The organism is Neorhizobium phenanthreniclasticum, from assembly GCF_040066075.1.
GTDB classification, from domain to species: Bacteria; Pseudomonadota; Alphaproteobacteria; order Rhizobiales; family Rhizobiaceae; genus Neorhizobium; species Neorhizobium petrolearium.
Window position 1 is genome coordinate 1 of sequence record NZ_JBEAAL010000014.1, and the last position, 56,219, is coordinate 56,219.

General features: G+C 61.7%; 55 protein-coding genes and 1 pseudogene (1 of these 56 running past the window's edge). 17 read left to right on the top strand and 39 right to left on the bottom strand.

Annotation, left to right across the window (positions count from 1 at the left end):
• The 3 genes from ABK249_RS17775 to ABK249_RS17785 form a co-directional block, all read left to right on the top strand.
• The coding region (locus ABK249_RS17775) for a xanthine dehydrogenase family protein molybdopterin-binding subunit (RefSeq protein ID WP_348863532.1) at positions 1-1,118 on the top strand (1,118 nt) is incomplete at its 5' end.
• 128 nt (positions 1,119-1,246) lie between these two features.
• Complete coding sequence (locus ABK249_RS17780) at positions 1,247-1,930, top strand: GntR family transcriptional regulator (protein WP_037145308.1); 684 nt, start codon at positions 1,247-1,249, stop codon at positions 1,928-1,930.
• A 21-nt stretch (positions 1,931-1,951) separates the two neighbouring features.
• Positions 1,952-2,536 (top strand): UbiX family flavin prenyltransferase, encoded by a 585-nt coding sequence (locus ABK249_RS17785; RefSeq protein WP_037145307.1) that lies wholly within the window; start codon positions 1,952-1,954, stop codon positions 2,534-2,536.
• Between the two features lie 34 nt (positions 2,537-2,570).
• Here the strand turns inward: ABK249_RS17785 and ABK249_RS17790 are convergent, their stop codons facing one another.
• Complete coding sequence (locus ABK249_RS17790; protein WP_037145306.1) at positions 2,571-3,068, bottom strand: TIGR02444 family protein; 498 nt, start codon at positions 3,066-3,068, stop codon at positions 2,571-2,573.
• 238 nt (positions 3,069-3,306) lie between these two features.
• Here ABK249_RS17790 and ABK249_RS17795 point away from each other — a divergent pair, with 238 nt between their 5' ends.
• Together ABK249_RS17795 and ABK249_RS17800 are read left to right on the top strand one after the other, a co-directional pair.
• On the top strand, positions 3,307-4,350 hold the full coding sequence (locus ABK249_RS17795) for a Bug family tripartite tricarboxylate transporter substrate binding protein (RefSeq protein ID WP_037145305.1): 1,044 nt from the start codon (positions 3,307-3,309) through the stop codon (positions 4,348-4,350).
• A gap of 84 nt (positions 4,351-4,434) precedes the next feature.
• A complete protein-coding gene (locus ABK249_RS17800; protein WP_348863533.1) occupies positions 4,435-6,204 on the top strand; it encodes a thiamine pyrophosphate-binding protein in 1,770 nt (589 codons plus the stop codon).
• 158 nt (positions 6,205-6,362) lie between these two features.
• On the opposite strand, the pseudogene ABK249_RS17805 reads toward ABK249_RS17800, so the two are convergent.
• The 4 genes and pseudogenes from ABK249_RS17805 to ABK249_RS17820 all read right to left on the bottom strand — a co-directional run.
• A pseudogene (locus ABK249_RS17805) lies at positions 6,363-6,569 on the bottom strand (hypothetical protein); the annotation flags it as partial.
• Between the two features lie 39 nt (positions 6,570-6,608).
• Entirely contained in the window at positions 6,609-7,019 is a 411-nt protein-coding gene (locus tag ABK249_RS17810) for an SRPBCC family protein (RefSeq protein WP_037145303.1), read from the bottom strand.
• Positions 7,016-7,339, bottom strand: coding sequence for an ArsR/SmtB family transcription factor (locus ABK249_RS17815; RefSeq protein WP_037145302.1), 324 nt, complete (start codon positions 7,337-7,339; stop codon positions 7,016-7,018). Before ABK249_RS17815 ends, ABK249_RS17810 begins: the two co-directional genes overlap by 4 nt.
• A 139-nt stretch (positions 7,340-7,478) precedes the next feature.
• On the bottom strand, positions 7,479-9,554 hold the full coding sequence (locus ABK249_RS17820) for a tripartite tricarboxylate transporter permease (protein WP_227705712.1): 2,076 nt from the start codon (positions 9,552-9,554) through the stop codon (positions 7,479-7,481).
• Between the two features lie 264 nt (positions 9,555-9,818).
• Between ABK249_RS17820 and ABK249_RS17825 the strand changes: the two genes are divergently transcribed.
• Both ABK249_RS17825 and ABK249_RS17830 read left to right on the top strand, forming a co-directional pair.
• On the top strand, positions 9,819-10,763 hold the full coding sequence (locus ABK249_RS17825) for a LysR family transcriptional regulator (protein WP_348863534.1): 945 nt from the start codon (positions 9,819-9,821) through the stop codon (positions 10,761-10,763).
• Positions 10,764-10,881: 118 nt separating this feature from the next.
• Complete coding sequence (locus ABK249_RS17830; protein ID WP_227705710.1) at positions 10,882-11,700, top strand: alpha/beta fold hydrolase; 819 nt, start codon at positions 10,882-10,884, stop codon at positions 11,698-11,700.
• Between the two features lie 40 nt (positions 11,701-11,740).
• Here the strand turns inward: ABK249_RS17830 and ABK249_RS17835 are convergent, their stop codons facing one another.
• From ABK249_RS17835 to pcaD, 11 genes are all read right to left on the bottom strand, one after another.
• On the bottom strand, positions 11,741-12,373 hold the full coding sequence (locus ABK249_RS17835) for a LysE family translocator (protein ID WP_227705709.1): 633 nt from the start codon (positions 12,371-12,373) through the stop codon (positions 11,741-11,743).
• Between the two features lie 118 nt (positions 12,374-12,491).
• Entirely contained in the window at positions 12,492-13,208 is a 717-nt protein-coding gene (locus ABK249_RS17840) for an ABC transporter ATP-binding protein (protein WP_037145291.1), read from the bottom strand.
• A complete protein-coding gene (locus ABK249_RS17845) occupies positions 13,189-13,953 on the bottom strand; it encodes an ABC transporter ATP-binding protein (protein ID WP_348863535.1) in 765 nt (254 codons plus the stop codon). The genes ABK249_RS17840 and ABK249_RS17845 overlap by 20 nt, the downstream gene beginning before the upstream one ends.
• Positions 13,950-14,960, bottom strand: coding sequence for a branched-chain amino acid ABC transporter permease (locus tag ABK249_RS17850; protein ID WP_348863536.1), 1,011 nt, complete (start codon positions 14,958-14,960; stop codon positions 13,950-13,952). Before ABK249_RS17850 ends, ABK249_RS17845 begins: the two co-directional genes overlap by 4 nt.
• Positions 14,957-15,820, bottom strand: a complete 864-nt coding sequence (locus tag ABK249_RS17855) for a branched-chain amino acid ABC transporter permease (protein WP_037145287.1) — start codon at positions 15,818-15,820, stop codon at positions 14,957-14,959. The genes ABK249_RS17850 and ABK249_RS17855 overlap by 4 nt, the downstream gene beginning before the upstream one ends.
• Before the next feature lie 203 nt (positions 15,821-16,023).
• On the bottom strand, positions 16,024-17,199 hold the full coding sequence (locus ABK249_RS17860; RefSeq protein ID WP_348863537.1) for an ABC transporter substrate-binding protein: 1,176 nt from the start codon (positions 17,197-17,199) through the stop codon (positions 16,024-16,026).
• A gap of 153 nt (positions 17,200-17,352) precedes the next feature.
• Complete coding sequence (locus ABK249_RS17865; RefSeq protein WP_348863538.1) at positions 17,353-18,408, bottom strand: 3-carboxy-cis,cis-muconate cycloisomerase; 1,056 nt, start codon at positions 18,406-18,408, stop codon at positions 17,353-17,355.
• Positions 18,409-18,430: 22 nt separating this feature from the next.
• Positions 18,431-19,048 (bottom strand): protocatechuate 3,4-dioxygenase subunit alpha, encoded by a 618-nt coding sequence (gene pcaG / locus ABK249_RS17870; RefSeq protein WP_348863539.1) that lies wholly within the window; start codon positions 19,046-19,048, stop codon positions 18,431-18,433.
• Between the two features lie 3 nt (positions 19,049-19,051).
• A complete protein-coding gene (gene pcaH, locus ABK249_RS17875) occupies positions 19,052-19,792 on the bottom strand; it encodes a protocatechuate 3,4-dioxygenase subunit beta (protein ID WP_037145280.1) in 741 nt (246 codons plus the stop codon).
• The gene (gene pcaC / locus ABK249_RS17880; RefSeq protein WP_037145980.1) at positions 19,789-20,205 is read right to left on the bottom strand and encodes a 4-carboxymuconolactone decarboxylase; all 417 of its coding nucleotides are present in this window, start codon (positions 20,203-20,205) and stop codon (positions 19,789-19,791) included. The genes pcaH and pcaC overlap by 4 nt, the downstream gene beginning before the upstream one ends.
• 2 nt (positions 20,206-20,207) lie before the next feature.
• A complete protein-coding gene (gene pcaD, locus ABK249_RS17885; RefSeq protein ID WP_348863540.1) occupies positions 20,208-21,005 on the bottom strand; it encodes a 3-oxoadipate enol-lactonase in 798 nt (265 codons plus the stop codon).
• Between the two features lie 94 nt (positions 21,006-21,099).
• Here pcaD and pcaQ point away from each other — a divergent pair, with 94 nt between their 5' ends.
• On the top strand, positions 21,100-22,026 hold the full coding sequence (gene pcaQ, locus ABK249_RS17890; protein ID WP_348863541.1) for a pca operon transcription factor PcaQ: 927 nt from the start codon (positions 21,100-21,102) through the stop codon (positions 22,024-22,026).
• Positions 22,027-22,034: 8 nt separating this feature from the next.
• On the opposite strand, the gene ABK249_RS17895 is transcribed toward pcaQ, so the two are convergent.
• Positions 22,035-22,367, bottom strand: coding sequence for a hypothetical protein (locus ABK249_RS17895; RefSeq protein ID WP_037145277.1), 333 nt, complete (start codon positions 22,365-22,367; stop codon positions 22,035-22,037).
• Between the two features lie 152 nt (positions 22,368-22,519).
• Here ABK249_RS17895 and ABK249_RS17900 point away from each other — a divergent pair, with 152 nt between their 5' ends.
• Positions 22,520-23,776, top strand: a complete 1,257-nt coding sequence (locus ABK249_RS17900) for a glycerate kinase type-2 family protein (protein ID WP_348863542.1) — start codon at positions 22,520-22,522, stop codon at positions 23,774-23,776.
• Positions 23,777-23,835: 59 nt separating this feature from the next.
• On the opposite strand, the gene ABK249_RS17905 is transcribed toward ABK249_RS17900, so the two are convergent.
• From ABK249_RS17905 to ABK249_RS17915, 3 genes are all read right to left on the bottom strand, one after another.
• Entirely contained in the window at positions 23,836-24,741 is a 906-nt protein-coding gene (locus ABK249_RS17905; RefSeq protein ID WP_227705700.1) for a S1C family serine protease, read from the bottom strand.
• A gap of 166 nt (positions 24,742-24,907) precedes the next feature.
• A complete protein-coding gene (locus tag ABK249_RS17910; RefSeq protein WP_037145272.1) occupies positions 24,908-25,441 on the bottom strand; it encodes a DUF992 domain-containing protein in 534 nt (177 codons plus the stop codon).
• Between the two features lie 141 nt (positions 25,442-25,582).
• Positions 25,583-26,482, bottom strand: a complete 900-nt coding sequence (locus tag ABK249_RS17915; RefSeq protein WP_348863543.1) for a helix-turn-helix domain-containing protein — start codon at positions 26,480-26,482, stop codon at positions 25,583-25,585.
• Positions 26,483-26,593: 111 nt separating this feature from the next.
• Between ABK249_RS17915 and pobA the strand changes: the two genes are divergently transcribed.
• Entirely contained in the window at positions 26,594-27,763 is a 1,170-nt protein-coding gene (pobA, locus tag ABK249_RS17920) for a 4-hydroxybenzoate 3-monooxygenase (RefSeq protein ID WP_037145268.1), read from the top strand.
• A gap of 41 nt (positions 27,764-27,804) precedes the next feature.
• Here pobA and ABK249_RS17925 read toward each other — a convergent pair whose 3' ends face one another.
• The 4 genes from ABK249_RS17925 to ABK249_RS17940 form a co-directional block, all read right to left on the bottom strand.
• A complete protein-coding gene (locus ABK249_RS17925; RefSeq protein ID WP_348863545.1) occupies positions 27,805-28,215 on the bottom strand; it encodes a TIGR02588 family protein in 411 nt (136 codons plus the stop codon).
• An 11-nt stretch (positions 28,216-28,226) separates the two neighbouring features.
• Entirely contained in the window at positions 28,227-29,138 is a 912-nt protein-coding gene (locus ABK249_RS17930; protein ID WP_348863546.1) for a TIGR02587 family membrane protein, read from the bottom strand.
• 126 nt (positions 29,139-29,264) lie between these two features.
• Positions 29,265-30,047: a DUF1194 domain-containing protein gene (locus tag ABK249_RS17935; RefSeq protein ID WP_037145264.1), complete on the bottom strand. Its 783-nt coding sequence runs from the start codon at positions 30,045-30,047 to the stop codon at positions 29,265-29,267.
• 83 nt (positions 30,048-30,130) lie between these two features.
• On the bottom strand, positions 30,131-30,382 hold the full coding sequence (locus tag ABK249_RS17940) for a hypothetical protein (RefSeq protein ID WP_415926449.1): 252 nt from the start codon (positions 30,380-30,382) through the stop codon (positions 30,131-30,133).
• A 340-nt stretch (positions 30,383-30,722) separates the two neighbouring features.
• On the opposite strand from ABK249_RS17940, the gene ABK249_RS17945 reads away from it, so the two are divergent.
• Positions 30,723-31,121: a GFA family protein gene (locus ABK249_RS17945; protein ID WP_152600999.1), complete on the top strand. Its 399-nt coding sequence runs from the start codon at positions 30,723-30,725 to the stop codon at positions 31,119-31,121.
• Positions 31,122-31,124: 3 nt separating this feature from the next.
• On the opposite strand, the gene ABK249_RS17950 is transcribed toward ABK249_RS17945, so the two are convergent.
• Genes ABK249_RS17950 through bcoG form a run of 5 tightly spaced genes read right to left on the bottom strand, consistent with a single transcriptional unit; the run spans position 31,125 to position 37,580 of the window.
• Positions 31,125-31,910, bottom strand: a complete 786-nt coding sequence (locus tag ABK249_RS17950) for a carnitinyl-CoA dehydratase (protein WP_348863547.1) — start codon at positions 31,908-31,910, stop codon at positions 31,125-31,127.
• Positions 31,907-33,964, bottom strand: coding sequence for an acetate--CoA ligase family protein (locus tag ABK249_RS17955; RefSeq protein ID WP_348863548.1), 2,058 nt, complete (start codon positions 33,962-33,964; stop codon positions 31,907-31,909). Before ABK249_RS17955 ends, ABK249_RS17950 begins: the two co-directional genes overlap by 4 nt.
• Before the next feature lie 2 nt (positions 33,965-33,966).
• On the bottom strand, positions 33,967-35,127 hold the full coding sequence (locus ABK249_RS17960) for an acyl-CoA dehydrogenase family protein (RefSeq protein WP_348863549.1): 1,161 nt from the start codon (positions 35,125-35,127) through the stop codon (positions 33,967-33,969).
• A 55-nt stretch (positions 35,128-35,182) separates the two neighbouring features.
• On the bottom strand, positions 35,183-36,673 hold the full coding sequence (locus ABK249_RS17965) for a carnitine 3-dehydrogenase (RefSeq protein WP_348863550.1): 1,491 nt from the start codon (positions 36,671-36,673) through the stop codon (positions 35,183-35,185).
• A 4-nt stretch (positions 36,674-36,677) separates the two neighbouring features.
• The gene (gene bcoG, locus ABK249_RS17970) at positions 36,678-37,580 is read right to left on the bottom strand and encodes a 3-dehydrocarnitine:acetyl-CoA trimethylamine transferase BcoG (RefSeq protein ID WP_348863551.1); all 903 of its coding nucleotides are present in this window, start codon (positions 37,578-37,580) and stop codon (positions 36,678-36,680) included.
• On the opposite strand from bcoG, the gene ABK249_RS17975 reads away from it, so the two are divergent.
• Positions 37,549-38,655: a GlxA family transcriptional regulator gene (locus tag ABK249_RS17975; RefSeq protein WP_227705691.1), complete on the top strand. Its 1,107-nt coding sequence runs from the start codon at positions 37,549-37,551 to the stop codon at positions 38,653-38,655. The two genes, bcoG and ABK249_RS17975, sit on opposite strands and share 32 nt — an antisense overlap.
• On the opposite strand, the gene ABK249_RS17980 is transcribed toward ABK249_RS17975, so the two are convergent.
• From ABK249_RS17980 to ABK249_RS18015, 8 genes are all read right to left on the bottom strand, one after another.
• Positions 38,648-39,850, bottom strand: a complete 1,203-nt coding sequence (locus ABK249_RS17980) for an acyl-CoA dehydrogenase family protein (RefSeq protein WP_348863552.1) — start codon at positions 39,848-39,850, stop codon at positions 38,648-38,650. The genes ABK249_RS17975 and ABK249_RS17980 overlap by 8 nt on opposite strands.
• Positions 39,851-39,860: 10 nt before the next feature.
• Positions 39,861-41,015, bottom strand: a complete 1,155-nt coding sequence (locus tag ABK249_RS17985; protein WP_348863553.1) for an acyl-CoA dehydrogenase family protein — start codon at positions 41,013-41,015, stop codon at positions 39,861-39,863.
• 156 nt (positions 41,016-41,171) lie between these two features.
• Entirely contained in the window at positions 41,172-42,014 is an 843-nt protein-coding gene (locus ABK249_RS17990) for a p-hydroxycinnamoyl CoA hydratase/lyase (RefSeq protein WP_227705688.1), read from the bottom strand.
• A 29-nt stretch (positions 42,015-42,043) separates the two neighbouring features.
• Positions 42,044-43,486 (bottom strand): NAD-dependent succinate-semialdehyde dehydrogenase, encoded by a 1,443-nt coding sequence (locus ABK249_RS17995; protein ID WP_348863554.1) that lies wholly within the window; start codon positions 43,484-43,486, stop codon positions 42,044-42,046.
• A gap of 216 nt (positions 43,487-43,702) precedes the next feature.
• Positions 43,703-45,823, bottom strand: coding sequence for an acetate--CoA ligase family protein (locus tag ABK249_RS18000; protein WP_348863555.1), 2,121 nt, complete (start codon positions 45,821-45,823; stop codon positions 43,703-43,705).
• A gap of 10 nt (positions 45,824-45,833) precedes the next feature.
• Positions 45,834-46,697 carry a p-hydroxycinnamoyl CoA hydratase/lyase gene (locus ABK249_RS18005; protein WP_348863556.1) on the bottom strand — a complete coding sequence of 288 codons (864 nt, stop codon included), beginning with the start codon at positions 46,695-46,697 and terminating at the stop codon, positions 45,834-45,836.
• Between the two features lie 114 nt (positions 46,698-46,811).
• Positions 46,812-47,540 carry an SDR family oxidoreductase gene (locus ABK249_RS18010; protein ID WP_227705685.1) on the bottom strand — a complete coding sequence of 243 codons (729 nt, stop codon included), beginning with the start codon at positions 47,538-47,540 and terminating at the stop codon, positions 46,812-46,814.
• 29 nt (positions 47,541-47,569) lie between these two features.
• Positions 47,570-48,361, bottom strand: coding sequence for a helix-turn-helix transcriptional regulator (locus ABK249_RS18015; RefSeq protein ID WP_227705684.1), 792 nt, complete (start codon positions 48,359-48,361; stop codon positions 47,570-47,572).
• 139 nt (positions 48,362-48,500) lie between these two features.
• On the opposite strand from ABK249_RS18015, the gene ABK249_RS18020 reads away from it, so the two are divergent.
• On the top strand, positions 48,501-49,034 hold the full coding sequence (locus ABK249_RS18020; protein ID WP_210054856.1) for a VOC family protein: 534 nt from the start codon (positions 48,501-48,503) through the stop codon (positions 49,032-49,034).
• Positions 49,035-49,406: 372 nt separating this feature from the next.
• Here ABK249_RS18020 and ABK249_RS18025 read toward each other — a convergent pair whose 3' ends face one another.
• Together ABK249_RS18025 and ABK249_RS18030 are read right to left on the bottom strand one after the other, a co-directional pair.
• Complete coding sequence (locus tag ABK249_RS18025) at positions 49,407-50,585, bottom strand: alpha/beta hydrolase (protein ID WP_348863557.1); 1,179 nt, start codon at positions 50,583-50,585, stop codon at positions 49,407-49,409.
• A gap of 84 nt (positions 50,586-50,669) precedes the next feature.
• Positions 50,670-51,890 (bottom strand): FAD-dependent monooxygenase, encoded by a 1,221-nt coding sequence (locus ABK249_RS18030; RefSeq protein ID WP_348863558.1) that lies wholly within the window; start codon positions 51,888-51,890, stop codon positions 50,670-50,672.
• 456 nt (positions 51,891-52,346) lie between these two features.
• Here ABK249_RS18030 and ABK249_RS18035 point away from each other — a divergent pair, with 456 nt between their 5' ends.
• The 4 genes from ABK249_RS18035 to ABK249_RS18050 all read left to right on the top strand — a co-directional run.
• Positions 52,347-52,793: a tripartite tricarboxylate transporter TctB family protein gene (locus tag ABK249_RS18035; RefSeq protein WP_037145228.1), complete on the top strand. Its 447-nt coding sequence runs from the start codon at positions 52,347-52,349 to the stop codon at positions 52,791-52,793.
• 3 nt (positions 52,794-52,796) lie between these two features.
• Positions 52,797-54,302: a tripartite tricarboxylate transporter permease gene (locus ABK249_RS18040; RefSeq protein WP_037145226.1), complete on the top strand. Its 1,506-nt coding sequence runs from the start codon at positions 52,797-52,799 to the stop codon at positions 54,300-54,302.
• A gap of 32 nt (positions 54,303-54,334) precedes the next feature.
• A complete protein-coding gene (locus ABK249_RS18045) occupies positions 54,335-55,321 on the top strand; it encodes a Bug family tripartite tricarboxylate transporter substrate binding protein (RefSeq protein ID WP_227705681.1) in 987 nt (328 codons plus the stop codon).
• A gap of 85 nt (positions 55,322-55,406) precedes the next feature.
• On the top strand, positions 55,407-56,219 hold the 5' portion of the coding sequence (locus ABK249_RS18050; RefSeq protein WP_227705680.1) for a Bug family tripartite tricarboxylate transporter substrate binding protein. Its footprint extends 168 nt past the window's final position; 813 of the gene's 981 nt are visible here — the first part of the coding sequence; the start codon lies at positions 55,407-55,409; the stop codon falls past the right edge of the window.

Here is a 56,219-nt window from a genome sequence, read left to right on the forward strand (position 1 = left end):
AACTGCGCCGCCGCAACCTCGTGCCGAAGGAAGCCATGCCATATTCGAGCGGCTTCATCTTCACTTATGATTCGGGCGACTTCCCCGGCGTGCTCGACAAGGCGCTCGAAATGGCCGACTGGAACGGCTTCGAAGCGCGGCGGGTGGAGGCCAAGGCGCGCGGAAAATTGCGCGGCATCGGCATTGCCAATCCGATCGAGATCGCCGGTGGCCCGGCCGCCAAGCCCAATCCGGAATTCGCCCGCGTGGAGATCGCGCCGAGCGGCAAGGTGCGCATCCATGTCGGCTCGATGGACAGCGGCCAGGGCCATGGCACGGTCTTTCGCCAGATCATCGCCGACCGGCTGGGACTTGATACGCAAGATATGGAAATCGTCGCCGGCGACACCCATGAGGTGCCGCAGGGTACCGGCACGTTCGGCTCGCGTACGCTGGCCGCGGCCGGCGGCGCTATCTGGACCGCTGCCGACACGATCATCGAAAAGCTGAAGGATCGGGCGGCCGAGCAACTGGAGGCGGACAAGGCCGATATCCTCTTCGAAAGCGGGCAATACCGTATCGCCGGCACCGACCGAGCGATTTCCTTCGCCGGGGTGATAGCCAGCGAATCAGCGCTTCTTTCGGCGGAAAACTTCGTCAGCAACGCAGGCGCCACCTTCCCGAACGGCTGCCATATCTGCGAAGTCGAGATCGATCCGGAAACCGGACAGGTCGAACTCGCCAGCTATTGCGTCGTCGACGATGTCGGGCGCATGGTCAATCCGCTGCTCGTCAAGGGTCAGATCGCCGGCGGCGTCGCGCAGGGGCTCGGCCAGGCGCTGATGGAGAACGCCGTCTACGACCCGAATTCCGGCCAGTTTCTGTCTGCCACCTTCATGGATTATGCCATGCCGCATGCCAGCGACATGGCGGGCGTGGAGATTGCCGGGTTTTCGGTTCCGACCAAACAGAACCCGCTCGGCGTCAAAGGTGCCGGCGAAGCGGGTACGGTCGGCGCTCTCTCGGCAGTGATCAGCGCCGTCGCCGATGCGCTCCATCCGCTGGGTGTCAGGCATATCGATATGCCCGCAACACCCGAGCGGGTCTGGCGCTGCCTGCAAATGCAACATATGGATTAATCAGCGCCATGCCCCGATATATCTTGTTGGAAATATCGACTTGACGGAGAGGTGACGGCGCGCGAGTTTGTTTGTATGACAGACATGTGATCACATTGGTTTGAATACCGCCGCCTTCGAGGAGACATATGGCAAATCCGCTTGCAGAGCCTCTCAACCCGCTCGTTCACGAGCCCGCCCCCCTGCGGAACAAGATCATGAATTCCCTGCGGCGGGCGATCGAAACCGGTGCACTGGAGCCCGGTACCCGTCTCGTGGAGAAGGATCTCTGCGAGAGGCTCAATGTCAGCCGCACTTCGCTCCGTGAGGCGCTGCGCCAACTCCAGGCCGAAGGCATTCTGACCGACCTCAACAACCGGGGCCTCACTGTTGCCGCCGTCACCCGCTCGGATGCGGAAAACATCTACCGCATCCGCGGCGTGCTGGAGCCGCTGATCGTGGAACAGTTCATCGAAAACGCGCCGGATGACGAGGTCCAGGCATTGGAAGCGCATAGCGAGGTACTGAAGAAAGCCTACAGGGGCAGTAACGCTGAGGAGATCGTCGCCGCCAAGCGCGATTTCTACGATCGCATCTGCACCGGTGCCCGCAATCCGATCGCCTTCGATCTGCTGAAGAAGCTGACCCTGATGACCTCGCCGCTGCGCCGCCGCTCGGTGGTGCGCCCGGAGCGCCAGAGCCAGAGCATCAGCGAGATCGACGCCATCGTCGCAGCGATCGTCAAGCGCGACAAGGCCGCCGCCAAGGCTGCTGCCGAAAAGCATGTGGCCAATTCGGCGATCTCCGCTTTCCGGACTGCCGACGGGGCGTGATAACCGTTTAGGATAAATACCATGCGCCGCATCATCGTTGCCATTACCGGAGCCTCCGGGGTCATTTATGGCGTCCGGGCGCTTCAACTGCTGAGACAAGTCGAAGATATCGAAACCCACGCGGTGATCTCGCCGTCCGCCTTCCGTACGGCGACCGACGAGATCGACATGAGTGCAGACGAGATCAAGAGGCTCGCCGACGTACTCTATAACTACAAGGACATCGGCGCGGCGGTCTCCTCCGGCTCGTTCCGCACGGCCGGCATGCTGATCGCGCCCTGCTCGGTGAAGACGCTGAGCGGCATTGCCAATTGCTACAATGACGAACTGATCGTCCGCGCCGCGGACGTCTGTCTCAAGGAACGCCGCCGTGTCGTGCTGCTCTTCCGCGAAACGCCGCTGCATGCCGGTCATATCGCGCTGATGGACCAAGCGACGCGGAACGGCGCGATCGTCATGCCGCCGGTACCGGCCTTCTATTCCAAGCCGGCCTCTATCGATGAGATGGTGACCCAGACCGTTGGTCGTGCGCTCGACCTCTTCGACATCCACCTGCCGATGGTCAAGCGCTGGAAGGATGGCCCCGGCTCACCGGGCCAACATTGATGTCCCGGATGGCCATCAGGTTACGGATGCCGGCTTAGAGGCCCGCCAGCGCCTTTTCGACAATTCCAAGCGCCTCGGTCGCCTTCGCGTCCGGTTCCGACCCTCGGAAATGCCACAGCACGCGTGCGAGGTTTCCGCTGGCGTCACCCGAGCCTGCAGCAATCAGTGCCTCTCCTTCGGCCTCAAGCACCGCCAGTTCGATCTTTTCCGAACCGAGCTCGACGCCTTTCACCTCGTTGCGCAATGCGTCGGTTTCCTTCGTCGGCGCAGGATGCGGCCCACCCTTCAATCGACGGCGGATGTCACGCAGTGGCCTCACCACCTCGTTCCGCCAATCCGCGACACGTTCGTCGATGCGCTCAAGCTCCGCATCCGTCAACGCAGCGGAATGCTTTGCAAGCCAGGCCGAAAAGAGAAGCATCGGCACATCGACGCCGCTTTCGTCCTGCAAGGTCAGACAGGCATCGCCCACGCCCGGCGAGGCATAGAGGCGTAGAGCGAAATCCCACAGTCCCATTCGATCGTCAGTCATTTCGCTCCTCCCTTTCCGGCCTGTATCCGCTTAACAGCCCGGCCCCGAAAGCGGCAAGGTTTCGATGGAAAATAAGGAACTCCAAGGCGAACCGGCGTGAAGGCATTTGTTAAGAATGCGAAACATCATTCGCTTTCCCTGTTGCGTCGCCCGATTCTTTGTCATACAGTAGTACCATCATAGTATCTGACCATAAACGGGCCGTGCCGGGAGGGCCGGTCCAAGGGAGGGAGTCTCAATGCTCAAATCGATCCGCCTGTTGACCATCGCTGCAGCCACGGCCTGTGCCACCATTTTCGGCGCGGTCTCGGCTCAAGCCGATGCCGTTTCCGACTTCTACAGCGGCAAGACCGTCACGATCCTGATCGGCCATCCGCCCGGCGGTTCCTACGATCTTTACGCCCAATTGCTCGCTCAGCATTTCGGCAAGCACATTCCCGGCAATCCGACCGTGATCGTCCAGGGCATGCCGGGCGGCGGCGGCTCGCTTGCGGCCGCGCACTTCTATACCAAGGCACCGAAGGACGGCACCATGGTTGCGCTCCTGCCGGAATCGCTGGCGCAGGATCAGGTCCTCGATCCGAAGAAGAGCCGCTGGGATGTTTCGAAGATGCGTTTCATCGGTCGCGTTGCCGACGTCACCTCGGTCATGATGGCGCGCAAGGATTCGCCGGTGAAATCGATCGAGGACTCGCTGAAGACCGAAGCCAACGTGAGCTGCTCCGGCCGCACCACATCGAGCGCCCAGACCGGAGCCGTGCTGAAGTCACTGATCGGCTCGAAGTTCAATATGGTCTGCGGTTATGACAGCGCGACCGCCAGCGCGCTCGCCGTATTTCGCGGCGAAGCCGATCTGACGACCACCGTCTGGGCCAACTGGTCGGTCAATTACGCTCAGCAGCTTGCTGCCGGCGATGTCGTTCCGGTCGTGCAGTTCTCGGAAAAACGCCTGACAGACCTTCCGAACACCCCAACGGCCGTCGAGCTCACCAATGATCCGGCCAAGAAGCAGGCGATCGAATTCTTCGGTGCGGGCGGCGATATCGGCCGTGCCCTGATGACCCCGCCCGGTACACCGGAAGATCGCGTCGCGGGGCTCTCCCAGGCCTTCGATGAACTGATGAAGGATCCTGATTTCCTGGCTGACGCAAAGGCTCGCTCGATCCCGATCGCGCCGATGGCCGGCAAGGATGTGGATGCGGTCGTCGAGAAGATCATCACGACCCCGCCGGACGTTGTCGCCACGCTCCAGAAGGCGATCGCGGACGGCTTCAACAACTGATCCCGATATGCCGCGCGGCTCCGGTCGCGCGGTTTTTCTTTGCCTTTAAGCGTTCGTCACTTCCCAATATCAAGGATTACGTCCATGGACCACCAGGGCACGAAGCGTTTCGTCCCGGTTGAAACCGGTGCGCCGAAATATGGCAGCGACCTGATCGCCGCGGCGATCCGGGAGCAGGGTTTTCCCTATATCTGCCTCAACCCGGGTGCGAGCTACCGACATCTGCACGACAGCCTGGTCAATTATCTCGGCAACGAAAATCCGAAGATCATTCTGTGCATGCACGAGGAACATGCGATCGGCATCGCTCAAGGGTGGGCGAAAATCACCGACAAGCCGCTTGCCGCTGCGGTTCATTCGAATGTCGGCCTGATGCATGCCACGATGGGTATTTTCGACGCATGGTGCGACCGCGTGCCGGTCGTCGTCATCGGCGCCACCGGCCCGCTCGACGCCACCAAGCGCCGGCCGTGGATCGAGTGGATCCACTGCACCATCGACCAGGGTGGCCTGGTCCGTGACTTTACCAAATGGGACGACGAACCCGCCTCGCCGGAAGCCGCAGTGGAATCGATCCGCCGCGCCACGATGCTTTCGACCGCCCGCCCCTCCGGCCCGACCTATGTGAACCTTGATGTCACCGTGCAGGAAATGGAGCTTGAAAAGGTCCCTGCGCTGCACGACATCTCCCGCTTCAAGGCGCCTGCCGATCCCGAGCCGCCGCGCCGTGACCTCGAAGAGGCCGTCGAAATCCTGGCGAGAGCCAAGCGCCCCGTCATCCTCTGCGGCCGTACCTCGCGCAGTGAAGAGGGCTGGGCCGAGCGCATCAAGCTCGCCGAACTCATCGGCGCGAAAGTGCTCACCCATGTGAAGCTGGCAGCCAGCTTCCCCACCACGCATCCGCTGTTCATCGGCGAGACCGGCTGGAAGCTGTCGAAGAACCTGCTGAAACACCTGATGGAAGCCGACGCCGTTCTTTCGCTGGACTGGCTCGATCTCGCCGGCACCATCAACCAGGTCTTCCCGGCCGGAAGCCCGAGCGCCCCGGTCATCAGCGTCTCGAACGACTTCAACATCCATCGCGGCTGGAACATGGACTACCAGGGCCTGCCGGCTGTGGACGTCAACATTCCGACCGTGCCGGAAACCGCCGTCTCGCGCCTCCTAGAAACGCTCACTCTGCGCCTGCCGGCCCCGAAGACATACGAGCGGCGCCGCATCGATGCCGAACCGTCGAGGGCCTCCGGCGACATCAGCCTCATGGACCTCGCCAAGGTGTTCAACCGCGTGACGCGCGACATGGACGTCTGCCTCACCTCGCGCCCGCTCGGCTGGCCGGTCAATGCCAACGAGCTCGAACATCCACACGACTATCTCGGCCATAATGGTGGCGGCGGTGTGGGCTCAGGCCCCAGCATCGGCATCGGCGCGGCGCTCGCGCTGCGCGACATGAAGTCCCCGCGCGTGCCGATCGCGATCGTCGGTGACGGCGACTTCACCATGGGCAATACCGCGCTCTGGAGCGCGGCATCGCAGGGCATCCCGCTGCTCTACGTGATCTCCAACAACAACTCCTACTTCAACGACGAGCACCATCAGGCGCAGGTAGCGGTCCAGCGCGGCCGTCCACCGGAAAACGCCTGGGTCGGCCAGCGCCTGCAGGACCCAGTTCCGGACCTGCTGATGCTGGCGAAGGCGCAGGGCATCGATGGCGAGGGGCCGATCACCGATATCGCTGACCTTGCCGGCGCGTTGATCCGCGGCATCGAGAAGGTGAAGGCCGGCAAGCCCTGGGTGATCGACGTCCGCGTGCCGCCGGAATATTGTCGCGACCCGATGGTCGAGCTTGCTTGACCGGATAAAGGAGTTCCGGAAGCACAGGCCCCGCTTATCCGAGCGGGGCTTTTTACATGCGTTTTCCGCCTGAGGAAACATGAACCTTGGGTAAAATTAAGCCTCGCGCCCGGGACCTGAGATCTGCCGTGCCGATCGTTCAGTTCAGTCGTGTCCATCGGTGCGCCGCGCCTGATGGCAGCATAGGGCAGCGCGAATAAGTACAGGCCGGTGAACAATAGCAAAAAGAGCGGCAGCAGCGGGGAATAGACCACCCACAAGGGAGGTTCCCCCAGCCCCATGGCGACGAAGTTTGCGACGACGGTTGCCGTAAAGATGATCGACAGCCAGCGGTGGACCTGCCGAATAGTTCTGTTCCAATCCAATGGGAATCCCCCTCTCTCCACGCTCACTCCAGACAGATTTCAGTCTGTCCGAGCCAAGACCTGTTCCAGATTTGCGAGGAACTTCTGCCATCCGTGTCTGGCGCCCTGATAGGCCTGCTGCTGATCCGGCCGGAAGCCCGATTGCTCCATGCGCAGATGGGTGCCTGTGCGCGTAGGGGTGAGAGTCCAGGTAACGATACTTTCGAGACCATAGGCACCCCATGTGTAAGACAGAGTCTTGTTCGGCTCGACTTCCAGAACCTGGCAGTCGACGGAACCCCAGTCTGCGCTAAGCTTGAAACGATGGTCCATAACAGGCTTGAAGTCGTTCTTCATGAGCCACTCCTCGATCAGGTGTGGTTGCGTAAGTGCGCGCCAGATCTTCTCCGGCGGAAAAGCTACCTCCCGCTCGACAACGACGGAGCGCGTTTCGATCGACGTTTCGTTCATTGGTCCATCCTTTTGAGTAGATCTTCGAGGTCATCGAACCGGCTCTGCCAGAACCCGGCCATCTGGCTCGTCCAGTCGACCAGAGGAGCCAGCGCGCCAAGTTGCGCACTATAGTGCGTCTGGCGACCTTCATGGCGGTCGCGCACCAACCCGGCACGCTTCAGCACAGCAAGATGCTTTGAAACGACCGGTTGCGAGACCCCGGCCCTGGCCGTCAGAGCTCCGACCGTCTTTTCTCCTTCGCGGCACAGTCGTTCAAAGAGAGCCCTCCGGGTCGGATCGGCGAGCGTTCTGAAGAGCACGTCATGAGCGTTCGACATTTGAAATCCATACCTCGCCGGCTATGAATTTACGTATAGCCACAGAGCTATGAATGAGTCAAGCGGCGGCAACGATAGACAAACGAAAAGGCCGAAGCAGCGATGCTCCGGCCTTTCCATTGCGATTGTCGGCCGTGGCTCAGATGATGTCCGAGACCATCGTGCGCAATTGCGGGAAGGCGTCGCCCAGATAGGATTGCGGCCAGGGCATGACGAGCAGCTTGTCGAAAAGGATGAACATGGCAACCCAGATGACGAGCGTAATCACCAGCGTGCGGATCCAGGGCTGTCTGCCCTCGAAGCGCATATAGCCGAACATGAATACGAGCAGTGTCGGCAGAAGACCGATCAGGAGCGTACCCACGAAGACCGAGAGCACCCAGGCGAACATGATGCCCATGCGTGCGTAAAGCTGGCGGTCGGGCATCGCTTCCAGCGGATCGGCCTCGCTCGCCTTGCGCGGCTTGAGGATCGTCTCGCCGGCGCGCTTTCTCATGTAGATACCGATGCCTGAGCAGATCACGACGATGAGGCCGACGGCCGATACCGTCTGTGGCATCAGCCTTGCAGCAAGCGCCCATTCGGTCGAGGTGGCAAGCGCCGTGGCAAACAGGATCGCGGCAAGGACCCACATGCCTGGCAGCATGATGCGGTCGATCGTGGAGACCTGTCCGACCGGAGCTTCTTTCGGGGCGGCGGGCTCACTGACTGCTGCACCGACCGCGGCCAGTGCAGGCTCGCGACGCTTCAGGAAAAACCTTACCGCGCTGTAGGCAAAGTAGAGGACCGGGATCGCCAGGATGAAAAGGACGCCGGGACGTGTCAGCCATTCCGAACCGTAGCGACTGGTCGAAATGAACAGGTATTGTTCCACCAGACCTCCAAGGACGAGGCCAAGCAATACCGGTGCACGCGCCCAGCCGAAGCGCTTCATGGCCCAGCCGATCACCGAGAAGATCAGGAGAACGATGATGTCGCCGATGTCGCGGGTCGCCGAATAGGCTCCGATGAAGACGATGGCGAGCACCGTCGGCACCAGAATGCCTGCCGGCACCAATGCCAGCTTGGCGAGTTGCGACACGAAAGCGAAACAGATGAGCACGCCGATAATGTTGGCGATCATCAGGCTCCAGACGATCGTGTAGGTGATGTCGAGCTGTTCGGTAAGCAGCTTCGGACCCGGCTGGATGCCGTGCATCATGAAGGCGCCAAGCAGGATCGCCATGGTGGCGCTCGCCGGAATGCCGAAGGCAAGCGTCGGGATGAGCGCGCCGCCTTCGCGGGAATTGTTGGCCGCCTCGCAGGCGATGACGCCGCGCACGTCGCCGGTGCCGAAGCTCTCGGTGCCGCCCTTCACCGATTTCGCCGCCGAGCCGTAGGCGATCCAGTCGATCGCCGGGCCGCCGAGGCCGGGGACCGAACCGAGGATCGCGCCGAGCCACGAGCTCTGGAACACGAGGCGGATGTTCTGGATCGCGTCGCGCACGCCGCGGAACTGGTCGCGCACAATGCTTTCGCTGCGATGGAGGGCAACCGACTGGCGCGCCGCGCCGAGCTCGATCAGTTCCGGCACGGCGAAGAGGCCGAGCACCAGTGCTTCGAGCGGAACACCTTCCCAGAGATAGATGGAATCGAAGGTCCAGCGCAGTTCACCCGTCTGCGCCTCGTCGCCGACGGAAGCGATGACGACACCGAAACAGGCGGCCACCAGGCCCTTCATCATGTTGCCCTGGCTGACGGCCGCGACCAGCGTGAGGCCGAGGATGCAGAGCGCCAAAAGCTCCGGCGTGCCGAAGGCCATCATGAAGGGCCTGAGGATCGGGATCGCGATGCCGAGCAGGACGGCTCCGAAAATACCGCCGATCAGCGATGAAGTGTAGGAAGCGCCGAGCGCTCGCCCGGCCTCGCCGCGGCGCGCCATGGGATAGCCGTCCATCACAGTCGCTGCCGATCCTGCAGCTCCTGGCACCCCGATCAGGATCGACGGGATCGTGTCGGCCGTCGGTGTCACAGCCCACATGCCGATCAAGAAGGCAAGCGCCGTATAAGGGTCCATCGTGTAGGTGAACGGCAAAAGCAGGGCCATGCCCGCCAGGCCGCCGATGCCGGGGATGACCCCAATGAAAAGGCCGAGTATACAACCCAGCATGATGATCAGGAAGCGCATCGGGTCAAAGATGACCCCCAACGCCGCCATGGCCTGTTCAAGAAGCATATATATCCTCCACCGCCTCGCTATCCGCGAGGCTCATTGCTCGTGAGACGCTTTCATGCGCCTCCTCCCTCGTTTCGGGAGCTATCACCGGAGGCGGCATCCCCCAGCAAAACGCCGTGGTCGAGGGACCGCCCGAATACGCATACACCGGCGCCCGCGAGGTTTCATCGCAACACTTGTGTAGTATTGTATTTTTGTACGACAATGTTGATCTGACAGCGCCGCCATTGGCAAATTCAAAAAGCAAAGAGTATTATCACTGAAATGAATTTGGCAAACATCGATCTCAAGCTCCTGGTGGTCTTCGACGCGATGATGGCGGAAGGCAGCGTCAACCGCGCCGCCGAAAAGCTCGGCATGTCGCAGCCGGCGCTTTCCAACGCGCTCAATCGCCTGCGCCTGCTGCTGAATGACCGGCTTTTCCTGCGCACGGCGGACGGCATGCGGCCGACACCGCGGGCGTTGGAAATCGCCGGGCCGATTCAGGCGGCGATGCGACAGATCGAGGAGGCGCTCGAACCGACCGTCTTCGAACCCAACGATCCGGACTGGACCTTCAGCCTCGCCGTTTCCGACCATGCCTCGGTGGTGATGCTGCCGCTTCTGATCGAGCATATCGCCCGCGTCGCACCGCGGGTGGCCCTGAAGATCCAATCGCGCCCGAACGAAGAACTGCCGGCACTTCTCGACAACAGCGAGATCGACCTCGCGGTCGGTGTCATCCCCAACCTGCCGCGCCGTTTCAAGCACATAGCTCTCTTCGAAGACAAATATCTCTGCATGATGAGGCAAGGTCATCCGCTTGCGGGCCAGCCGATCACGCTCGATGAATTCCTCGCCGCCGAGCAACTCGCCGTCAAGCCCGGCATGAGCGATGTGAGCCGCGCAGACCGATTCCTAGCAGAAGCGGGCCTCAAGCGGCGCGTCGCCACCACGGTTCACCAGTTCCTGGCCGCACCGGCGATCGTCTCCCGCTCCGATCTCATCGTCATGGTATTTGAGAAGATGGTGCCGATCTTCGATCCGTCGCGCTTCTATTTCTGTCCCGTGCCGGTGCCGAACATGCGGGTCTTCGCCACCGCCGTATGGAGCGATGTCCATACGGATGTTCCCGCCCACAAATGGCTGCGCCGCCAACTTGCGCTGGTCGCCAGGCAGCTTGCCGAGGAGACCGGTGCGGAAGGGCTGGCACTTTCCGCTGCCAGCTAGGCCATACTTTCACAAAGTGCGGCAATCCTCACATCGGCGGTTGTCTCTCCGGTCCGATTTGCTTATATCATTGTCATACAGTATGACGCAAAACGGTCCCTACCGGAAGGATTTCGAGGTGAACGATCCGTTGAACAGCACCGCAACCACCCGCGACGGCACGAAAATCTCCTACCGCCTCGTCAAGGGAAGTGGCCAGGGCCGCATCGCGCTCGTGCATTCGCTTGCCATGGACAAGACCTTCTGGGAGCCGACGGTCGCCGCCCTCGACGGTTTTGCCGATGCCCTCATCTACGACTGCCGCGGCCACGGCGCTTCCGACAAGCCGGCCGGCCCCTATAGTGTCGAGCTTTTCGCCGATGACCTCGCCGATCTTATGGATCATGTCGGCTGGTCCTCGGCCGTCGTCGCCGGCGCCTCCATGGGCGGATGCGTGGCGCTCGCCTTTGCTGCCGGTTATCCGCAGCGCGTCGAAGCGCTCGGTCTTTTTGACACCACCGCATGTTATGGAGAGGACGCCCCAAAAGCCTGGGCGGAGCGCGCCGACAAGGCGCTCGCCGAAGGTATGGCCGCGCTTGTCGGCTTTCAGAAGACCCGCTGGTTCAGCGATAGCTTCCGCGAGGCCAATCCGGATATCGTGGAGAAGGCGATTGCCGTCTTCCTGAAGAACGAACTATCGGCCTATGCCGCGACCTGCGCGATGCTCGGCAATGCGGACATCCGCGCCGCCCTGCCGAAATTTTCCTTCCCCTGCCGCGTCGCGGTTGGCACGGAGGATTATGCGACGCCGCCGGAGATGGCCCGCTACATGGCGGACAATATTCCCGGTGCGTCGCTCTTCATCATGGACGGTGTCAGGCATTTCACGCCGCTGGAAGTGCCCACCACGATCGCCGGACATCTGAAGGAATTGGCAAAGGCAGCCAAGACGGCCTGACGTCCCCTTGCGACGACCGGCTAGGGGCGGCAGGCCGAAATCAGCGGCGAGCTTCCGTCGCCATGCGAACGGCAAGAGCGGCAAGGACGGTGCCCATCAGCCAGCGCTGGACGACGATCCATGTGGGCCGGCGGGCAAGAAAGAGCGCGATAGCACCCGCCATCAGTGCGATCATCGCATTGATGGAGATGCTGATGGCGATCTGCGTGAAGCCGAGCACGATGGATTGGGAAAGCACGCTGCCATGTTCCGGATTGATAAACTGCGGCAGCAGTGAGAGATAGAGCACTGCCGCCTTGGGATTCAGAAGGTTGGTCATCAGCCCCATGACGAACAACCTTTTCGGACTGTCCTTCGGCAGTTGCATGACTTGGAAAGGCGAGCGCCCGCCCGGCTTCACCGCCTGCCAGGCGAGATAGAGCAGGTAGAGAGCGCCCGCGAAACGCAGCGCGTCATAGGCATAAGGCACGGCCATGACCAGCGCGGTAATGCCGAAAGCGGCACAGAGCATGTAGAAGACGAAGCCGAGCGCCACGCCGCCGAGCGAGATCAATCCCGCCATCGGCCCCTGGGAGATCGATCGCGAGATCAGGTAGACCATGTTCGGCCCGGGCGTCAGTACCATGCCAAGAGCGATGAGAGCAAAGGCGGCGAGACTGGAAAGGTCGGGCATAGGGGTGATTCCGGAGAAAGGTGGGCCTTCTTCATCGACGAAACCAACCGGGATTTCAAGGACGCAGGACCGATCTTATCTGTTGTCGGTCTTTTGACATCCGAGGATCTCGCACTCTTCAATGCAAACCGCCGACCCCGAGCAGCCGCTCGACAACATCATGATCGGCGGCGAGCACTTGCGGGCTGCCTTGCCAGGCGATGCGGCCGCGCTCGAGGATGATGACATTGTCGGCGAAATCCAGCGCGCTCTGGATGCGCTGCTCGACGAGCAGGATGGTCATTTCTCCGGATTGAGCGAGTTTGGAGAAGGCCGCCATCAGCTCTTCGCAGATAACCGGCGCCAGACCTTCCAGCGGTTCATCAAGCAGGAGTACGGTCGGCTGGCCCAGGATGCTGCGGGCGGTCGAAAGCATCTGCTGTTCGCCCCCCGAAAGCTGACTGCCAAGATTCCTCCGCCGCTCCTTCAGGCGCGGGAACATCTCATAGGCCTCCGAGATCGCATCCTTCGGGCGACCCTTCAACCCGACGAAGAGATTTTCCTCGACTGTCAGGGTCGGGAAGACGTCCCGGGTCTGTGGAACATAACCCAGGCCGGCCAGCGCGCGGGCAGCGCTCGGCTCATCCGCGATGTCGACGCCGGCGAGGCGGATTTGGCCACCATAGCGCCGCGTCTGGCCGGCCAATGTGGCCAGCAGGCTCGTCTTGCCCATTCCGTTGCGGCCGAGAAGAGCAAGCCTCGATCCGGCGGGCACGGAGAAGGAAACGTCCTCGATCACCCGCGTCGGGCCATAACCCGCGGAAAGATTTTTGACCTCAAGCAGTGCCGCCGGCATTCGCATAATTCCCCAGATAGGCTTCCCGCACGCGCTGGTCCTGCGTCACATCCTTCGGCGAGCCATCGAAGATCACCGTGCCGGCCGCGAGCACGACCACCCGCCGGGCAAAACGGAAGACGAGATCCATGTCATGGTCGATCATGAGCACGGCAAGATCCGGCGGCAGGCTGTTCAACGCTTGCTCGATGCGCGTGGTTTCCGATTGCGGCACGCCGGCAGCCGGCTCGTCCAGCAGTAACATCCTGGGCCTCAGCGCCATCGCCAACGCGATCTCCAGGAGCCGCTGCTGGCCGTAGGCGATCTCCCGCACCTTCAGATGCGAAAGCTCGATCAACCCGAGCCGGTCCAGGATTTTCCTGACTTCGTCCATCACCTCGGGCTTGCCGGAATAGTGGCCGAACATTTTTCCTGCCTGCCTCTCCCGTTGCAGGATTGCCAGCGCCACGTGCTCTTCCGGCGTCATGTCCTGAAAGAGCCGCGTCACCTGGAAAGAGCGGATCAGGCCGCGCCGCACGCGCTTGGCGGCCTTGAGCCGGGTCACATCCTCACCACCGAGGAAGACATGGCCTGAATCGGGCCTGAGATTGCCGGTCACGAGGTTGACGAAGGTCGTCTTCCCCGCCCCGTTCGGGCCGATCAGGGCCACGCGATCGCCTGGCGCCATGGCAAGCGACACGTCATTGGTGACAACCAGCCCGCCGAAATTCTTTCTGAGATTCCGGACCTCGAAGAGAACGCTCATCCCCGCCTCCTCCTTAATCGGTTGACGAAACCGGCGGTGGAGCCATAAAGCCCCTTCGGCGCGAAGAGCACGACGGCGACAAGCAATGCGCCGATGATGGTGAGCCAGTGGAACGGATTGATGGCCGACAGCGTGTCCTCGAACCACATGAAGACCATCGTGCCGATCATCGCCCCATAAAGCGAGCCCGTGCCGCCGAGCACCAGCATCACCAATGCCTCGGCCGACAGCGTGAAGGAGAGGCTGTCGAGCCCGACGACCTGCGTGGAGATGGCCGATAATGCACCGCCGATGCCGGCCACGGCCCCGGAGATCACATACATGCGCAGCAGCACCGAGTTCACCGAAGCGCCCATCGCGGTGATGCGGATACGATCCTCCCTCACCCCGCGCGCCAGCATGCCGAAGGGCGAGCGAACCAGGATCCTGAGTGCCACGAAGACGATGATCAACAGGACGAGACCGTAGATGTAGGCCGTCTGCCCCCAGAGATCGAACTCGAACAGACCGAAGATCGCTTCCGGCATGATGCCGGAAAGTCCGTCGCTGCCGCCGGTCCAGGCCGACGCCTTGTTTGCGGCCTCGTGGAAGAGATGGATGACGGCGATCGACAGAACGAGTTGTGCCAGGCCGTGGGCCCGCAGGATGACGACGCCCGAAACGAGGCCGGCGGCAGAGCCCGCCAGTGCTCCGACCAGCGTCATGGTCAATGGTTCGCTAATGCCGAAATGCGCCGCTGCAATGCCGGCTCCGTAAGCCCCTGCCCCGAAAAGCGCCGCGTGCCCAAGCGTCGCCACACCGCAATATCCGGTCACCAGATCGAGCGACAGGACCAGCAGCGCAATCGCCGTCATCCGCGTCAGCAGCGCCAGATTGTTCGGAAAGAGATAGTAGCCGATCATCCCGATCACGATGATCAAGAGTGTGCCGATCAACCCGCCATCGGCAAGCCGCCGGGCGATTGAGGGGGTGGCAGCAGAGCTGTGATCCGTGGAAGCCGCTGTCATTTCGACCGCCCCAGAAGCCCGCGCGGAAAGAGGGTCACGATCACGATGACTGCGAGATAGAAGAAGAATTCTCCGTATTCCGGCGCGAGATAGCGGCCGGTCGTATCGATCGTGCCGAGCAACAGGCAGGCGAGAAGCGCGCCGGGAATGGAGCCCGCGCCGCCGACCGAGACCACAACGAGGAAGGTCACCATGTAGCGCAGCGCGTAATAAGGCTCGACGGGAAGAAGTTCGGCCCCAAGCACGCCGCCGAGCGCGGCAAGCCCGATTGCCACAGCAAAGCTCACCGCGTAGACGATCTCGGTGCGCACCCCGAGAGCCGCGGCCATAGCGGCATTGTCCACCGCCGCACGCAACCGGATGCCGAAGGCGGTCCGCTCGATCAGGAACCACAGAGCCGTCGCGACAATCAGCCCGCAGACGATCGCGAAGAGCCGGTGCGCGGCGATCGAGCGGAAGCCGAGATCGACGGAACCCTGCAGCGCCGGCGGCAACGGGATGGTCTTCAGCGTCGGCCCGAAGATGAAGTTGGTAATCCCGATGACGCAGAAGGTGATGCCGATCGTCATCAACACCTGGGTCAGTTCCGTCGCGCCATAAAGGCGGCGGTAGAGGAGGCGCTCGATCGGGATGGCGATGATGACCGTCCCGACGACGGCAATCAGGATACCGGCCGCATAACCGAGCCCCAGGTCACGCGCGGCATAGGAGGCAAGGTAACCGCCGATCATCGCGAACGCCCCATGCGCGAGGTTCACTACGCGCATCAGTCCCATCGTCACGGAAAGCCCGATCGAGATCACGAACAGCACCATGCCGTAGGCCAGCGCATCGACGGCTATGCTGAACACGGTCTGCATGGGTGGTTGTGTCCTTATTCGGCCGAAATTTCTCTGACGGCTAAACGCCCCTCACCCTAACCCTCTCCCCGTTCACGGGGAGAGGGGACGTGCCCCCGAGCAGCGCCTTCGATCGGGAAAGCGGTGCGTCACAAGTCCTTCTCCCCGCGTGCGGGGAGAAGGTGGCGGCAGCCGGATGTGGGGCAATGAGCTGGAAATCAAACTTACTTCTTCACGAAAGCCAGGCCTGGATCGCCCTGTTTCTCGAACGTCTGAATTTCCTTGTTGATGTATTTGCCGCTCTCGTCCCTGGCGACTTCACGCAGGTACACGTTCTGCGTGATATGGCGGCTCTCCGGGTCGATGGCGACTGGCCCGCGCGGGCTTGTCCAGGCAAGGCCCTTCACCGCTTCGATGGCCTTCTTGGCGTCTTTCTTACCGCCGGTCGCTTCGATCATCCTGGAGATAACATACATGCCGTCATAAGCGCCGACCGCCGGGAAGGTAAGCTCTGCGGGGTTGCCGATCGCCTTCTCGGCTGCCGCGACGAATGCCTTGTTCTCCGGCGAGTCATGCGACACGGAATAGTGATAGGTCGTCGTCAGCCCGAGGGCTGCGTCGCCGAGCGCCGGCAGGTCGGATTCGGGCGTCAGGTCGCCGGTCGCGAAGAACTTGATGCCGGCCGCCTTCAGGCCGTTGTCGTTATAGGCCTTGACGAAGGCAAGCGTCGGTGGGCCGGACGGCAGGAAGCTGAAGAGCGCTTCGGCGCCCGAATCCTTTACGCGCTGCATCAGCGGAGCGAAATCGTTGGTGGAAAGCGGCATGCGGATCGCTTCGACCACCTGGCCGCCTTCTTTCTCGAAGGCGGTCTTGAAGGCGTTTTCCGCGTCGATGCCCGGGCCGTAATCGGAAACCAGCGTGACGACCTTCGTGACACCCTGGTCCTTCGCCACTTTCGCGATCGGCGTCGTGTTCTGCCACATGGTGAAGGACGTCCGCACCACATAGGGGCTCGCGGTAACGATCGAGGACGTCGCGGCATTCATCACGACCATCGGCACGTTGCCCTGCTGCAACAGCGGCGTTGCGGCCATGGCGTCAGGGGTGAAGTAAAAGCCGGCGAGATACTGAACGCCCTCGCGCACGATGAGTTCCTGTGCCAGCGATTTCGACTGCGCCGGATCGGCCTGCGGCACGTCGCGATAGACGATCTGGATATCGTTGCCGCCGATCTCGTTGCCATTGACGGCGAGCCAGGCATCGATACCCGCCTTGAAGTTCTTGCCTTGCAAAGCAAAAGGCCCCGAGAACGGACCGATGACGCCGATCTTGATCGTATCGGCATATGCGGCACTCGATAAAACGGCGACCGCGAATGCGGTCATGATGAGTCTCTTCATAAAGCCCTCCCTAAAACCTCATCCTCGACTGCGTTTGACAGGTGCCGCAACGCCAGGATGCCGGCTTATCCTAACGGCGACCCAGAATAACACGAGGCACGTCAGTCATGAAAAGTTATTGATGCACGTGCTTACAGCCGTGTCGCCGCCGCCTCAACCCCTTCCGAGGGAGCGTATGTTATCGACAAGTTCTGCCGCAAGACGCAGCGACGCACCCGTTGCCATCACCATCGGCGGCAAGATCAGCCATTCGAGGGTCCAGGCGGCGCCTGAGCGTTCCTGTTCGTGCACCATGGCCTGCTGCATGCCGGAAAGCTGCACCGCATTGAAGCGGGCGAACGAGACCAGCACCTCGGCCGCTACCGGATTCTGCTTGTGCGCCATGGCGGAGGAGCCGCCCCCACCGGCAAGCTCCATCTCGCCGCCCATTTCGGCAAGCAGCGCCACATCCTGGCCGAACTTGCCGAGCGAGCCGGAAATCAATGCCAGGATCCCGGCAAATTCCGCCAGACGATCCCGTTGGCTCTGCCATTGCGGAGCGTCCGCAAGAGATAGTTCCCTTGCGAGCGACTTTCGCACGTCAGCCGCCTTGGTGCCCAGTTTATCAAGCGTGCCGGCCGCGCCGCCGAACTGCACAGCAAAACCGTGCTCGGAAAAGGCATCCAGCCGCTGCCGATGGCGGATGAGCGGTACGCACCACGGCCGGATGCGATCGGAAACGGTGATCGGGATTGCCGCCTGCATGCGGGTATGGCCCATCAGGGTGCGGGCGCCGAAATTGCGATCGAGAGCCACGAAGGCCTTTTCGAGAGCCGAAAGGCGTTGATCGAACAGGCCGCAGACTCTCTTTAGCCGGATTACCAGTGCCGTATCGATAACATCCTGGCTGGTTGCGCCGAAGTGCACGTATTGTGCCGCCTCGCCGCCGGCGGCCGCGCGGAGCTGCTTGACGAACTCGGCGACAACGATGCCATCGCGGCCGGTACCTTTGTGAAGCCCTGCCATGTCCGGCTTGAATGAGCCGCAGACAGTTAAGATGCGCTCCGCCGCATCCATGGGAATGACGCCGGCACCCGCCTCCGCCTTGGCGAGCGCCGCCTCGAAGGCAAGCATGGCTTCGATCTCGGCTTCCGCCGAAAACAGCTTTCCGGTCTCGTCGTCACCAACGAGACCGGACAGGAACGGGTGTTCGAAAGCCGAAACGCTCATACGGGCCCCTGATTCTTCGATCTCAGATGTCGAAGAATATGGTCTCGTTTTCACCCTGAAGATAGATGTTGAAGGTGACGGTATCGCCTTCACGCTTGCCGATCAGGGTGGGCACGCGGACACGGTGCTCGATGCGCGACAGGATCGGGTCTTCGGCATTCGCCTGCTCCTCGTCGGAGAAATACATGCGCGTGTTGAGACCGAGATTGATGCCGCGGGCGACGATCCAGAAGGTCACGTGCGGCGCCATCAGCCGCCCGTCGCGGAACGGCACGCGGCCGGGCTTGATCGTCTCGAACACGAATTCCCCGGTCTGCATGTCGCCAGGGCAGCGAGCCCAGCCGAGGAAATTCGGATCGGCCTTGCCGCGCGTCTCCGAGGGGCTGCTGTAGAAGCCGTCAGCGTCCGCCTGCCAGATCTCGATCAACGCGTCCTTGAGCGGCGTCATGGCGCCGTCATAGACGAAACCGCGAATGGTGATGCGTTCGCCGCGGGTCTTGTCGTTGACCATCGGACCGGAGCCGAGATCGGTCTCGTAGACACCGGTGATGCCGGAAAAGTTCGGCGTACAGCCGATGTGAACGTACGGACCTGCCGTCTGGGATGCAGATTCCTTGAAGTAGGTGAGCGGCTGGACCATGGATCAGTTACCTTCCTTGCGGTTCTCGAAGAATGTCGAGCGACGGCCGCGCAAGATGATGTCGAACTTGTAAGCTCTCATGTCATGAGGAATTGTGTTGTTCATGTCTAGGGCTGCGATCAGGCCCTTGATGGCGTTCTCGTCCGGGATCGTCTTCACGATGGGACAAATCCAGATCATCGGATCGCCTTCGAAATACATCTGGGTGATCAGACGCTGCGCGAAGCCGTGGCCGAAGACCGAGAAGTGGATATGCGCCGGGCGCCAGTCGTTGACGCCATTCGGCCACGGATAGGGGCCGGGCTTGATCGTCTTGAAGACGTAGCCGCCGTTCTCGTCGGTGATGGTGCGGCCGCAGCCGCCGAAGTTCGGGTCGAGCGGTGCGAGGTAGGTTTCCTTCTTGTGGCGGTAGCGCCCGCCGGCGTTCGCCTGCCAGAACTCCACCAGCGCGCCGGGAATGCCGACGCCCCGTTCATCCAGCACGCGACCGTAGACGAGGATGCGTTCACCGATCGCCATTTCGCCGGGCTTGGCGTAGTTGACGATCAGGTCGTTGTCGAACTCGCCGAGGATGTTGTGGCCGAAGACCGGACCGGTGACCTCGCTCTTGGTGCCTTCCAGCGAAATCAGCGCGCGTTGCGGCGAGCGTAACACGGAAGTCTTGTAACCCGGTGTGAACGCCGGTGGATGCCATTCCCTGTCACGAGGGAAGAAAGGTGTCGTTTCAGGCGGTGCGTTTTTCATCTTCTCTCTCCCGCGGCCTTTTCCGCGTCCATTTCAGCGTAAGTGGCTTTTGCAATCTTGAAGGCATGATTGGCGGCCGGAACGCCGGCATAAATTGCCACATGCATCAGGGCCTCGCAGATATCGTCTTTTGTCGCACCGGTATTGGCGGTTGCGCGGATATGCATGGCGACCTCGTCATAATGGCCCAGCGCTGCAAGCAGCGCGATCGTCACCATGGAACGTTCGCGCTTGGTCCAGTGCGGGCGCGACCAGACGGTACCCCAGGCGCTTTCGGTGATGAGCTCCTGAAACGGCTGGTCGAACGGCGTCCTGTTTGCCTGGGCACGGTCGACATAAGCATCGCCGAGCACGGAGCGGCGCGTCTTCATGCCCTGCGCATAGCGTTCCGACGGCGTAGAAGTCTCGGCCATATTCATTCCTTATCCAGTTGTTCAATGAAGCCGCGGATCAGCGCGGCGTGGGCGGCAGGTGTTTCAACGCACGGAATATGCGCCGCTCCCTCGATGATCTCGTAGCGGGAGCCGGGAATCAGATCGGCAAGCGACTTGACGACCTCCGGCGGTGTCGAACCGTCCTCGCGGCCGACGATGCAGAGCACCGGCACGGTGATCTTGCTTGCGGCTTCGGTAAAATCTGCATCGCGGATCGCCGCGCAGGTGCCGCTGTAGCCGAAGGTCGGCTGCCGCACCAGCATGTGACAATAGCCCTGGTAGGCGGCATTCTCCGGCTTGCGGAAGGGTTCGGTAAACCAGCGCTCCATGATCGCGTCGAGGATGCTGCCGATGCCTTTTTCCTCGACGGTGGCGATACGCGCCGCCCACATTTCGGCGGTACCGATCTTGTGCGCCGTGTTGGAAAGCACCAGCGCCTTCACGAGGTCCGGCCGGGCGGCATACAGACCCTGGGCGATCAGTCCGCCAACCGAAAGGCCGCACATGATGACCTGTGGCAATTGCAGGTGATCGAGCAGACCGGCAAGATCGGCCGCATGATCGGCAATCGAATACGGGGGGTTGCCGAGTCCGGAAAGACCATGGCCGCGCTTGTCATAGGTGAGGATTGTATAGTCCTCAGCCAGCTTCGGCAGCACGTGGTGCCAGATGCGGCTGTCGGTTCCGAGCGAATTGATGAAGACGATGACTGGCCTATCATCACCCGCACGCAGGATGTCATAATGGATAGCAATGCCATTAATGTGTACAAATTGCATCTGCGCCTCCTCTCACGTTGATAGATTGCTCTAGTTTTCGGTTAAGTAAAATGATATTTATAGCATGTTTCCTTAACCGCAAGGTTATTTGATTTTGATCAATTCGCGGATCAAGTTTCGACATCTGTATACATTCATCGAGGTCGCCCGACAGAAGAGTGTCGTCAGGGCGGCCGAAATCCTCAATGTCAGCCAGCCCGCGGTGACCAAGACGATCCGCGAACTGGAAGAGGCACTGGGTGTCGCCGTTTTCGAGCGCGAAGGGCGCGGCATCCGCATTACTCGCTACGGTGAAGTCTTCCTGCGGCATGCGGGCGCGGCACTGACGGCACTCAGGCAGGGCATGGATTCCGTCTCGCAGGAACTCTTCGATTCCGCGCCGCCTGTACGCATCGGCGCATTGCCCACCGTTTCCACCCGGATCATGCCACGGGCGATGATGCTGTTCCTTGCGGAAAAGACGGGCAGCCGGGTAAAGATCGTAACGGGAGATAATGCCGTTTTGATGGAACAACTCAGGGTGGGAGATCTCGATCTGGTCGTCGGGCGATTGGCTTCGCCGGAGAAAATGGCAGGCCTTTCCTTCGAGCATCTCTATTCCGAGCAGGTGGTCTTCATCGTCCGGCCTGGCCATCCCCTGCTCGACGGGAGGCGCTCGATCTTCGAGGGCCTGGCGGATTATCCGGTCCTGATGCCGACGCGTGGCTCGATCATCCGGCCGTCCGTGGAACAGTTCCTCATTGCCAATGGCGTTGCCACCCTGCCCGTCCAGGTGGAAACAATCTCCGATGCTTTCGGCAGGGTTTTCGTGCGCTCAAGCGAAGCGGTCTGGATCATTTCCGCCGGCGTCGTCGCAGGGGACGTCGCTGACGGAACGCTCGCGACACTACCGATCGATACCAGCGAGACCCGTGGACCGGTCGGCCTCACCATACGGGCCGATTCCAATCCTTCTGCGCCGCTTTCCATCCTCATGCAGACGATCCGCCAGGCGGCTGTGGAGATCATGCCGGGGCGATAGGTGCCACCTCAGCCCGCCTGCAGTTCGGGGAATTTCCTCTTCAGTTCGTCCATCGATGCAATCACCGCATCGTCGGCGCGAAGCGTGACGGAGATATTGTCGGCGACGTTCAGGGTCTCCTCGAAATGTACCGGCATCTGATATCCGCCTTGGCGAACCAGCGTCGCCTGCCGGCGGAAGCCGTGTTTCAGCAGCCAGTCGCGCGACGTCGTCAGACTCACCGCGACATGGAAAGCCCCGTCATCCTCCCTGCAGGCCTTGAGCTTGTAGGTTACGGGCGACCGGCTGCCGCCGATATCGATCTGGCCGGAATAACCTGCTTCCTTCAAATGCTCGGTCATGCTTCGCTCCTTTCGTTCGATGAGCCTTGAGGACAACCGACACCCATCCGCTTTGTTCCGGGCGGAAAGGCTCATGGCGATCAAGCCTGGTTGACGGCTGTCAACCACCGTGATCGAAAAGGCCGAGCGATGAAAAGAGGAGGAAAGAGGCGATGAAGGATCGGGAATTGCTGGAGGCGCTGTTTGACGCTGCGGTGAAGGCCGCCGATCCCCTGACCGGCATCAGGAAATACCTGCCCTCCCCGCCGAAAAGCGGTCGCACCGTCGTCATCGGCGCCGGCAAGGGAGCGGCACAAATGGCTGCTGCCCTCGAGAGCGTATGGCCAGGCCCGCTCTCCGGCGTCGTCGTGACCCGCTACGGCTATGGCTGCGAAACGAAGTCGATCGAGATCCTCGAAGCCTCGCACCCTGTGCCCGATGCGGCAGGCCTTGCCGGTGCGAAGCGGCTTGTCGGGGCGATCTCGGGCCTTTCCGAGGATGATCTCGTCATCGCGCTGATCTGCGGCGGCGGGTCGGCCCTGCTGCCCGCGCCGCCGGAAGGCTTGACGCTTGAAGATGAGATCACCCTCAACGAGGCGCTGCTTGCCTCCGGTGCGCCAATCTCCGCAATGAACGTGGTCAGAAAACACCTTTCAACCATCAAGGGCGGCCGTCTCGCCGCAGCCACGAAGGCCCGCGTCGTCAGCCTGATCGTCTCGGATATTCCGGGTGACAATCCGGCCTTCGTCGCGTCGGGTCCGACCATTCCGGATGCCACGACGAGGCAGGAAGCGCTGGCGATTATCGAGCAGTATCGGCTGATGCTGTCGGAAAAAATGATCGCACATCTGAACTCGCCGGCGGCCGACGCTCCGAAGCCGGATGATCCGGTCTTTGCCCGCCACGAACATTATGTCATCGCTTCTGCCGGCGTATCGCTGGAAGCAGCGGCAGCGGTCGCCCGCTCCCACGGCGTCACGCCTCACATTCTTTCCGATTCCGTCGAAGGCGAATCCCGCGATGTGGCGCTGGTGCATGCGGCGCTCGCCCGCGAGGTGGCGCTGCGCGACCGGCCCTTCGCCAAGCCTGCCGTGCTGCTTTCCGGCGGCGAGACGACGGTTACGCTCAGGAGCAAAGGGGGCAAGGGCGGCCGCAATGGCGAATTTGCCCTGGCCTTTGCGCTGGCGATCGACGGTCACCACATCACTGCGCTTGCCGCCGATACGGACGGGATCGATGGATCGGAGACCAATGCGGGCGCCTTTGCCGACGGCACGAGCACGCGTCGCCTGCGGATTGCGGGCCTGGACGGCAGAAAGCTGCTCGACGGCAATGACAGCTTTTCCGGTTTCTCCGCCATCGACGACCTGTTTTCCACCGGCCCGACCGGCACGAATGTCAACGATTTCCGGGCAATATTGGTGAGGTAATACCTGTTCCTTGTGGCAGGGCAAGCCACACGCGGGAAAGGGTGACGTGCCTCAAGCCGCTACTGCAATTGTGGCTTGTGCAGGAAATCGTTGCGGTCCGCAGACTTTACCCGCAGCCAGGCTTCACGGCCGTCGCGCAGGATGCGCATGGGGATTTCCGATCCCGGAGGGCCGCTTTCCCAGACCTTTCGGTAGAAGTCGGCAAGCCCGTCGACTTCGCCGTCGCGGATCTCCGAAATCACGTCGCCGCGCTTCAATCCCGCCTTTGCGGCTGGTCCGTTCTCGGTAACGCTCATGACGATGACCTCGCCATTGCTCTCGGCTGAGAAGGCTCCGAGCCATGGTCGCGGCTGCCTGTTGATTTCGCCGCGGTTCAGCACATCGTCGAGGATCGGACGAAGCAGGTTGATCGGCACGGCCATGTTGATGTCGGCGACTTCGCCGCCTTTGCTCATCTGCAGACGCAGCGATCCGATGCCGATGAGCTTGCCTTCCGCATCGATCAACGCTGCGCCGCCCCAGGAGGGATGCGCGGGTGCGATGAAGATCGCTTCATCGAGAAGATATTCCCAGTAGCCGGCGAATTCCTGCTTGGCGACGATATTGCCGCGGACATATTCACCCTCACCATCGGCAAAGACGATCGGATCGCCGACCTGCGCGCTGTCGGAGTCGCCCATTTCCAGCGCCGGAAGGTCAAGCGGGCTAAGCGCCTGCACGAGGCCAAAACCGCTTTCCTGGTCGTAGGCGAGCGCATGGGCGGGCACCACGCGCCCGTCACGACGCGTCAACCAGACCTCCTCGGCCTCGGTGATGAGATAGCCGATCGTCAGCACCAGTCCGTTGTCGCGGATCACGACGCCGTTTCCTTCCCGACGGGTGCCGAGCGTATTTGCCGTGAAGGCATTATCCGGAATTGAGGCGCGCACGGCCACGACCGACCGCAAAATTTTCTCGATATCCATGATGCAATTCCTGATGGGCGAAAGACGACCCGAAACCCATAAGGGCCTGCAGGGCCGAACCGTACCTTATCTAAGGTATGAATGTGACCGGCATGACGCAAGGCCTCCGCCTATCAGGATATCCCGCCGTCCTCCCCTTTCAGGGAGAGCGGCGTCCCTGCAAGCTTCAGCTTGCCGGTGTCAAAGTCACCGACGTTCCGGTGGCGGCGACGTTCAGGCCAAGCTGGCCGGTGACGCTCACCGTCTGCAGGTGAATGGAGCCCGAGGTGCCGCCGACGAGAATATTGGCACCGATGCCCGCACCGACGGTCGCTTCCGCTGTGGCACCCTGGTAGAGACCGCCGAGCGAACCATGATGGTAACCGGCGGTCGGGGCGAAGACAGCCCAGATCAGGCGCGAGCGCGTCGTGAAACCAAGGTCGACGCCCATCTTGCGGACGACTCCGGTATAGTGGTCAAGCGGTTCGCTGCCGATCGCAGAAGTGAAGACGCAATCGGCTTCCTTGGCGGAGCCAAGGACATAACCGACACCGCCGCCGATCGAGCAATCGAGATAGCCTATGCGCACGCCACCGCGCTGGTCGGGCTCTTCATAGACCGGAACCTGGTCCCGACGGGAAATCACGTCGGCGGAAAAGGCCGTTCCCGCGCTCGTCAGAACCGGAAGAGCGGCAAGCGCCACGGCAGTAAATCTTTTCATCCCTGTACTCCTTCAATTATTCGCGGTCCGGCCATCGCGATTCGGTCGAGCCGGCCAGCTAGCGATGGGCAACGCATGTGGCGGAAGAATGATCCCGTGTTGCAGCACACAAATTGTCACAGGCGCGCGTGGAATGTGAGCTTATTCAACCGGGCTCTCCACCTGCCGCAGGCTCGCACGCTCCGCTTCGCGATATTGGCGTGGTGTCTGGCCGGTGCGTTTCCTGAAGCAGCGGGAGAAATAGGCCGCGTCGGAAAAGCCGAGTCCATCGGCGATCGCCTGAACGCTTGCCGTGGTGAAGACGAGCGCGCGGCGGGCCTCGTCGACCACGCGCGCCATGATGAGATCGTGAACGCTCATGCCGGTCACCTCACGCACCACGCGGTTCAGATGCGTCGGGGAAAGGTTCAGGAGTTTCGCATAGGCCTCCGCCGGAAGCTGATCACGGAAATGCCGGCCGATCAGGTCCTTCAGCGCCTCGACGCGTGCAAGATTGACGTCGCCCGCAGCGCCACTGCTATCGACGCCGGCCAGCCGACCGAGGATGAGGATCGCCGCCGTCAGATAGGCTTCGACGAGATCGTTGCGGCTCGCGCGCTGTGCCTCGAATTCGGCAAACAGGCGTGAGAAAGTCTCGTCGAGATAGTCTGCATCCTCGCCAGCCGGCAGCGGTATCATCCTAGGGGTCGACAGCCAGTCGCCGGGCCGTTTGGCAAGTCCGGCGGTCAGCCGCAACCGCTCTGCGACCAGAGTGATCACCATTCCGTCGATGTCGCGGGAGAAGCGGAAGCCGTGGCTGACGCCCGGCGGTACGGCAACGACGCAGGGGGGAACGAGCGTGACGGTCGAGGCGCTGAGGATTGCATCGCCAGATCCGTTCCGAATGTACAGGAATTGCTGGAAGCTCTCGTGGCGATGGCGGCCGATTTCCCACTGGTGCGCGCTGCTGCGCGAAGCGATCGTTTCGCAATGCAGCCAGAAATCGGGCCGCCTTGTGCGGTTCTCGCCATAGAGATCGTAAGTCGGGACCGGCGCAAGCATCGTGGCCTCCAATAGGGCAATGTTCGTTTTGTCCTATAGATTGCGTGAAATGTCCATTGTCCGGGACCCTGATCGTGCGCTTATCAAGGAACAAGAATTCGGGAGGATTTCATGCGCACCCAAGTCGCCATTATCGGTTCCGGTCCGGCCGGCCTGCTGCTCGGTCAACTGCTTACAAATGCCGGCATCGACAACATTATCCTCGATCGCGTCAGCAAGGATTACATTCTCGGCCGCGTGCGTGCCGGTGTGCTGGAAGAAGGCATGGTCGACATGCTCGATCGCGCCGGGGCTGGCGAACGCATGCACAGGGAAGGTTTGCCGCATGACGGCTTCTCGCTCGCTTTCGACGGCCGCGACCACCGCATCGACCTTTTCGGGCTGACCGGAAGACGTGTCATGGTCTATGGTCAGACGGAGCTTACCCATGACCTGATGGACAAACGCGAGGCTTCCGGCGGCAGTTCGGTCTATGAGGCAACCAACGTCACGCCGCACGATTTCGACGGGGCCGGCCCCTACGTCACCTACGAGAAGGACGGCGTCACCCACCGGATCGACTGCGACTTCATCGCCGGGTGCGACGGGTATCACGGCGTGAGCCGGAAATCGGTACCGGAGAGCGCGCTGAGGACCTACGAGCGGATCTATCCCTTCGGGTGGCTCGGCATTCTCGCCGAGGTGCCGCCGGTCAGCCACGAGCTGATCTATGCCAACCATCCCCGCGGCTTCGCGCTCTGTTCAATGCGCTCCCATACCCGCAGCCGCTACTATATCCAGTGTGCGCTGGACGAGAAGATCGAAGACTGGTCCGACGACCGCTTCTATGACGAATTGCGCCGCCGGCTGCCTGCCGAGCATGCCGAAAACATGGTGACCGGCCCCTCCTTCGAAAAGTCCATCGCGCCGCTCAGATCCTTCGTCGCCGAACCGATGCGCTTCGGCAAGCTGTTCCTTGTCGGTGACGCGGCTCATATCGTGCCACCGACCGGCGCCAAGGGCCTGAACCTCGCGGCGAGCGACGTCTACTACCTCTTCGACGGCCTGCTGGGCTACTACGCGGATAAATCCTTAGCCGGAATCGACGCCTATTCGGAGCGGGCGCTGAAGCGGGTCTGGCGCGCCGTGCGCTTCTCCTGGTCTATGACCACGATGCTGCACCGTTTCCCCGATACCGGCGAATTCGGCCAGAAGATACAGGAGACGGAGCTCGATTATCTCGTCAGTTCCAAGGCTGCTTCCACGGCGCTCGCCGAGAACTATGTCGGCTTGCCGTACTAAGCCGTTCCGGCCTCTGCTGAAGGGATGTACGGCCTGCTCCCCTACGGATCCGTATAGCCTATCGCCCGGACCCTGACCTCCCGTGCACCCGGATCCTGCGAGAACAGGATTGCGCCGGAGGCATTCGATTCCGCCGGCACGTAATCGAAGGTCACATCCGCATCCTCGATCATTTCGCCGCCATCAAGGATTTCGCCGCGCACCATGACTGCGGCTGCTGTTGTGGTTGCCTTGTTGGTGATCTCGAATTCGACCCGATACCCCCCTTCGACCAGTGTTCGTCGGGTCACTGCAATCGAGAATTCCGGCGGCAGACCATCCTTCCTCAGTGCTTCCCAACCCACCCATGTGATCATCGCAAGCACCACCAGTGCGGAGATCATGCCGGTCGCCCATTCGATCCAATGGGGTTCCTGCGTTTCGGTGTGGCGTCCATGAGCGGTGATCGTCATCGGTTCACTCGTCACAAGATGAGGCGGGCAGCGGCCGCCCCGATAGCGCCGGGGAAGGAGAGCACGATCGCGGATATTAGCATCTGCGTCGGCGCGCTGTCATCCAGCCGCCCGAATGTCCACAGAACGTAGAGGCTGATCAGCATCGCGACCAAGTAACCCGGCAGGGTGAAGCGGAAGAAGGCGTGCCATCGGGGCGTTTCACCCGGCATTTCGTGTGTGCCCTTGAAGGCAACCGCGTAGACGAAGCCGTGCATGATGGCGATCGATACGACGATCGTCGCAAGCGCATGCCAGGGCGTCATCTTGTAGGCGATCAGGATGATTTCCTCCGTCGGCGCGACATTGAGGCTGAGGAAGAGCGCGCCGACCGCCATGAGGAAAAGCTCCCGGCTGTAGTTGATGGAGAGCTCATTCGGCACCGCATTGCCCTCTTTTCCCTGATCTGCTTCTTCTCCTTTCGGATCATCCTTATCGCTGTCGCCGTTTCCGCCTGCCTGGCCGCCGAGCTGGGAGCGACCGAGCAGAGCGCCGATACTCGCGGGTACTGACTGGATGGCGGTCTTGCCGAGCATTTCCGAGAACGGCATATGCAGCTTGATGTTGCCGAGCAGAACGAGGATTGTAGCGCTCATGACGATGCCGAGCCCATAAGCGATTGCTGCATCGCGGAAAGCCTCCCTCCATGTGGAGGTTCGCTCGAAGCCGATGCGATCGGCCAGTATCACGAGAAGCGGGATATTGACGATCAGAAGCAACAGCAGGCGATATTGCTCGATATAGAAGCCGAGGTGCCAGAGTTCCATGGTCATCAGCATGGGTATGCCGAACAGCATGGCACCAGCCGCGCCGCGGCCGAGCCCGACCAGGAAATGATGGAATTCGCCTGCGCCGCTGCCAGGCGCCGCTGCCACGCCACTCAACTCCGCTTTCCTCCATCCGACAAGCGGACAGAAACTCGCAGGCCTGCCGAAATGTTCCCGCTCGGCCATCGAACCGGGAGGGCAAGTCCGATCTGATCAGGGTAATGTGAGAGCTTGCGGAATGACTCAGCGGTCGAAGAGATCCTGCCACTGCCTTTCCCCCACCAGGCAGTCAGTCGCCGGTTGGGTGCCGGCGGTCTTCTGCACGGTTGCAGGCGGCGTAAGGCTGCTGATCTCCATGACCAGTTTGCGGCGCACGGCGACCGCGAAATCTTCGATCTTGTGAACCGGCAGCACGAAAGAGCCGGGACCACCGATCACGCAATCGGCGTAGTATTTGTCGAGCCCGCCCTGCGCTCCCGAAGGGCGCAGCATGATCGCCAAGCCATTGACGATGAGGCCGGCCTCCACCGCCTTGTCGCGGGCCGGCACAACGGGATTGCCGGCATTGTTCGGACCGTCGCCGGAAACATCGATGACCTGCCGCGTGCCGCTATAGGAGTTGGCGACGAGCATCGTGGCACCTTGTACGATCGCCGCGGAAATCGAAGTTCGGCGCTGGGAATTGATCGGCCGCGCCTCCAGCTTGTTGGCGAAATCGATCGCGTCCTGCTCGTTCTCGATCACCTGCCAGTCAATGACGGAATCGGGCACCACGTCGCCTGCCCATTCGAAATAGCTGATGGCGATCTTCCCGATGAGCCCGGTCTTCACCGCGTCGATGAATTCCCTGTGCTTGAGCGCCGCGACATAACCCTCGCGCTGGATGCGGACCTCCTCGTAGTCCATGGAACGGGACGTATCGACTGCGAGAACCAGCTCGACATCCACCTCGCCGCCTCCCGCCTGCGCGATCATCGGGCCGGCTGCGGCAGAGAGGCCCATCAGCATCGCGAGTGTTGTAAGCATAGGCGATCCAATCACTGCGTCTCGTCGTGATGAAACTGTAACACAGGTTGGTTCGAGGGCGACTCCCGGCCGCAGGCCGCCCTTCAACTTTCAGTGATTGGATCATTCCCCGCTCGCGTCACCGGTGCCTTCGCCCCTCGCGTCAACGCTTCGACGAGGCAATCCATGATTGCCTGGCGCAGCGCATAGGTATTGGCGTTGGTCCGTTTATAGTCCAGGCACTGAGCCGCCTCCACCAGGCTCATTCCCTGGTGGACAACGATCTGATGGGCGCGGTTCATCGCCCAGTGCTCGATCGAGTGACTCTCTTCAATGGCATGACTTTGCTCGCTCAAAGCAGCCTCGCCGGAAGGTTAGCAGTATTGCCGCGAATCAATTCACAATTGAAAGGTTAACGCAGCAGTCCACATTCGTGAATCCTGTCTTTCTTAATTTCTTGAGTAGAAGAGAAGAATTTATCGAGCCGCTTCGATCCCTATGATTTTTTGGGATTACAATTGCCGAGCGGGCCGGAAGGTGACGACCGACGAAGACAAGGCAATCCTCCAACACACCGTCCGCGGAGGTGGCTCCGCGCTTCTTCGTGCCGGGTCGGATCGCCCCTATGGAATATAACGAACTGTGCTATATCGGCTGGTATCTGGACGAGATCAGCCATGTATGAGGTCCCCTCTTATGAAAAGACTATCGGGCAAGTGTTTTTGCGGCGTGGTGGAATATGCGGTGGAGGACGCTTTCGTTTACGCGGCCAACTGCCACTGTTCGGACTGCCGCCGCACCACCGGCTCGGCCTTCAAGCCATTCGCGGGCATTCCGCGGGAAAAACTCACCCTGGTGAAAGGCTCCGATGGTCTGTTGATTTATGGCAACGCCGAGAACCACGATGCCCATTGCGGCACCTGCGGCTCGTTGCTCTATTCGCTGGTGCGTGAGGCCAGATGGGTGCATGTCGCGATGGGCACGCTTGTCGATGCCCCCGCCATCCGCCCGACACACCATATCTTCGTCGGTTCGAAGGCGCCCTGGCACGAAATCACCGACGATCTGCCGCAATATGAAGGGCACAAACTTTAACGGCTACTTTCCCTTCCAGACCGGGTCGCGTTTTTCGGCGAAGGCCCGGGCGCCTTCCAGCTGGTCCTCGCTGGAATAGAGGATATCGACAGTCCTCAGCTGACGACGGGTGATGCGGTTCATCGAGGTCTGGAATTTCTCGCCTTCCGCCTCGCGTACCACTTCCTTGATCGCCGCATAGACGAGCGGCGGGCCGCTTTCCAGCAGCCGCGCCAGGTCCCAGGCGCGCGCCATCAGCTTGTCGGCCGGCAGGATTTCATTGACGAAGCCCCAGCGATGCGCCTCCTCAACATCGAGCCAGCGGCCGGTGAGCAACATGTCCATGGCGACATGATAGGGAATGCGCTTCGGCAGCTTGATCGAGGCGGCATCGGCCACCGTGCCGGAACGGATTTCCGGCAGCGCGAAGGTGGCATGTTCGGCGGCGAGGATGAGGTCTGTCGCAAGCGCGATCTCCAGCCCTCCGCCGCAGCAGATACCGTTGACAGCGCAGATGATCGGCTTGTTGAGGTCCCGCAGTTCCTGCATGCCGCCGAACCCGCCGACGCCGTAGTCGCCATCCACCGCGTCACCAGCGGCCGCAGCTTTCAGATCCCAGCCGGGGCAGAAGAACTTTTCGCCGGCGCCGGTAATGATCGCAACGCGCAACGCCTCGTCATCGCGAAAATCGCGGAAGATTTCACCCATGATCCGCGAAGTCTTCAGGTCGATGGCGTTCGCCTTCGGCCGGTTGATGGTGACTTCGAGAACGCCGCCCTCGCGATGGGTCCTGATGGGTTGGTCGGTCATGCTATTCTCCTCCGCACCAGCGCATCCACGGCAACGACGCCCTCGCCTTCCGGCAGCACCATGACCGGATTGATGTCCAGCTCTTCGACGTCCGCCGCATTGGCGGCCAGATAGGCCGCGACGGCGGCGACCGCCTGTTCCAGCGCGGCGATATCGCCCTTCGGCCTGCCACGATAGCCGTCGAGCAACGTCTTTATCTTGAGGCCGGATATGGCCGCGGAAATGGCCTCCGGTGACGTGGGCAAGGTAATAAGCGCGGAATCATCCAGCAGTTCGACCAGAATACCACCCGCCCCGACAGTCAGGACCAGGCCCGCAATGGGATCGCGCATCGCGCCGATGATGATCTCCGCCACCGGCTTGGCGGCCATCTTCTCGACCAGATAGCCGTTCGCGACACCCGCCATGGCGTGGGCAGCAGCGACCACCTCTTCGCGGTTTCCGAGGGTAAGCCTCACCGCGCCGGCCTCTGTCTTGTGGGCAACGCCACGACCCTTGAGCGCCACCGGAAAACCGAGCCTTTCGGCCGCATGCCCCGCCTCTTGCGGATCCATGACCACGAGCCCGTGCGGAACGGTCAAGCCGAAGGCGGAAAGCTCACGCTTCGCCTCGTCCTCGTTGAGCGTGACCGTCTCGCCCGCTCCGGCGGGAACCTTGAGCAGGGGCACAGGCGCGGGCTGCCTCCACGCCGCACCGATAAACGCAGCGGTCTCCGCCGCGGCCAGCGCCTCCTCGATGCCGAAGAACGGTACGACGCGGTCATGCATCAGCCGTTCGGCCACGGCTTCCGGAAGGTTCTCGCCCATGCTGGCGACGACGCCGGCATTCGCCCCGGTTGCGGTCCGCGCCGCCACCACCGCGTTGACGGTTGTCAACCAGTCGGTCGCATCGCAGCGATCAAGCCGCGGGATGTCCAGCACCACGAGGTTCATCGCATAGCCACCCTGCATCATCGCGGTAAAGGCGGCCGTCTGCTTCTCCTGATTGCCCCAGACGAAGGTGTGGTAGTCGAGCGGATTGGCGAGCGCCACCATCAGCCCGAGCGTCTCGCGGAGCGGTTCGAGTTGCTCATTTCGGAGTGGCCGATAGGAAATCCTTCGCTTCATGCCGGCATCGGCCATCAGTGAGGCCTCGCCGCCCGAACAGCTCATCGAGGAAATGTCGGCGCTTTCCAGTGGTCCGTAAAGATGCAGGAGCTTCAACGTTTCCAGGAGTTCCGGCAGCGTCTGAACCCGGCCGATGCCGAGCCGTTGCAGCAGCGCAGAGGAGACGCGGTCATTGCCGGCGAGCGAAGCGGTGTGGGAGACGGCGGCGAGGCGCGCAGCCTCCGATCTGCCGACCTTCAGCATGGCGACCGGCTTCTTCAGCTCCCGCGACAGGCCGGCCAGCCGCTCCAGCGTTTCGAGACTGTCGAAGCCTTCCACATGCAGGCCGATGGCGGTGACGCGCGGGTCCTTGATGACAGTGCAGGCGAGTTCGGCAAGCCCTGTTTGCGCCTGGTTGCCGGCAGTCATCAGATAGGCAAGCGGCAATCCCCGCTGTTGCATGGAAATGTTGCAGGCGATGTTGGACGACTGGGTGAGCACCGCCACACCTTGCTCGACCCTGAGCATGCCGTGCTGATCCGGCCAGAGGAGAGCCCCGTCCAGCATGTTGATGAAACCGTAGCAGTTCGGCCCGAGGATCGGCATGTCGCCGGCCGCCTCGACCAGCGCCTTCTGCAGGTCATCGCCATCGGCAAGCTCGCTTGCCGCCTCGCGGAAACCGGACGCGTAACAGATTGCCCCGCCTGCGCCGCGGGCGGAAAGTTCTCGGACGATCTCTATGGTAAGCTGCCGGTTGACGCCGACAAAGGCCGCATCCGGGGCGTCGGGCAGGTCGGCCACCGATCGATAGCATCTGCGGCCGAGGATTTCGTCACTCTTCGGGTGGACGGGCCAGATTTCGCCCGCAAAACCCATCTTGTGGCATTGCTCGATGACCCGCCGTGCCTCCTTGCCGCCAAACACGGCAATGGTCTTCGGGCGTGTCAGGCGTTCAAGGGAGCGGGTCATTCTTACGCCCCCAGCGGCCGTAGCAGGTCGCGGCTGATGATGTGCCGCTGGATTTCCGACGTGCCATCCCAGATGCGTTCGACACGGGCGTCACGCCAGAAGCGGGCAAGCGGCAGGTCGTCCATCAACCCCATGCCGCCGAAAATCTGGATCGCCTCGTCGGTGACCCGCGCCAGCATTTCCGTGGCGAACAATTTTGCCGAGGCGATTTCGCGGTTCGACGTCAGGCCCTGATCGAGCCGCCAGGCGGCCGAGAGCGTTAGCAGATCGGCAGCGTCGATCTCGGTGATCATGTCGGCGAGCTTGAAAGAGACGCCCTGGTTGGTGCCGATCGGCCTGCCGAACTGCTTGCGGTCGGCTGCCTGGTTCAGGGCATAGTCGAAGGCGCGCCGCGCCCGGCCGACGCAGGTGGCGGCGACCGTCAACCGCGTGCCGTAGAGCCATTGGTTGGCGATGTCGAAGCCTTTGTGCACGTCGCCGAGGACCTGGGTCGGCGGCAATCGGCATTCGTCGAAGGTGAGGATGCAGTTCCGGTAGCCGCGATGCGAGACGGAACTGTAACCTTCGCGGATTTCGAAACCCGGCGTGTCGCGATCGACGAGGAAACAGGTGATGAGCTTCTTCGGTCCATGCGGGGTTTCCTCTTCACCGGTCGCGACGAAGACAATGACGAAATCAGCGATATCCGCATGCGAAATGAAGTGTTTCGTACCGTTGACGATCCAGTCGTCGCCGTCCCGTCGGGCGAAACATTTCATGCCGCGCATGTCCGAACCGGCATCCGGCTCCGTGATGGCAAGTGCATCGAACTTGTCGCCGCGCACGGCCGGCAGAAGATATTTTTCGCGCTGGTCTCCCTCGCAGGCCATGAGGATGCCGGAAGGCCGGCCGAAGAAGACTGTGAGCGCCATGGAGCCACGGCCGAGCTCCCGTTCGACCAGCGTGAACGACGTGTGGTCGAGACCGGCGCCACCCACCTCCTCCGGAAAATTGCAGCCGAAGAAGCCGATCTCCCGGCATTTTCGCGCGATTTCCTGACCGAGTTCGGGCGGCACGAAGCCGGTGCGCTCCACCTCGTTCTCATGCGGATAGATTTCCGTCTCGACGAAATCGCGGACGGTCTTGACGATCATCTCCTGTTCGCCGGTCAGTCCGAAATGCATGGGGTTTCTCCCTTTACTGATGGGGAGCGTAGCCGCCCCCCCTTCTGCCCATGATCTACCTCTTCTGCCCCACCGAACGCCCGACGCCTTCCGGAATAGGTAATTTCGCATGCGCCTCGGCGATCGGCTTCAACTTCGCCAACACGTCGAAGGGCGCGGCAACCGATTTCCCGGCCTTCGAATCCACGTGCAGCATCAGTTGCTCGGCAGTGGCGAGCGCCTCGTTGGTCTCGGCATTGTAGATGGTCGTGAAGAACCGGAGGCGCTTGTCGTCGCTGGAGAGCACCTGCAGCGTCGAGTAAAGCTTCTGGCCGAGTTTTGCCTCACCAAGATGTCGGATATGCGTCTCGACCGTATAATAGCTGTGCCCAGCCTCGACATAGGCGAAATCGACCCCGATCAGCCGGAGCAGCATATCCGCCGTATCGGCGAAGACCTGCAGGTAGCGGTACTCGGTCATGTGGCCGTTGTAGTCCACCCAGGCGGCGCTGACCTTGGTGTCGAGCAGCCGGAGCGGAGCGGAAAAATCCGGTTCCTTCTTCGCTCCACCCCCCTGCGCCCAGAGATGTTTTTCGAACTCGCCAAGGATCTTGCCCGCCCCCCAGCCCTGCCCGCCGTCGCCGGCTTTCAGCGCCTGCATGATGCCGACGAGGTTCTCGTCGCGGATGCGTTCCAGTTCCCGGATGCCGCGGGCGCCGGACTGCGCATCCGATTGGGCAGCGATCTTGTCGATGAGCGCATCGTCGAGATCAACGACATCGGTGAGTCTGGTCCAGGGCCAGGAAAGGCAGGGGCCGAACTGCGCTAGGAAATGCCGCATGCCCGCCTCGCCGCCGGCGATGCGATAGGTCTCGAACAGACCCATCTGCGCCCAGCGCATGCCGAAGGAATAGCGGATCACGTCGTCCAGCGTTTCCGTGTCGCAGATGTCGTCATGGATCAGCCACAGGCCTTCGCGCCATACGGCCTCCAGCAGGCGGTCGCCGACGAAGGCCTCGATCTCCTTTTTGATGATGACGCCCTTCATGCCGATCGGCGCGAGTTTTTCCTGCGCCGCCTTCAGCGTTTCCGGGGAGGTCTTCTGGCCGCCGACCAGTTCGGCAAGAGGCAGGAGATAAACGGGATTATAGGGATGGGCGACGAAGAAACGTTCCGGGTGTTTCATGTCCCGCTGCAAGTCGGTCGGCATCAGGCCGGAAGTGGAGGAGCCGATCAGCGCTTGCGGGTTGGTGGCCGCATCAATCTGGGTGATGACGTTCCGCTTCAGTTCCAGCCGTTCCGGCACGCTTTCCTGAATCCAGTCGGCGCCCTCAACGGCTTCCTCGATGGACTTGCAGAAGGTGATTTTTCCCCTGGGCGGAAGCGGCGCCATGGTGAGCATGGCATAGGCGCGCTCTGCATTGCCCAGCACTTCGCCGCCGATGCGTTCCGCTTCCGGATGCGGGTCGTACATGTCGACATCAATGCCGGCGAGGACGAAACGGGCCGCCCAGGCTCCGCCGATGACACCGCCGCCGATGCAGGCTGCTTTTTGGATGCTGGTCATGGGATCACCGCTTCGTCAGCTTCAACTTCTCACGCACCTGCGCCGGCCCGATCACCTTTGCGCCCATGCCCTCGATCACGCCGGCGGCCTTTTCGACAAGCTGGGCATTGGTCGCCAGTTGGCCCTTACCGACGTAGAGATTGTCCTCCAGCCCGACGCGGACATTGCCGCCGGCAAGCACCGCCGCGGCCGGATAGGCGAGCGCACCGCGGCCGATCGAGAAGGCGGAGAAGGTCCAGCTCTTCGGCACGTTGTTGACCATCGCCATGAAGGTATTGAGGTCGTCCGGCGCACCCCAGGGAATGCCCATGCAGAGCTGGATCAGCACCGGATCCTCGATCAGGCCTTCCTCCACGAGCTGCTTGGCGAACCAGAGATGGCCGGTATCGAAGGCCTCGATCTCCGGCCGTACACCGAGCGCCGTCATCTGCCGCGCCATTTCGCGCAGCATGGAAGGCGTGTTGGTCATCACGTAGTCGCCGAGCGAAAAGTTCATCGTGCCGCAATCGAGCGTGCAGATTTCCGGCAGGCATTCGGCGACGTGCGCGACGCGCTCGGTGGCGCCGGCCATGTCCGTGCCATTCGGATTGACCGGGAACGGTGCCTCGACGTTGCCGAACACGAGGTCGCCGCCCATGCCGGCAGTGAGGTTGAGCACCACGTCCACATCCGCCGAACGGATTCGATCGGTGACTTCCCTATAGAGCTCCCTGTTGCGGGCGGCGGCGCCCGTCTCCGGGTTGCGGACGTGGCAATGGACCACGGCGGCGCCGGCCTTGGCGGCATCGATTGCCGACTCGGCGATCTGTTTCGGCGTGACCGGCACGTGGCTGGACTTCCCCACGGTATCGCCCGCGCCGGTGACGGCACAGGTGATGAAGACCTCGCGATTCATCTCGAGCGGCATGTTCCTCTCCTTGTTCGTTTTCACCATTACGAACCGGAAGAGAGGAGAATGCTTTTCATTTTCGGCGCCATTCTATACATTAGCGGAAGCGGAGGGCGATGATTGCGTGGCTGACGTTTTCTCGCAGGAGCAGCATTTCGACATTCTGGTGCTGCCGGAGATCAACCTTATTCTCGCGGCATCCGTGATCGAGCCCCTGCGCGCCGCAAACCGCATCGCCGGCAGGGAGCTATATCGGTGGACGCTCTTTTCACCAGAGGGACAGCCGATCGATACGAAGGCGGGCATTCCCATTCCCGTCAGCGGAGCCTTCCGGCCCGGACGGGAAAGCGATCCGCTTTTCGTGCTCGCCAGCTATAACTGGAAGCAGCATGCCACCCGTGATCTGAAATTTCAGCTTTCCCAGACGGCGCGACACCGCACGCTGATCGCCGGCATCGAGGCCGGGTCGTTCATCCTCGCCGAGACCAGCCTTCTCGATGGTTTCTCCGCCACCACCCATTGGGAGGATTTCGAGGATTTTTCGACCGCCTATCCGCAGGTGAACATGATCCGCGAACGCTTCGTCATTGACGGCAAGCGCATCACCACCGGCGGTTCGCTGCCGACGCTTGATCTGATGCTGGAACTGATCCGCCGCGCACATGGCTATTCACTGGCGCTGGAAGTCTCGCGGCTCTTCATCTACGAGCAGGAGCGCATCCGTGGCGACCTGTTGCAGGTGCCGGCGATCGGCAATATGCGGATCGTCGACACCCGCGTTCAGACGGCAGTGAAGCTGATGGAGGAAACGGTGGAGGCACCGTTATCACTGGCTCGGCTGGCCAAACGCGCGGGCATCAGTGCCCGGCACCTGCAGGACCTTTTTCGCGACATCATGGGCGTTGCGCCACGCGAGCACTATCTCGCGCTTCGCCTCAACGCAGCCCGACGGAAGGTGATCGAGACGCGGGCGACCTTCGCGGATATCGCCGCAGCCACGGGCTTCAACTCTGCCTCCGCCTTCTCGCGCAGCTACCGCGCGCATTATCGGGAAAGCCCGAGTGACACGCGAAGGCGGTTGAAGGCTACCTGAGCAGCGTCTTCGCGATGATCTCCAGCTGGATTTCATTGCTACCGCCGAAGATGCTCTGGGAGCGGGAGTTGAAATAGACGGCAGAGGCGACTTTGCGCCCTTCGTCAATCTCGCTCTCTTCCGGCAGTTCGTGCAGCGGCCGGTGTTCTTCCCAGCGCAATGCATCCGGGCCGAGGATCGAGGCGGCGAGTTCGGCGATCGACTGGCGGATGCGGCTGCGCTCGATCTTCATTGTCGACGACGGCACCGACCCCGGATTGCCGCCGGCCTGCACCTTGGACATGGCGGCCAGCTCCAGCATGTCGTTGGCGTCGACATCGGTGGCGATCTCGGTGAAGCGGGCCGCAAACAGCGGATCGTCGATCATTTTTCGTCCATCCGGCAGCGGTTCGCAAGCGAGTCGGTGGAGGCGTGTCAGCATCGCCCGCAGCACGCCGCCGGCGAAGGCCCCACCCCGCTCGAATTCCAGCAGGTATTTGGCGATGTCCCAGCCCTCGCCTTCCTCGCCGATCCGGTCGGAAACCGGCACTTTCACGTCATCGAAGAAGACCTGATTGAATTCATGCGTGCCGCAGATCGAACGGATCGGCCGGATGGTGACGCCCGGCGATTTGAGGTCGATCAGGATGAAGGTGATGCCTTCCTGCTTCTTTCCGGTGTCGGCAGTACGCACCAGTGCGAACATGCGGGTGGCATGATGCGCAAGCGTCGACCAGATTTTTGAGCCATTGACGAGATAGTGGTCGCCTTCGAGCACCGCCTTGGTCTTCAGCGAGGCGAGGTCGGAGCCGGAGCCGGGTTCGGAATATCCCTGCGCCCAGACATCTTCGCCGTTCAGGATGCGCGGCAGGTAGAAGGCTTTCTGTTCGTCGGTGCCGTAGCGCATCAGGACAGGCGCGATCATCTTGATCGAGGCGCCGCGGAAATGCGGCTCGCCGGCCCGCTCGCATTCCTGATCGAAAATATAGCGTTCGGCGAGCGTCCAGCCGGTGCCGCCGTATTGCTTCGGCCACGAGGGGGCGACCCAGCCCTGTTCGTTGAGCTTCGCCTGCCACTGCAGGCCTATATTCGGATCGGCGAGAAAACTCGGGTTCAGCCGCTCGGCGCGCTTCAGGCTTTCGTCGAGATGGGTATCCAGAAACGCCCGCACCTCGTCGCGGAAACGGACCTCTTCTTCTGTCATCAGCAGATCCATGACGTCCTCCTCAGGCCGGTTCGCGCAGCAGGCTGCCGGAAAGCACGGCGGGATCGCGGATGATCTCGCCATAGCGCTTCAGGTGGTCGGCAGTGGTGCCGAACGTGTTTTCGATCGCATAGAGCCTTCGGAACCAGGCGCCGATCGGCATCTCCTCGGAAAATCCCATGGCGCCGTGCAACTGGATCGCCTCCTGGGCAACGACGCGGGAAACTTTGCCGATCTTGGCCCTGGCCCCGGAAACGCCGCGGATGCGCATTGAACGCAGCGCATCAACGGAAAGCGTGGCGAGCAATGCCGAACCACGGGCTTCCTGGCATTTCACGGCCATCTCGGCCATGCGGTGCTGCAGCGCCTGGAAGGCGGCGAGCGGCTTGCCAAACTGCACGCGTTCCTTGGTGTAGGAAACAGTGGCATCGAGCAGCGCATCCATGATGCCGACCGCTTCGGAAGCGAGCGCGGCATTGGCGCGGTCATAAGCCGCTTCGATTTCGACGAGCGTGTTGTCGCCGTCGAGGAGAGCGGAGGCTGGCAGAGGGACATTATATAAAGAGAGATCGCAGGCGCGGCTGCCATCGACGAGCTTTGCTGTCTTGCGTGTGAGGCCTGCGGCATCGGCCGGGACGAGGAAGAGGCGGATATCTCCGTCGAGCTTTGCCGAGACGAGGAAGATGTCCGCTGCGGCTCCGCCAAGTGCCAGCGGCTTTCCGCCGGAGAGCGCATAGCCGTCGCCGGTCCTCACGGCGGTCGCGGAAATATTGCCAAGGTCGAAACCGGTCTGCTTTTCCGCATGTGCGAGCGCCGGACGCGACGTGCCCGCGATCAGGCCGTCGAGGATTTCTGCCTTCTGGCTTTCCGTGCCGAGTTTTTCAATGAGACTTCCGGCAAGGATGACTGAGGCGAGGTAGGGCTCGACGACTAGCGCCCGGCCGATCGCTTCCATGATCAGCGAGATTTCGACCGCGCCACCGCCAAGTCCGCCGTTTTCCTCGGAAAAGGGCAGCGCCAGCCAGCCGAGATCGGCCATCTCCGCCCAGATACCGGCGTCGAAGCCGTCATCGGAGGCGACGATTTTTGCCCGTTTATCGAAGTCGTAGCGCTCCTTCAGGAAGCGATCGGCGCTTTCCTTCAAGAGGAGCTGCTCGTCCGAATAATTCAGGTCCATGGTGATGTCTCTTGTTCGAGTGTGGTGGCTTGGCCAAGGCGCCCATCTCCCCTCGAGGGGAGTTCATCGCGAAGCGATGGGTAGGGGTGAAAGAGATCACCTCACACGATCATCCCCCCGGCGCTGCGTGCCGCCCCCCTCAAGGGGAAGTAACCTTCACTCCTCCCGCTTGTAAGCTCCATGCCCCGGGCGATAGGTCTTCGTATCCAGGAACTGCGACAGCCCCTTCTCCCGTCCCTTCTCCGGATCGACAAACGTCGTCTGGTCGGCTTTGGCGGTCAAATATTCCGCCGACTCTTCCCAGGTCATCTCACGCACATATTTATAAGCCATTCGTGCCTGACGGAGCACGGTCGGGTTCTTTTCGAGAAGCACGCGGGCGATTTCGACGGTGCGTTCGCGAAGCTTGTCGGCCGGCACCGCCTCGTTCACCAGGCCGAGCTGTTCGGCCATCTTGCCGCCAAACTTCTCGCCGGTCATCACGTAGTACATGGCCTTGCGATCATTCATCAGGGTCGAGATCGCCTTGGACACGACACCGCCGGGGATGACGCCCCAGTTGATTTCCGAAAGGCCGAAAACCGCATCTTCCGAAGCAATGGCGAGGTCGCAGCAGATCAGCGGCGTGAAGGCGCCGCCAAAACACCAGCCGTTGACCATGGCAATCGTCGGCTTGGCGTAGTGCATCAGGAGGCGCCATTGCCAGGCGCGGGTGGAACGGTAGGCGCGCATGCGCTTCACGTCCGAGACGCCGTCGGTGGCGCGGAAAAAGTCTTTCAGGTCCATGCCGGCGGAGAAGGCTTCGCCTTCGCCGGTGAGGATGATGACGCCGGCGCGGTCGTCGATTTCGAGTTCGTCGAGCACGCGGATCATGTCTTCCGCCAGCCCGACGCTCATGGCGTTGCGCTTGTCCGGGCGGTTCAGTTTCACCCAGGCAATGCCGTCCTCGAATTCGACCTTGACGTTTTCGCCGCCGATATCGCTTGCTTCAATGGCCATGATTAGTGCTCCTAAAACGCTCTTTCGCCTTACGATTGGCTGGTGAATTTGGTGACGAGGTAGGCTTCCATGCCTTCCGAACCGCCCTCGGAGCCGTAGCCGCTCTGCTTGACGCCGCCGAAGGGGGTTTCGGTCATGGAAATCGCATTGTTGTTGATGCCGACCATACCAGCCTCGATTGCGTCGCTGACCATGGTCGCGGTCTTGGCCGACTGGGTAAAGGCGTAGGAGGCAAGCCCGTAAGGCAGGCGGTTCGCCTGTTCGATCGCCTCCTCGAAAGTGGAGAAACGGGCGGTGACCGCGACCGGGCCGAACGGCTCTTCATTCATGATGATCGCGTCCTGCGGCACGTCGGCAAGCACCGTCGGCTGGAAGAAATAGCCGCGATTGCTGCCGCGTTCGCCGCCGGTGGCGATCCTTGCGCCGCGGCTGACAGCATCGGCCACCATGCGCTCCATGGCCGGCACGCGGCGGTTGTTGGCGAGTGGCCCCATCTGGTTTTCCGGATCGAGGCCGTCGCCGACCTTCAGCGCCGCAGCCGCCTTGGCGAAACCGTCGACAAACTTGTCGTGGACGCTGTCATGTACGTAGAAGCGGGTCGGCGAGATGCAGACCTGACCGGCATTGCGGTATTTAGCATGCACCATGACGCGGATAGCGTGGTCGATATCCGCATCCTCGAAGATCAGCACCGGTGCATGGCCGCCGAGTTCCATCGTGGCGCGTTTGACGCCTGCCTGCGCAGCGAGGACGGCAAGCTGCTTGCCGACATTGGTGGAGCCGGTAAACGTGATCTTGCGGATACCGTCGGAGGCGATCAGGTGTTCGGAGACTTCGGCCGGCTTGCCGTGCACGACATTCAGCACGCCGTTCGGCAGGCCCGCATCCTGGAGTGCGCGGGCGATTTCAAGCACCGTCGAGGGCGTTTCCTCGGAAGGCTTGATGACCATGGTGCAGCCGGTCGCGAGTGCTGCGGAAATTTTTCGCGCCGGGATGACGCCCGGAAAGTTCCAGGGTGTGAAGCCGGCGACCGGGCCGACCGGCTCCTTGGTGACGAACCAGCGGGCGCCCGGCAGGCGGGAAGGAATGACGCGGCCATAGGTGCGGCGGCCCTCGTCCGCCGTCCAGTCGAGAATGTCGGCGGAGATGTGGATTTCCGGAATGGATTCGGAAAGCGGCTTGCCCTGATCGAGCGTCATGCGCCGGCCGAGTTCGGCGGCACGCTCGCGCAGGATATCTGCCGCCTTGCGGATGATCTTGGCGCGGTCGTAGGCCGTCGTGGTGCGCCAGGTCCTGAAGGCGCGGGAGGCCGCTGCGACGGCGCGATCCAGGTCTTCCGCCGTCGCATGCGGCAGCGCCGCGATCGGCTCGCCCGTCGCGGGATTGATGACGTCCTCGGTGACGCGGCCGTCCGCGCCAATCCATTCGCCATCGATGAAGAGCTTCAGTTCGCCATAGGATTGAATCTGCATCACTGTTTCCTCCCTCGTGACGGCTTTGAAATGTCGGAAGCGAGGACATGAGCCCTCGCTCTTTTTCCCGGAGGTCCGCAACCTCTCCATCGTCATGCTCGGGCCTCTCCCGAGCATCTGCCCAGATCAGACGTGGATAGATCCTCTGGACAAGCCCGAGGAGACGTCAGAAACCGACGGCACCTCTCCAAAAAATCGCAGTGAAAGCTGAGGCTCTCACCGCATCACGAATAGCGCGTCGAGCGCGAGAACCCCATCCCCCTCGCCATAGACAACCAGCGGGTTGATATCGACTTCGACGATCTCCGGTGTCGAACGCATCAGCGCGCCGAGCTTAACCACAACGTCGGCGATCGCCTCCACATCGAGGGCCGGTTGACCACGGAAGGGGCCAAGCAGTTTTGCCGCCTTCAGCTTGTGGATTTCGGCAATCGCCCGTTCGCGGCTGATATCGGCCGACAGAAGACGGGCATCCGCCAGCGCCTCGATCCAGACGCCGCCCAAGCCCACGAGAACCGTCGGACCCCATTGGTCGCGCTTGGCGCCGACCACCATTTCGAGGCCCTGCCGCGCCATGCCTTCGATCAGCACGCCGTCAAGCGTCAGGCCCGGCTTCTGGCTGGCGATACCGGCATACATCTTCTCATGCGCAGCACGCACCGCCGCCTCGTCGGCGAGGTTGACGATGACACCGCCGACATCGCTCTTGTGGGCAAGCTCCGCCGCCTGTGCCTTCATGACGACCGGATAGCCGATCCCGGCGGCGATCTTCACCGCCTCATCGGCATTTTTCGCCAGAGCGCCCTTAGGCGTCTGGATGCCAAGGTCGGAAAGGATGCGCTTGCCCTCATATTCGACCACCAGTCCGGAGGCCGGAACGTCCTTCAGCCGCTCACCTTCCGGTGCACGGTCCTTCGTGGCAGCGAGCGCGGCGGCATAGTTCATGACCACCGCCATGGCCCGCATGGCGCGTTCAGGCGAGCGGAAGAACGGAATGCCGCTGTCGCGCACCGCCTTCATGAACCTCGGGTCGAGCGGATAGTCGTCGCCGATGATGTTGAGGATGACCGGCTTTTCGGCGGTCGCAGCAACCGGAATGATCGCATCCGACTTCTTGATCTGCATCGGCGGCGAACCTCCCGCATGCGACAGGAAGACGATGCCGACATTCGGGTCCTTCAGCATGGCCGCGGTGGACGTACCGAAAATGCCGGGATTGGCAAAACCGGTCGTGCCGATGTCGAACGGGTTATCGACATGCACATAGGGCGGCACGAGCGAGGTGAGCTCCGCATGAACCTCTTCCGAAAGCGTCGCAATCGGCAGGCCGACCCGTTCGCAGAAATCGAAGCAGAGGCCGCGGATTGCGCCGGAATTGGTCACGATACCGGCCTGGCCGGTAGGCGGCAGGGGATAACGGGCAAGGATCGCGGTCACGTCGAACAGCTCGTCGGTCGTTTCGACCAGTGCGACCGCCTCGTTGCGGATGGCCGTCTGCATGGTGGCGTGGTCGCCGGCAAGAGCGCCGGTATGCGATTGAGCCGCCGCCTTGCCGCGCTCGCTGGAGCCCGGATGCAGCATGACAATCGGCTTGCCGAGTTCGCGGGCGCGGTGAGCGACAGCCAGGAATTTTTGCGGGTTCTTCACCTGCTCGACATAGACCGCGACAGCCGCGTTGTCCTTGTCCTCGATCAGCCATGCAATAAGGTCTTCGGCGGCGAGCACCGCCTCGTTGCCTGTGGCGATCACATAGGAGACCGCGATCTCGCGGGAATGCATGGCGAAACGGATGTTGGCGGCCGTGGCGCCGCTCTGGGCGACGATCGCTACGCGCGAACGCTCGCCGACGCCGCGTAGATCGACCGGCTCGAAGGTGAGCGGAATGCCGTCGACATAGTTCGTATAGCCCATGCAGTTGGGCCCGAGCATGGCGATGCCCGCCTTGCGGCAGATCTCGGCAAGCTCGTCCTGCTGTTTACGGCCCTCCTCGCCCGCCTCTGCGAAGCCCGACGAATAGACGATGACGCTCGCCACTTCCCGCTCGATGCAGGCGAGAACCGATTCCCTGATCGCCGCCTGCGGCACGATGAGGATGACCACGTCGACGCCTTTCGGCAGGTCGCCGATCGTCTTAACGCAGGGCCGGCCGTTGATCTCGTCGCGCGAGCGGCTGACGAGATGCAGGTCGCCCGAATACTGGAAGAGTTCGAGGTTCGCCAGCACGCCGCCGCCGATCGAGGCGGGATCGGGCGACGCGCCCACGATCGCGATGGACCGTGGGCGCAAGAGACGATCGAGGTCGAACGTCTTGGGAGAAGTGGTCGTGATATCGGACATGGTCGTCTCTTTAGTCGCGGCGGTAAGCACCCAGGCCCGGGCGGAAGGACTTTTCGTCCAGGAACTGGCTCATGCCGACATTGCGGCCGTTTTCCGGATCGCGAAGCTCCGTCTGGTCGGACTTCGCCATCAGATATTCGCCGGCCTGTTCCCAGCTCATGTCGCGGGTGAAGCGACATGCGGTCTTGGCCTGGCGCAGCACGAACGGATTCTTGCCGATCAGCGTCATTGCAAGCTTGCGGGTCTCTTCTTTCAGGTCTTCCGGGGCGACGGCCTTGTTCACCAGCTTCATCTCGGCGGCCTGCCGCCCGTTAAAGGTCTCACCGGTCATGATATAGTACATCGCGTCGCGGAAGCTCATCGTCTCGAGCACCGACTTGGTGACGATGCCGGCCGGGATGATGCCCCAGTTGATCTCGGAAAGGCCGAAGATCGCTTCTTCCGAGGCAATGGCGAGGTCGCAGCCGACCAGGAACTGGAAGGCGCCACCAAAACACCAGCCGTTGACCATGGAGATGGTCGGCTTCGGATAACACATCATCCGGCGCCACTGCCAGGCGGCATTCGCCCGGAACAGGCGTTCGCGCTGGATCGGCGGCACCTTGTCGGTGGCGCGGAAATATTCCTTCAGATCCATGCCGGCAGAGAAGGATTCGCCGGCGCCGGTGACCACCATCACCTTGCAGCGTTCGTCCTCTTCCAGCGCGTCCATGATCGCGTTCATCTCCCAGACGATGCCGGGGTTGATCGCGTTGCGCTGCTTCGGCCGGTTGAGGGTCACCCAGGCGATGCCCTCGTCGAATTCCACGGTGACATATTCGCCCCACTTGCCCATTGTCTGCTCGGCGGCGGTGGATTCGGTCTGATTTTCCATAGCAATTTCTCCCTGCTGCGGGATTGAATATCAGGGACCCGAATATAGGTCAAGCGGCTTTCTGATCTAGCCTTTACGAAAGGAAATCCGCGTGAAGATTTGCTGAAATAAGGATTAACCGCGCCCCAGAAACGGCATTTCGACCGGCAGGATGATGCTTTCATAGAGGTTCACGTCGTCCGGAAGCGTCGCCATCAACACGACGATACGCGCCACGTCGAGCGGCATCATCGTTGCCGGGCGGACCTGGTCGGTAATGCCTGGGACCAGCGAGCTCACCGTGGAGCCTGGATGCACCATCGAGACGGCGATGCCGTGTTCGCGACCGTCGACGGCGAGTGAACGGGTGAGGCCTTCGAGCGCAAACTTGCTCGCCGTATAGGCGGCGGTGTGCGGGCGCGGCACCTTTGACGACAGGCTGCCCATATTGATGATGCGGCCGCGCTTTTGCTCGATCATCATGGTGAAGGCGGCGCGGCTGCAATAGAAGACCGAATGCAGGTTGGCGGCGATCACCTCATGCCAGCGCTCGTTGGTGAGTTTTTCGACCGCCGTGTGGTCGGCGATGCCGGCATTGTTGATGAGGATGTCGACCCGGCCGTATTTCTCCCTCACGCGGGCGAAGAGTTCGGAGACCTGTTCCTCGTCGGTCACGTCGGCCGGCACCACGAAGGCGCGGCCGCCTTCCGCCTCGATCTCGCCGGCAAGCTTTTCCAGCTTGTCGGCGCTGCGGGCGGCGAGCACGGTGATGGCGCCTTCGGCGGCGATCGCCTTGGCGATGCCCCAGCCGATCCCCGAGCTGGCGCCGGTGACGATGGCGATGCGGTCCTTGATCGAAATCATTTCAAAACTCCCCCTTAACAACTGCGCACTCAGGCGCGTGAAATTCCCTCGTAAAGCGCTTCGAGGCCTCGGCGGTCGCTGACGCCGAGCTTTCGGTAAGCGCGCTGACGGTAAGTGACGATACTCGATAGCGCGAGACCCACCTTTTCGGAAATCTCCCGGTGCGTGCGGCCAAGCAACAGCCCGGCAGAGACCTCGGCCTCGCGTCCGGACAAGGCATAACCCGCCTGCAGCAGACGGCCGGCGATCTCCTGGATCGGCGGATGCAATGGCGCCGTCTGCGGCCGTCCCTGCAGCCGCACATGCTTGACCAGCATCGCCATCAGGAGCGGCGCCGCCACCTCGATCCGTTCGACGGCGGAGATTGGAAACGGTCCGCTCTCGCGCGTCCGGTAAAGGCTGGCGAAGACCCGAGGCATGTCGGAATGATAAATGGTCAGCCGCTCCAGTACATGGGCTCGCTCATAACAGTCGCGGCGGTATTCAGGATCGCGGATACCGTTCCAGGCCTGACGCACCACCTGAACCTTGCGAGGGGTGGAAACCGCAGACAGCATCTGACGTGTCACCCGGTCACGCTGCCAATAGCGGCGGGCATAATCGAGCGAGGCACGCTCCGCAAAACCGGGGATTGTCGAGTGATAGCCACAGGCGAAAAGGTAGGTGAGCGATCCGTCTTCTTCCGCCTGGAAAGCGGAGCAGAAGTCGGTGCCCGCGAGCTTGCGGAGGATTTCCAGCAGTTTTTCGGGGAAGGCCGGCTCGCCAACCTCGTCCATCAGGGCGGCCATCATGGCCACGTTATCCGCATCAAGCGCAAGCATTGACGCCTCCCGCTGCCTTCATAAATCCGTTGTGTCCTGGTCTCTCCGAGGCATGTCCCCTCTCAAGGTGGACATCGGAGGAACGGCAAAGGCCTACCATCGAGGCCAATGCAACAAGCCTGGATATGGAGGAAAGACCATGGTTGACGCACCGAAGCTTCGTAAGCTTTATCACTTTTCCTACCCCTGCCGCGACGGCGAAGAGACCAGAAAGTTCTACGAGGACCTGCTTGGCCTGCCTTTGGTCAATTGCATGACCTCGGACCGCGTGCCTTCGACCGGTGAGGAAAAGCCCTACGCGCATTTCTTCTTCGAACTCGGCGACGGCTCCTACATGGCTTTCTTCGACCTCGGCGAAAACGTCATGCCACTTCCCTCGCCGAACACGCCGGACTGGGTCCAGCACTTTGCCATGGAAGTTGACTCGGTCGAAGAGGTCCTGAAGTTCAAGAAGCGGCTGCAGGATGCCGGCGTGAAGACGACCGACGTCATCGACCATGAATTCATCAACTCGATCTACTTCTTTGACCCGAACGGCCTGCGCCTTGAGATCACCGCCCGCACGGAAGAGCCGGGCTATCTGGAACAGGCCGCGTCGGAAGCCCATGACGCCATGAAGGCGTGGGTGAAGAAGAAGGCAGGCATGATCGCCAACAAATCGGCCGCGGCTTGAGGCCTCCACCCGTTCGATGACGGGGCAACTGATGGGACGCGAAGTGGTAGGGCTGGCCGATCTCCCTCCTTGAGGGGGAGACGCCCGGGGGGGCAGAGGGGGGTGTCGCCCAGGCGCTTCAGTAACCTTTTCGCCCGCAGCACTGTCGCTACCCCTCTCTATCACCTTCGGTGACATCTCCCCCTCAAAGGGGGAGATCAGAGGGAGCATGCGGCACCACTCGTCATCCTTATCTGCGATTGCCCCATTCCTGGAAGCGGACAAAGCACACGCACCACCGATCCAGCCTGGACGGTGGTGCTTTTCACTAAAGCTCACGGTCAAAACCTCCCGATGGTCCGGAGCCCGCCGCCGGCGAACTCCGGACGGCTGTCATGCCAACAATCCCTGCCGCTTGCTCCAGTCCACCACCCGATCGATGCAGGTTTTCAAGAGTTCCGGCTGGCCGAGATAGTAGTGGGTCGCATGCGGAATCGTCAGATATTCCTTGTTCGGCGTCGCGAGTGCTGCCCGGATCGCCGGATTGTGGGTCGCGGGGACCGCCTCGTCGGCATTGTTCTCGATCTGCAGCACCGGTGAGCGCTTGATCAGCGCAGCGTTCATCGGGCCCTTAGCGTTCGAGAGATCGTAGCTCCACTGCGAAAGCCACGAACGCAGGGTCGTGAAGCGGGCAAGCCCGACCGGGCCGACATTCACCGTGCGTGGATCGCCCATGTAGCTCTTGCCGACCGGCCGGTCGTTCGGGTCGATTGTCGGATCGAACCAGCGCACGTCGCACATGGTGCGGTGGACAACAAAGGCGCGCTCCTGCTCCGGGCCGCCGCGGCTTTTGAGTTCCGCGAGCGTATCGAGCGCCCATTGGGTGATCTTGCGGTTGCGGGCGACCTGGGCGGCGCGGAAACGCTCAACGAATTCCTTCGTATAGGGCGGCTGGTGCGGGCAATCCGGCGAATAGATATCGAATTCGGGATTGCGGACGTCCGGGTTCATTTCGTCGATGACCGAAGGGTCCAGCCATTCGGTCAGCGTTTCGGCGCGGGACAGATGCGCGGCGATGAAGATGACACCGTCGGCGGGCTTCAGGCCCGCTTCGACAAGGTTCACTTCGTCGCCGGCCGGGGTGTGGGTGATCGTCGGGCTCTCCGCCTGCGCCTGGTAGAACAACGACAGCGAACCGCCACCCGACCAGCCTACGAGGATGACCTTTTCATACCCGAGTTCGTTGCGCGCATGGTCCAACCACTTCCCAAGGTCGATCGCCACCTTCTCCATGATGAGGGCGGTATCGTTCTTCGGGTAGCGGCTGGCGGCGCAGAGCACATGCAGGCCCGCATCGGCGAGTGCCATCGGCATCGGCAGGAGCTGCAGCGTCGAGGTGGGGTGCATGAAGACATAGACCGTCTTCGATGGTGCATCGGCGGGCTTGAGCAACTGGCCTTCGAGGTTCACGCGCCCTGAATTGCCGGCAAAGCCATAGGTCTCGGTATATTTCGCCGTCTCCGGAAAGGAGACGATCAGCGGGATCCGCTGCCATTCCGCCCTGGTGTTCATGCTGTCCTACCCGTTATGCTTCGCCCGTCCGGCCGGCAGACCGGCGAACGGGCTTTGTGCGATTGAGCCGTGATCCGGGAGCGCCTAGGCGACAGCTTCCGGCGACCTCTGGCCTGTAGCGACCGGAACCTTGGTCGCGTCGTAGGTGAAGAGCCATTCGTAACGCTGCTTGATCTTGTCTTCCTGCCACTCGGCATTGACGTAATCTTCGGCGAGCTTGGGGTCCTTCAGCGCCGGATTGTGGAAGCGGCCGAGATTGCTTTCGGCGCCGCGCACGATCTTGCCAGCCCGCTCGACGCGGGCAGCTTCGTAGCCGGCGAAGGCGGCCTCGTAATCGCCGTTGTTCTCGGCGAGCGCGCGGGCGAGGATGAAGCCGTCCTCGATCGCCATCACCGCCCCCTGGGCGAGGAACGGCAGGGTCGGATGACAGGCGTCGCCGAGAAGCGTGACACGCCCCTTGGTCCACTTGTCCATCGGCGGGCGCAGCATCAGCGCCCACTTGTAAGGCACGTCGATCGCCTTGATCAGCGTGTGGACATCCTCGTTCCAGCCTTCATAGTCTGCAAGGCATTCCTCCGTCGTGCCGGCGACCGACCAGGATTCGACCTGCCAGTTCGAGCGTTCGACGACCGATACGTAGTTCATCAGTTCGCCGCGGCGCAACAGATATTGGATGACGTGGCCTCCAGGGCCGATCCAGTTGGTAGCGACCGGCCGCAGCATGCGCTTCGGCAGGCGCTCGACCGGGATGACGCCGCGCCAGGCGACGATGCCGGAAAATTTCGGATCGTCGCGACCGAACAGCGTCTCGCGAATCTTCGAATGCACACCATCGGCGCCGACCACGATATCGGACGTGGCGCTGGTGCCATCGGCGAAAGTGATCGTGACACCCTTTTCGTCCTGCTTAACGCCGACGCATTTCCTCGACAACTTGATGGCATCCGGTTTGATGCGGCGCACGCCCGCAGCCAGGACCTGATGCAGGTCGTTACGGTGAATGGTGATGTAAGGGAAGCCATAACGCTCGATGGAAAGCGGGCCGAGATCGAACAGCTTCCAGGTCTGTCCGGTGTTCCACAACCGGATTTCCTTGCCGTCCGCCTGGGCGGCAACGGACATGATGTCTTCTTCGAGCCCGAGCGCGAAGAGAATCCGCGTGCCATTGGCGCTGACCTGGATGCCCGCGCCGACTTCCTTCAATTCGACTGCCTGTTCATAGATGTCGACATCGAAACCCTGGCGGAGCAATGACAAGGCTGCCGTCAGGCCGCCAATCCCTCCCCCCACGAGTGAAATCTTCATACTCTATATCCTCTGAAATGCTGACGGATAGTCTCTCCGCGTCGCGTCCACCTGTCAACCATTTTTGATAAAGTATAATTGACTTTGTTCAAAACCAATTCCATATCGGATCGCCCGAAGCACCTCGAGATGGAAAAGCGCAACGAAAAGTTTCAGCATGTGGATCAAAAGCCCGAAAGAATGTCTGGAAATTACACCTAAGATATATGGCTTCCTGATATCTTTGAGGTAAGATCGGAAAACACGGCTCGGTGTGCTATCAGATCGATAAAAGCCGGTGGCACCGGATTGACTGACAAGAGGGATGTCCTTGTATATAGTCAAATCTTGTTGTTCATAGACGAATTCAAGTCCGCGGGTTCGAGGCGCAGATTTAAATCGCATGCGTAATGACGGTTCGGTTTGTGAGAGAGTAGCGGGACCGGTTGACAGAGAAAGGTTTTCAGGGAGGAAACCATGGTAATCAAAAGTCCGCAGGACTTCGGCGCGGGCATATTGTTCATCCTCTTCGGCGCGATTGGCCTTTATGTCGGTTCGGATCTTACCTTCGGTTCGGCTCGCAACATGGGGCCGGGCTATTTCCCGATGATCATATGCGGCCTGATCGTGCTGATCGGCCTGATCGTCACGGCGAAGTCGCTCTCGCTCGAAGGTCCCCCTATCGAGCGTATCCAGTTCCGCCCGATCCTCTTCATCCTGCTGGCGATTGCCGCTTTCGGCCTTTTGATCGCGGAAGTCGGCGCAGTGATTTCGTCGATCCTGCTGATCCTTTTTGCCGCCTATGCGCGGCGGAACGTCAACTTGATCGAGACGGTGGTCTTCGCGGTTGGCACGGCCGCATTCGTCGTCATCATCTTCGTATACGCGCTTGGGCAGCCTATGCCCGTATGGTGGGGCAGGTAAGCCATGGAAGTTTTTGATCACCTCGCAACCGGCTTCATGGCGGCGGGCACGCTGGAAAACCTGCTTTTCTGTCTGATCGGTACCATCCTCGGCACGCTGATCGGTGTCCTCCCTGGCATCGGTCCCATCCCCGCGCTTGCCATCCTGCTGCCGATCACCTTCGGCCTGGACCCGCTCTCGTCGCTGATCATGCTTGCCGGCATCTATTATGGCGCTCAGTACGGCGGTTCGACCACTTCGATCCTGGTCAACATGCCGGGTGAAGCCTCTTCGGTCGTGACCTGTATCGAGGGACACCAGATGGCCCGCCGTGGGCGCGCCGGTGCAGCGCTTGCGATCGCCGCCCTTGGCTCGTTCTTCGCCGGCTGCGTCGGGACGGTGTTCATTGCCGCCTTCGGCCCGCCGCTTTCCGCGATTGCCCAGCAATTCAATTCGCCGGACTATTTCGCGCTCATGCTGCTCGGCCTCGTCATGGCGATCGTTCTCGCGCACGGCTCCGTGCTCAAGGCCGTCGCCATGGTACTCATGGGCCTCCTGCTCGGTCTCGTCGGCACGGACATCAACACCGGGCTGACCCGCTATACGTTCGGCCTCAACGGCCTGTGGGAAGGCATCGACTTCCTGCCGCTGGTTCTCGGGCTGTTCGGGATCGTGGAAATCATCCGAAATCTCGAAAACCCACCGCCGCCGCGCGAGACGATCAGCACGCGCCTGCGCGATCTCTGGCCGACCAGGAAGGAAATCAGGGAAGCCTATCCGGCGGCGTTGCGCGGCACCGGCCTTGGCTCGCTCCTCGGCATTTTGCCCGGCGGCGGCGCGGTCCTTGCCTCTTTCGCCAGCTATACGCTGGAGAAAAAGATTTCCAAAACCCCGCGCAAGTTCGGCACGGGCGCCGTCGAAGGTGTGGCAGGCCCGGAATCGGCCAACAACGCTGCCGCACAGACCTCGTTCATTCCGCTTCTGACGCTCGGGATTCCGTCGAACCCGATCATGGCGATCATGATGGGGGCGATGATCATCCAGGGCATCCAGCCGGGCGCGGCGGTCATGACCACGCGTCCAGACCTCTTTTGGGGCATGGTTGCCTCCATGTGGATCGGCAACCTGATGCTCGTCATCATCAACCTGCCGATGATTGGTATCTGGGTGAAGCTGCTATCGGTCCCGTACCGCCTGCTCTATCCGGCGATCCTGTTGTTCTGCGCGATCGGCGTTTATTCGACCAGCACCGAACCGTTCATGATGGTCTTGATGATCATCTTCACCGTCTTCGGCTACATCCTCTACAAGCTCGGCTGCGAACCGGCGCCGATGGTGCTCGGCTTCATCCTGGGCCCGCTGATGGAGGAGAACCTCAGGCGTTCGCTGGTGATCTCGCGCGGCGATCCGATGATCTTCCTGGATCGTCCGATCTCCGCGACGCTTCTGGTCGCGACGGTCCTGATGATCGGTCTGATCGTCTTCCCGCAATTCCGGAAAACGCGCGAGGAGGCGTTCCAGGAGGAGTAAATATTTCGCACCATTTTGGAAGGAGGAGCCAAATGACTGCACAACATCCGAAACTGAAGCGACGCACCTTCGTAGCGGCGGCCATGGTGGCCGCCGCTCTGCCAGGTGTCTCGCTCGCCCAGTCCAATACCTATCCCAGCGATACGGTCACCTTCGTATGCGCCTTTCCGGCCGGTAGCGGCGCGGACGTCCTGGTCCGCTATTTTTCCGAAAAGGTGGCGGCGGTTGCGAAACAGACAGTGATCGTCGAGAACAAGCCGGGCGCCAACGGCAATATTGCCGCCGAATACGTCGCCCGCGCCAAGCCGGACGGCTATACGGTCTACGTTCATTCCGGAACATCGACTGCTGCGAACATGTCGCTGTTCAAGAAGCCGCCTATCGACGTGACCAAGGCGCTTCGTGGCGTCCAGTTCATCAACAAGCAGCCGTTCATGATCGTTGTCGCGGCCGATTCGCCGATCAAGGATGTCAATGAACTGACCCAGCATCTGAAAGCCAAGGGTGGCGACGCTACCTATGGCTCGACCGCCACGTCCGGCAAGGTGCTCGCCGAGGTCTACAAGCAACTCGCCGGTGTCGAAGCGACGGAAGTCTCCTATAAGACCGGTCCGGACTCGCTGAACGACATCGTCAGCGGCCAGCTCGACTTTGCCGCGCTCGATCCGGTTTTCGCGCTCAGCCAACACCGTGAAGGACGGGTTCGCATCCTTGCCGTCGGTTCCCCGCAGCGGATGAAATCGACGCCGGATATTCCGGCGCTCAAGGAATACGGCCTCGATGTCGACCAGCTCGGCTGGTGGGGAGTCTTCGTTCCGGCCCAAACCCCCGACGACATCGTCATGAAACTGAACGCGCTGTTCAGGCAAGTGCTCGACAAGCCGGAAACGGAGGCGTTCCTGAACAAGTTCGGGGGCGACGTCTATACGGGCACGCCCAAGGAGGTCGACGAACTTCTGGCCAAGACCGTCGAGGAGTGGCGCGGCTATGTGGCGACGGCGAAGATTCCGCAGAACTAGCTCGAGGACGCACGGCCTGCCAGACAGGCCTCGCGATCTTTGCGGACAAACCTGAGGAATGAATCCGGCATCGAGGGAGGACTACATGCCGATCAATACCGATATCACACGCCGAAGTCTCATGGTTCTGGCGGCCGCCGCCGCGTTGACCCATGCCGGCGCATTCGCACAGGATGCTTATCCGAATGGCCAGATCACCTTTATCTGCGCCTTCCCGGCCGGCAGCGGCGCTGATGTTCTTGTCCGCTTTTTCGCGGACAAGTTCGCCAAGGTTTCGGGCCAGACGGTCATCGTCGAAAACAAGCCGGGGGCGGCGGGCAATATCGCCGCGCAGTATACGGCCCGCGCCAGGCCTGACGGCTATACGATCTACGTCCACTCGGGCACATCGACGGCCGCCAACATGTCGCTCTTCAAGAACCCGCCGATCGATGTGGTGAAGGAACTGCAGACGACGTCCTTCATCAACAAGCAGGCTTTCATGTTCGTCGTTGCCTATGACAGCCCGATCAAGGACATGAAGGACCTGACGGCGATGCTGAAGCAGAAGGGCGCTAACGCCAGCTATGCGACGGCGGCAACATCCGGCAAGGTTCTTGGCGAAGTCTACAAGCAGGTCGCCGGCGTAGAGCCGGTCGAGGTGAGCTTCAAGGACGCCAAGGACTCGCTCAACGACATGCTGAGCGGAGCGATCGATTACGGCGTCCATGATCCGGTCTTCGCCCTCTCCCAGGCCAACGAGAAGCGTATGCGTATCCTGGCCACCGGTTCGCCGGTCCGGCTGAAATCGATTCCGGACATACCGACGGCCAAGGAGCAGGGTTACGATATCGACCAGCTCGGCTGGTGGGGCTCCTTCGTTCCGAAGGCGACGCCGCAGCCGATCGTCGCCAGGATC

Bases quoted from the DNA above. Each gene is read 5' to 3' on its own strand.
- ABK249_RS17780 (WP_037145308.1), top strand. From the start codon at position 1,247: ATGGCAAATCCGCTTGCAGAGCCTCTCAACCCGCTCGTTCACGAGCCC.
- ABK249_RS17785 (WP_037145307.1), top strand. From the start codon at position 1,952: ATGCGCCGCATCATCGTTGCCATTACCGGAGCCTCCGGGGTCATTTAT.
- ABK249_RS17790 (WP_037145306.1), bottom strand. From the start codon at position 3,068: ATGACTGACGATCGAATGGGACTGTGGGATTTCGCTCTACGCCTCTAT.
- ABK249_RS17795 (WP_037145305.1), top strand. From the start codon at position 3,307: ATGCTCAAATCGATCCGCCTGTTGACCATCGCTGCAGCCACGGCCTGT.
- ABK249_RS17800 (WP_348863533.1), top strand. From the start codon at position 4,435: ATGGACCACCAGGGCACGAAGCGTTTCGTCCCGGTTGAAACCGGTGCG.
- ABK249_RS17810 (WP_037145303.1), bottom strand. From the start codon at position 7,019: ATGAACGAAACGTCGATCGAAACGCGCTCCGTCGTTGTCGAGCGGGAG.
- ABK249_RS17815 (WP_037145302.1), bottom strand. From the start codon at position 7,339: ATGTCGAACGCTCATGACGTGCTCTTCAGAACGCTCGCCGATCCGACC.
- ABK249_RS17820 (WP_227705712.1), bottom strand. From the start codon at position 9,554: ATGCTTCTTGAACAGGCCATGGCGGCGTTGGGGGTCATCTTTGACCCG.
- ABK249_RS17825 (WP_348863534.1), top strand. From the start codon at position 9,819: ATGAATTTGGCAAACATCGATCTCAAGCTCCTGGTGGTCTTCGACGCG.
- ABK249_RS17835 (WP_227705709.1), bottom strand. From the start codon at position 12,373: ATGCCCGACCTTTCCAGTCTCGCCGCCTTTGCTCTCATCGCTCTTGGC.
- ABK249_RS17840 (WP_037145291.1), bottom strand. From the start codon at position 13,208: ATGCCGGCGGCACTGCTTGAGGTCAAAAATCTTTCCGCGGGTTATGGC.
- ABK249_RS17845 (WP_348863535.1), bottom strand. From the start codon at position 13,953: ATGAGCGTTCTCTTCGAGGTCCGGAATCTCAGAAAGAATTTCGGCGGG.
- ABK249_RS17850 (WP_348863536.1), bottom strand. From the start codon at position 14,960: ATGACAGCGGCTTCCACGGATCACAGCTCTGCTGCCACCCCCTCAATC.
- ABK249_RS17855 (WP_037145287.1), bottom strand. From the start codon at position 15,820: ATGCAGACCGTGTTCAGCATAGCCGTCGATGCGCTGGCCTACGGCATG.
- ABK249_RS17860 (WP_348863537.1), bottom strand. From the start codon at position 17,199: ATGAAGAGACTCATCATGACCGCATTCGCGGTCGCCGTTTTATCGAGT.
- ABK249_RS17865 (WP_348863538.1), bottom strand. From the start codon at position 18,408: ATGAGCGTTTCGGCTTTCGAACACCCGTTCCTGTCCGGTCTCGTTGGT.
- pcaG (WP_348863539.1), bottom strand. From the start codon at position 19,048: ATGGTCCAGCCGCTCACCTACTTCAAGGAATCTGCATCCCAGACGGCA.
- pcaH (WP_037145280.1), bottom strand. From the start codon at position 19,792: ATGAAAAACGCACCGCCTGAAACGACACCTTTCTTCCCTCGTGACAGG.
- pcaC (WP_037145980.1), bottom strand. From the start codon at position 20,205: ATGGCCGAGACTTCTACGCCGTCGGAACGCTATGCGCAGGGCATGAAG.
- pcaD (WP_348863540.1), bottom strand. From the start codon at position 21,005: ATGCAATTTGTACACATTAATGGCATTGCTATCCATTATGACATCCTG.
- ABK249_RS17895 (WP_037145277.1), bottom strand. From the start codon at position 22,367: ATGACCGAGCATTTGAAGGAAGCAGGTTATTCCGGCCAGATCGATATC.
- ABK249_RS17900 (WP_348863542.1), top strand. From the start codon at position 22,520: ATGAAGGATCGGGAATTGCTGGAGGCGCTGTTTGACGCTGCGGTGAAG.
- ABK249_RS17905 (WP_227705700.1), bottom strand. From the start codon at position 24,741: ATGGATATCGAGAAAATTTTGCGGTCGGTCGTGGCCGTGCGCGCCTCA.
- ABK249_RS17910 (WP_037145272.1), bottom strand. From the start codon at position 25,441: ATGAAAAGATTTACTGCCGTGGCGCTTGCCGCTCTTCCGGTTCTGACG.
- ABK249_RS17915 (WP_348863543.1), bottom strand. From the start codon at position 26,482: ATGCTTGCGCCGGTCCCGACTTACGATCTCTATGGCGAGAACCGCACA.
- pobA (WP_037145268.1), top strand. From the start codon at position 26,594: ATGCGCACCCAAGTCGCCATTATCGGTTCCGGTCCGGCCGGCCTGCTG.
- ABK249_RS17925 (WP_348863545.1), bottom strand. From the start codon at position 28,215: ATGACGATCACCGCTCATGGACGCCACACCGAAACGCAGGAACCCCAT.
- ABK249_RS17935 (WP_037145264.1), bottom strand. From the start codon at position 30,047: ATGCTTACAACACTCGCGATGCTGATGGGCCTCTCTGCCGCAGCCGGC.
- ABK249_RS17945 (WP_152600999.1), top strand. From the start codon at position 30,723: ATGAAAAGACTATCGGGCAAGTGTTTTTGCGGCGTGGTGGAATATGCG.
- ABK249_RS17950 (WP_348863547.1), bottom strand. From the start codon at position 31,910: ATGACCGACCAACCCATCAGGACCCATCGCGAGGGCGGCGTTCTCGAA.
- ABK249_RS17955 (WP_348863548.1), bottom strand. From the start codon at position 33,964: ATGACCCGCTCCCTTGAACGCCTGACACGCCCGAAGACCATTGCCGTG.
- ABK249_RS17960 (WP_348863549.1), bottom strand. From the start codon at position 35,127: ATGCATTTCGGACTGACCGGCGAACAGGAGATGATCGTCAAGACCGTC.
- ABK249_RS17965 (WP_348863550.1), bottom strand. From the start codon at position 36,673: ATGACCAGCATCCAAAAAGCAGCCTGCATCGGCGGCGGTGTCATCGGC.
- ABK249_RS17975 (WP_227705691.1), top strand. From the start codon at position 37,549: ATGAAGACCTCGCGATTCATCTCGAGCGGCATGTTCCTCTCCTTGTTC.
- bcoG (WP_348863551.1), bottom strand. From the start codon at position 37,580: ATGCCGCTCGAGATGAATCGCGAGGTCTTCATCACCTGTGCCGTCACC.
- ABK249_RS17980 (WP_348863552.1), bottom strand. From the start codon at position 39,850: ATGGATCTGCTGATGACAGAAGAAGAGGTCCGTTTCCGCGACGAGGTG.
- ABK249_RS17985 (WP_348863553.1), bottom strand. From the start codon at position 41,015: ATGGACCTGAATTATTCGGACGAGCAGCTCCTCTTGAAGGAAAGCGCC.
- ABK249_RS17990 (WP_227705688.1), bottom strand. From the start codon at position 42,014: ATGGCCATTGAAGCAAGCGATATCGGCGGCGAAAACGTCAAGGTCGAA.
- ABK249_RS17995 (WP_348863554.1), bottom strand. From the start codon at position 43,486: ATGCAGATTCAATCCTATGGCGAACTGAAGCTCTTCATCGATGGCGAA.
- ABK249_RS18000 (WP_348863555.1), bottom strand. From the start codon at position 45,823: ATGTCCGATATCACGACCACTTCTCCCAAGACGTTCGACCTCGATCGT.
- ABK249_RS18005 (WP_348863556.1), bottom strand. From the start codon at position 46,697: ATGGAAAATCAGACCGAATCCACCGCCGCCGAGCAGACAATGGGCAAG.
- ABK249_RS18010 (WP_227705685.1), bottom strand. From the start codon at position 47,540: ATGATTTCGATCAAGGACCGCATCGCCATCGTCACCGGCGCCAGCTCG.
- ABK249_RS18015 (WP_227705684.1), bottom strand. From the start codon at position 48,361: ATGCTTGCGCTTGATGCGGATAACGTGGCCATGATGGCCGCCCTGATG.
- ABK249_RS18020 (WP_210054856.1), top strand. From the start codon at position 48,501: ATGGTTGACGCACCGAAGCTTCGTAAGCTTTATCACTTTTCCTACCCC.
- ABK249_RS18025 (WP_348863557.1), bottom strand. From the start codon at position 50,585: ATGAACACCAGGGCGGAATGGCAGCGGATCCCGCTGATCGTCTCCTTT.
- ABK249_RS18030 (WP_348863558.1), bottom strand. From the start codon at position 51,890: ATGAAGATTTCACTCGTGGGGGGAGGGATTGGCGGCCTGACGGCAGCC.
- ABK249_RS18035 (WP_037145228.1), top strand. From the start codon at position 52,347: ATGGTAATCAAAAGTCCGCAGGACTTCGGCGCGGGCATATTGTTCATC.
- ABK249_RS18040 (WP_037145226.1), top strand. From the start codon at position 52,797: ATGGAAGTTTTTGATCACCTCGCAACCGGCTTCATGGCGGCGGGCACG.
- ABK249_RS18045 (WP_227705681.1), top strand. From the start codon at position 54,335: ATGACTGCACAACATCCGAAACTGAAGCGACGCACCTTCGTAGCGGCG.